Raw genomic sequence first — 45,419 nt, forward strand, 5'->3', positions numbered from 1 at the left:
CTAGTGTTGGGTTTTCCCCCAGCTCTCTTGTTTGTCCCCCCCCCCTTCTGCCTTTCTGTCATCCCCCCCCCCCCCCCCCCCCCCCCCGGGGGCCCCCCCCCCCCCCCCCCCCCCCCCCCGGTGCGTTGCGGGGCCCCGCACGGGCCGTCGGGGATATCGTCTGGTGGTGGACCAGCCGACCCCCCAACCCACCCCGCCGGGGCCCGAGGCCCAGCCGGTCGTCTGCGCGCGCTGCGGTGCCCGCTCCCCGGAAGGCGCCCCGCCGCCGCCCACCTGGACGTGTTCGGTGGAGAACGGGACCAGACAGTACTTCTGCGTCGACTGCGCGCGCGCCAACCTCCGGGCGATCGAAGGCCGGCTCGACTCCTCCTGGTGGTGACGCCCGCCCGGGTCAGTCCTCGGGCAGGAACCCCGGCAGCCAGGACTCCAGTTCGTCGCGCAGCCGCACCGTCGCGCCCAGCTGGCACAGCACGCCGATGGTGCTCAGCGTCACCCGGTGGATCAGCAGGTAGGACGGCGGCAGGTTGATCTGCCGTCCCAACTGGTGGGCGGGGGAGCGGGGATCGGCGATCCGCGCCGCCTGTCCGCGCAGCCACGGCCGGGTGAAGGTGAACTCGTCGGCCTCGGCGGGCTCGATGATGGGCTTGAGGTAGTCCAGCACCGCGTCCGGGTCGAGTTCGATGCTCTCCTTGACGAACCCCTCGGCGCACAGGTGCCCGTAGACCCCCTCGGCGTCCCCGTCCAGGGTCATCCGCAGCGAGCGGCCGATGGGCTTGGGCCAGCCGCCCGGCAGCCGGTCCACCGTGCCGAAGTCCAGGACGCCCAGCCGCATCCGGCCGTCCGCCCCCGCCATGAGCCGGAAGTTGCCCGGGTGCGGATCGGCGTGCAGCAGCCCGGTGCGCGCGGGCCCGGAGAAGAGGAACCGGGCCAGCAGCTGTCCGGCGCGGTCGCGCTCCTCCCGCGTCCCGTCGGCGATCACCTCGGAGAGCGGGGTGCCCTCCAGCCACTCGGTCACCAGCACCTGGTCACCCTGGTACACGACGTCCGGGACGACCACGTCGTCGTCGGCGTCGAAGGCGTCGGCGTGGGTGCGCTGGGCCTCGGCCTCCAGCTCGTAGTCCAGCTCCTCCGCGACCCGGTCGCGCAACTCGGTGATCAGCGGCTTGAGGTCCATGCCCGGCACCAGCGGCCCCAGCAGGCCCGCGAACCGGCCCAGCTGCTTGAGGTCCGACAGCAGCGCCTCCCCGGCCCCCGGGTACTGGACCTTGACCGCCACCTGCCGCCCGTCGTGCCACACCGCCCGGTGCACCTGCCCGATCGAGGCGGCCGCGGCCGGCTTGTCCTCGAACTCCTCGAACAGCTCCCGCCAGTCCTCGCCGAGCCGCTCCGCCAGCACCTCGTGCACCCGCGCCGCCGGCAGCGGCGGGGCCGCCTCCTGAAGCTTCGTCAGCGCCGCCCGGTAGGGGCCGGCGACCTCCTCGGGAAGCGCCGACTCGAACACCGAAAGGGCCTGCCCGACCTTCATCGCCCCGCCCTTCAGCTCCCCGAGCGTGCGGAACAGCTGCTCGGCGGTGCGCTGCTGGAGCTCGCGGGCCACGATCTCGGCCGACTTGCCGCCGATCCGCTTGCCCAGCCCCCAAGTGGCCCGGCCCGCGATCCCGAGTGGGAGCGCGGCCAGCTTGACGGTGCGCGTGACCGCCTTCCGGGGAAGATCGGACATGAGCCCCTCCAGTTTCCGGACTGCTGTGCCGCGAGCGGCGGTTCGGGGCGCGGCTCGGCCCCCGTCGCATCCTGCCATGGCCCCCCGGGCCCCCGGACCGGGGCACCCGCCCCGGCTCCGGCGGTAGTCCGGCCGCTCACGACCGCACCGCCCCGGAGCCCGCCGCCGGGTCCGCGGCCGCCCCCGGGTCCGCGGCCGCGCAGGGGCAGTCCGGATGCGGGCGCAGCGCGGTGTGCTGCCAGTGCAGCCCGGGCAGGGCGGCCTCCCACCGGGCGGCCGTCGAAGCGGGCAGCTGCCCGTCGAGGAAGGCCAGGGCGTGCGCCGCGGCGAGGCCGGCCACGGCAGTGGACAGCCCCAGGTCGCAGGCCCCCGTCCCGCGCCGGCGGTGCGCCGAGCGCCACTGGACCAGCATCCGGGGCCAGGCCGGATCCCGGTCGACGCGGTCGCGCTCCATGCACCCCGCGCAGGCCGTGGACCCGGGCAGCACCAGGGGCCCGACCAGCCCCGTCCCCTCCAGCACCCCCGCGTACAGGTGCGGGGTGCCCGTCGCCACCCAGTCGGCGGCCGTCGCCGGATCGGGGGCCCACGCCTGGAGGCCGTCCCGGGGCGCGAGGACCACCAGGGCCGGCTCCGGCCCCGGCCCCCCGGGATCGCCCGTACCCGGAGCACGCCCCGGCGCCGCCTCCCGCACCAGAGCCCCCGCCGCCTCCGCCCGCGGCCGGCCCACGCTCCCCGGATCCAGCCCGCCCGGAGCCACGTCGGCCGCCTCCACCCGGCCCCCGTCGAGCACATCGACCCGGCCCACCCCGGCCCCCGCCAGCACGGCGGCGATCACCGCCCCCACCCGGCCGCTCCCGCGCACCTGGACCCGTAACGCCCTGCGCGCCGCGACGCCCCGCAGGTCACCGCCCGGCTCCCGGTGCACCAGCGAGAGCGAGCCCAGGTCGGGCCCGAGCCGCTCCAGCACCTCCGGCCTGCGTCGCACGGCCTGCGCCCGCGGCCCCCCGGCGGTGAGGTCGTCCAGCAGCCCGGCCCCGGCGAGGTGCCGGACCAGCCCGTCCACCTGCCCCTCCGGCAGGCCCATCCCGGCACCCTCGGCCCGCAGCAGCTCCATGCCCCGCGTCCCGTCGATCCGGTCGATGAGGGACCCCGTCGCCGTGTCCAGCGGTCCGAGCACCACCGCATGGGCGGGCGTCACCCCGAACTGGACCGTCTGCAGGTCCCGCCACGCCCGCGCCAGCGCCGGCTTCACCTTCGGATACATCACGGCCTCCCCGTCTCGCCGAATTCCCGTTCCCCACGTACGCGGATCCCTGTTCCCGCGTCTTCGCCACCATGCCCGGCCGCCGGACCGGGTGCGGAAATTCGTCCACAGGCAAGGGGTATTGGGCATATGAGATGAGGAATGGGAGTGTTTGCGGCTCCCCGGCGAACCGATCATGCTCGAACCCCGGACGCGCGGGACTTCCGCCACGGCGACCGGGTACCGTCGAGGCGTGCCAGCCGACCCGCCACAGCGCGCCGTCGAAGTACGCCGGAGCGCGCGCCGCCGCAGGACCGTGTCCGCCTACCGCGAGGGCGAGCGGACGGTCGTCCTGATCCCCGCCCGGATGTCCGAGGCCGAGGAGCGGCGCTGGGTGGGCGTCATGCTGGACAAGCTCGCCGCCCAGGAGAGCAAGCGCACCCTCGGCGACGCGGAACTGATCGCGCGCGCCGAGCGTCTGTCCGAGCAGTACTTCAGCGGCCGGGCGCGTCCGCTCTCGGTCCGCTGGGTCACCAACCAGAACACCCGCTGGGGCTCCTGCACCCCCGCGGAGGGCAGCATCCGGCTGTCCCACCGCATCCAGGGAATGCCGGAGTACGTCGTCGACTACGTGCTGCTGCACGAGCTGGCGCACCTCCTGGTGCCCGGCCACGGCCCCCGCTTCTGGGAGCTGCTGGAGGCCTACCCGAAGACCGAGCGGGCCCGCGGATTCCTCGAAGGAGTGGCCGCGGCGGAGCGCATGCCCCGGGTTCCGGCCGCCCGCGGCGAGTGACCTTCCGTCACGGAACGCGGACGCGCACCGGGTCGGAAGCGGGTCGCAACAGGGTCGGCACCGGCTTGGCCGGATGTCGGCAGGAGCCGTTAGCCTGAGCGGCACATATCGAGCAGTCGAAGTCGGGATGGGGGACGGTCGGACACATGGCCAGGGAATTCCAACGCGGCCACAAGGCCAAGATCAGTGATCTGACGGCGGGCACCGATCTGTACGTGGGCGTCCAGATCGCGGGGCCCGGGCTCACCTTCGACATCAGCTGCTTCGGCCTCGACGCCGACGAGCGGCTGTCGGACGACCGCTACTTCGTCTTCTACAACCAGCCGAAGTCGCCCGAGGAGTCGATCCAGCAGCTCGGCCCGCAGGCCGGGGACACCGAGTCCTTCCGGGTGACCCTCGACCACGTGCCCGCGGCCATCCACAAGCTGTCCTTCAGCGCCACCCTCGACGGTGCCGGCCAGATGTCGCAGATCGGCCCCGGCTACATCCGGATCGTGGCCGGCGGCGAGGAAGTCGTCCGGTACTCCTTCACCGGCTCCGAGTTCAGCACCGAACGCGCCCTGATGATCGGCGACTTCTACCGCAAGGACGTGTGGCGCTTCGCCGCCGTCGGCCAGGGCTTCGACGGCGGACTCGCCGCGCTGCTGGAGCACTTCGGCGGCGAGGTCGCCGAGGACGAGCCGCAGCCCGAACCGCAGGCCCCGGCGCCCCCGCAGGCCGACGCCCCCGGGTTCGCCCCGCCCCCGCAGGCCGCCGCCCCGGCCCCGTCCTTCGGCGCCCCGGTCCAGCAGCAGCCGCCCGCCCCCGCGCCGTACGCCCCGCCGCAGCAGCAGCCCCCGGCCCAGCAGCCCCCGGCGCCCGCGCCCGTGCACTCGGCCCCGACCATGGTCGCCCCGCTCGGCGCGCCCGCACCCGCGGCCCCCTACGGCCAGCCGCCCCACCCGCCGCAGCAGCCCGGCCCGCCCTCGTACGGCCAGCAGCCGCAGCACTCCTACGGCGCCCAGGTCCCGCCGCCGGCCCCGGCCCCCGCGCCCTACGGCCAGCCGCCGCAGCCCTCGTACGGCCAGGTCCCCGGCCAGCAGCCGCCCGCCCCGCAGGCCCCCTACGGGCAGCAGCCCCCGTACGGCCAGCAGCCCCCGGCCCCCTACGGCCAGGCCCCGCAGGCCGCCGCGCCCGGAGCCGGCCTCGCCGCCGCCCTCCAGCCGTACAAGGAGGCCCCCACCGGCGCCCGCTGGACCCCGCAGAACCAGCAGCTCATGCGGGTCGACCTCGCCATGGGCGGCCAGGCCGTCCTCGCCCGCCAGGGCAGCATGGTCCTCTATCAGGGCAAGGTCGACTTCAGCTACAAGGGCGCGGGCTTCGCCGGCCGCATCGTCGGCAACGCCACCGGCCAGGAGATGCAGCTGATGCGCTGCACCGGCCGCGGCCAGGTCTTCCTCGCCGAGAACGGCGCCCACCTGCACGCCATCGAGCTCCAGGGCGACGGCATCTGCGTCTCCGCCGAGAGCGTCCTCGCCTTCGACGAATCCCTCCAGCACGAGGTCCGCCGCATCGAGGGCCACGGCATCCCCGGCGGCGCCCTGTTCACGATGCTGTTCCAGGGCTCCGGCACGGTCATCGTCAAGACGCACGGCGTGCCCGTCGTCCTGCCGGTCACCCCCACCACCTTCGCCGACAGCAACGCCATCGTCGCCTGGTCGGCCGCCTCACAGGTGATCATTTCCAGCCAGGTCCGGCTGCGCCGCAACGCCTACCCGGGCCACAGCGGGGAGACCGTGAACCTCCAGTTCCGCGGAGCCCCCGGCAACTTCATCGTCGTCCAGCCGTACGAGGTCTGAGGGAGCCCCACATGAACGCCATGAACGCAATGAACCAGCAGCTCGCGGGCTACGCCCCGACGCCCGTCACGGCCCGCATGGAGAACCACGGCCGCGCCATGCTCAAGGTCGCCATGCAGAGCGGCCAGGACCTCTTCGCCCGCACCGGCTCGATGGTCGCCTACGAGGGCTTCGTCCAGTACGAGCCCAACCCGCCCGCCGTCCGCCAGATGGCCTCCCAGTGGCTGACCGGCGAAGGCGCCCCCCTGATGAAGTGCACCGGCGACGGCCTCCTCTACCTGGCCGACTACGGCGCGGACGTCGTCTGCATCAACCTCAACAACGACGCCCTCTCCGTCAACGGCACCAACCTCCTCGCCTTCGACGCCCACCTCCAGTGGGGCGTCGAGCGGGTCAAGGGCATGGCCAAGTTCGCCGGCCAGGGCCTGTTCAACGTCCAGGTCGCCGGCACCGGCTGGGTCGCCATCACCTCCCGCGGCACCCCGATCGTCGTCGACTGCGGCCGCGGCGAGGACGAGACGTACGTCGACCCGGACGCGCTCGTCGCCTGGTCCCCGAACCTCAAGGTCAAAGGGAAGCGCAGCTTCAAGGCCTCGTCGATGATCGGCCGGGGCAGCGGGGAGGCCTACCAGATGGCCTTCTCCGGTCAGGGCATCGTCGTCGTACAGCCCAGCGAGGACAGCACCGACCGGCTCCGGACCCGGGGCTGAGGGGGAGCGGACACATCATGCAGAGCTCACTTTTCGGCCACGCCGAGCAGCAGTCCCAGGACCGCTACACCGTCCAGAACCCCCAGCTCCTGAGGGTCACCCTGACCGGCTCCGACGACATCCTCGCCCGCAAGGGCTCGATGGTCGCCTATCAGGGCATCGTCGACTTCGACGGCGAGTACCAGAGCGCCAACCAGCGGGGCGCACGCCAGCGCACCGGCGAGGGCCTGGACCTGATGCGCTGCTCCGGCCAGGGCACCGTCTACTTCGCCAACCTCGCCCAGTACGTCCACGTCGTCGACGTGGACCACGACGGCCTCACCGTCGACAGCGGCTACGTCCTCGCCATGGACTCCACCCTGCACTCCGAGGTCATCGCCGTCGACAGCCAGTACGGGATCTCCGGCTCCGGCAAGTACCAGCTCAACATCTCCGGCCGCGGCAAGGTCGCCCTCATGACCTCCGGCCAGCCGCTGATGATGCAGGTCACCCCCGACAAGTACGTCAACGCCGACGCCGACGCCATCGTCGCCTGGTCCACCTCGCTGCGCGTGCAGATGCAGGCCCAGACGCACTCCACCGGCGTGTGGCGGCGCCGCGGCAACACCGGCGAGGGCTGGGAGCTCAGCTTCCTCGGCACCGGCTTCGCCCTGGTGCAGCCCAGCGAGGTGCTGCCGCCGCAGAACGCCCAGCTCGGCCAGGGCGTCGCCGCCCAGTACGGCGTGGGCCAGCACGGCGCGCACGCCCAGAACCAGAACAACGCCTGGAACTGACCGGACCGGCACACGGGGAAGGGGCGGACCCGCACGGGTCCGCCCCTTCCCCGATACGTCACGTCCTCAGCGCGTCACGCGCCCAGCCGCGCCCGGGCGGCCTCCAGCAGCCTCACCACCGAGGTGTCGGCGACCTCCGCCACCTCCGCGTACGGGAACCAGCGCAGGTCCAGCGACTCGTCGCTGATCTCCGCCTCCGCGCCGGCCGGCGCCAGCACCGCGTACTGCACGTCCAGGTGCCAGTTGCACGGCGCCGGGATCGGGTGCCGGTCCAGGCGCACCGGCCCGCCCTCCACCAGGGTCAGGCCCGAGGCGATGCCCGACTCCTCGACGGCCTCGCGCATCGCGGCCCCGGCGAGGGTGGTGTCCCCGGGCTCGCAGTGCCCGCCCATCTGGAGCCAGAGGCCGAGCTTCTTGTGCAGGGTCAGCAGCACCCGGCCGCCGACCGGGTCGATCACCAGCGCGCTGCCCGTGACGTGCCCGGCCGTGCAGGGCTTGTACATCCCGTCCGGGTGGGCGGCCAGGTGGTCCAGGTAGACCCCGCGCAGGTCGTTCTGCTGGGCGTCCGGGCCCTCGTACTCCTTCAGGACCCGGACGGCGTCCTCGTACAGGCTCACTTCTTGTCGTCGCCCTCTTCGTCACGCTGCTGGGCGGCCTCGCCGAGCATCTTGTCGATCTCGGAGAAGTCCAGCTGCTCGCGGTGCACGAACCCGTCCGGGTCGTCCAGGTCGGAAGCCGTCGGCAGCATGTCCGGGTGCTCCCACAGCCCGTCGCGGCCGTCCACGCCGCGCGCGTCGGTGAGCGAGGCCCACAGGCGCGAGGCGTCCCGCAGCCGCCGCGGACGCAGCTCCAGGCCGATCAGCGTCGCGAAGGTCTGCTCCGCCGGGCCGCCCGAGGCACGCCGCCGGCGCATGGTCTCGCGCATGGCGTCCGCCGAGGTCAGGCGGGGCTTCGCCGCCGCGTGCACGACCGCGTCGACCCAGCCCTCGACCAGCGCGAGCGCCGTCTCCAGGCGGGCCAGGGCGGCCTTCTGCTCCGGGGTGTCCTGCGGCTGGAACATGCCGCCCTGGAGCGCCTCCTGGAGCTGCTCCGGGTTCGACGGGTCGAGCTGGCCGACCACGTCCTCCAGCTTCGAGGTGTCCACCTTGATGCCCCGCGCGTAGCCCTCGACCGCACCGAACAGGTGCGAGCGCAGCCACGGCACGTGCGCGAACAGCCGGGCGTGCGCCGCCTCGCGCAGCGCCAGGTACAGCCGCACCTCGTCCGAGGGGACGCCCAGGTCCTTGCCGAAGGCCTCGATGTTCAGCGGCAGCAGCGCCGCCCGCCCCGCCGGGCCCAGCGGCAGACCGATGTCCGTCGAGCCGACGACCTCGCCCGCGAGCGTGCCCACGGCCTGGCCGATCTGCTGGCCGAACATGGCCCCGCCCATGGAGCGCATCATCCCGAGCAGCGGGCCCGCCATGGCCTGCATCTCCTCGGGCAGCACGCTGCCCATGGCCGCGCCGACGCGCTCGGCGACCGGGTCCACGAGCTCCTTCCACACCGGGAGGGTCGCCTCGACCCACTCGGCGCGGCTCCACGCGACGGCCGCGTTGGCACCCGACGGCAGGGAGGTCGCGCCGTCGAGCCACAGGTCGGCCAGGCGCACGGCCTCCTCGACGGCCGACTTCTCCGCGACGCCGACGCTCGCGTCCTTGACCCCGTCCGCGGTGCCCTGCGCGACGGTCTGGCGGGCGATGTCCTTGGCCATGTCCCAGTTCACGGGACCGCCCTCGTAGCTCAGCATCTGGCCGAGCTGCTGGAAGGCGGCGCCGAGGTCGTTCGGGTTCATCGAGCCGAACATCGCGGCGAACGGATTCTCCGCACCGCCGGGGAAGCCGCCGGGAAGGCCGCCCGGGCCGAACCCGAACGGATTGCCGGGACCTCCCTGGCCGCCCTTCTTGCCTTTGTCGCCGTCCTCCGGCTCCTCCGGCGGAAGGCCGAATCCGAATGGGGTGTCGCTCACGGGTTTCCTCGGCTCGTAGGGCCGCCGGCGGGAGCCGACGGGCGATGGTCCGACAACACCACCCAGCGTAGACACCACTCCCGCTTCCGGGCTCGGTGCTCCGCCGGGTCCTGGGCTGCGGCAGGATGGACATCACCTGGTGGGTACGCGTCACAGCGCGTCCTCACTGAAGACAACCGCTGGAGACGCCCGGTGAGTTCCCCAGATCCGCAGGCTCGCGCGCCGCACGACGCCGAAAACCGCCCCGAGCACGACGACAGCGCCCCCGGCGTTCGCCAGCCGCGAAACCAGGCCGGTCCGCGCCGCCCCAGCCCCGTGATCGCGGTGACCGGAGCAGCCTCGGGGGTCGGCGCCGCCCTGGTGAGCCGCCTCGTCGAATCCGACGAGGTCAAGCAGGTCGTGGCCATCGACGAGCGGCGCGGGGACTGCGCCGCCGCCCAGTGGCACGTCCTGGACGTACGGGACCCCGCGATCGCCGAGAAGCTGCGCGGCGCGGACGTCGTCGTCCACCTCGCGCTGGACCTCGACCTGGAGACGGACCCGGCGGCCCGTACCGCCTACAACGTCCGCGGCACCCAGACCGTGCTGACCGCCGCCGCCGCGGCCGGTGTGCACCGGGTCGTGCTGTGCACCTCGGCGATGGTCTACGGGGCCCTGCCGGACAACGACATCCCGCTCTCGGAGGACTCCGAGCTGCGCGCCACCGCCGAGGCCACCGGCGTCGGCGACCTGCTGGAGATCGAGCGCCTGGGCCGCCGCGCCCCCCGCGCCCACCCCGGCCTGAACGTGACCGTCGTCCGCCCCGCGGTCCTGGTCGGCGGCACGGACACCGCCCTGACCCGGTACTTCGAGTCCCCGCGCCTGCTCGTCGTCGCCGGGTCCCGGCCCACCTGGCAGTTCTGCCACGTCGAGGACCTGGTCAGCGCCCTGGAGTACGCCGCCCTGGAGAAGGCCGAGGGCGAGCTCGCCGTCGGCTGCGAGGGCTGGCTGGAGCAGGAGGAGGTCGAGGAGCTCAGCGGGATCCGCCGCATGGAGCTGCCCTCCGCCGTCGCGCTCGGCGCCGCGGCCCGGCTCCACCGGATCGGCCTGACGCCGTCCCCGGCCGGGGACCTCGCGTACACCATGCACCCGTGGGTGGTCAGCGTCAGCGGGCTGCACGCGGCGGGCTGGCGGCCCCGCTGGACCAACGAAGAGGTGCTGGCCGAGCTGCTCCAGGAGGTCGCGGGCCGGCACACCGTCGCGGGCCGGCGCCTCGGCCGCAAGGACGCCGCCACGGCCGCCGGCGCCGCCGGCGCGACGGTCGCCCTGCTCGGCGCGGCCGCCGCCGTACGCCGCGCCCGGCGCCGCCGCGGGCTCTGACCTGCGGGACACGGCCCCGGACCGGCCGGTCCGGGGCGGGGCCCGGCTCCTGTAGGAGGCTCCCAACCGGCGCGCCGCGCCCCGGGCGAAACGGCTATTCCACCGGGTCGGCGGCTAGGGCACGATGGGGAACATGGCACCGCACTTCGACCACCCCGGCGAGCAGGCCGCGCAGGACCCCATCCGGCTGCTCGAAATCCGTGAGACCCCGCTCTCCATCGACGAGGTCTTCAAGGCCGTCGGCGACGACGCCACCGGAGGCACCACCCTCTTCGTCGGGACGGTGCGCAACCACGACGGCGGAGCCGACGTCGACTCGCTCGGCTACTCCTGCCACCCGACGGCGGAGGCCGAGATGCGCCGCGTCGCGGACCGCGTCGTGGCGAAGTACCCGGTCCGCGCCCTGGCCGCCGTACACCGCGTCGGCGACCTCGCCGTGGGCGACCTGGCCGTGATCGTCGCCGTCTCCTGCCCGCACCGCGGCGAGGCCTTCGAGGCCTGCCGCATGCTGATCGACGACCTCAAGCACGAGGTCCCGATCTGGAAGCACCAGACGTTCGCCGACGGCACCGAGGAGTGGGTCGGCGCCTGCTGAGGCGGGGGCCGGGCGCGGGGTCCCTACGGGCGGGGGGTAGCGTCACCCCCGTTCGGCCGCGCAACACGCCCCCGATTTGCGTAACCCCCCTCCGGGCACGAGCGTTGAAGCCACCAACGACACGCACTTTCGGGGCAGGGAGGCACGTTCATGGCGTCACTGGTGTGGTTGCTGATTCCGCTGTTCGCCGCGATCGGGGCGGCGATATGGGGCAGCTGGGCGGCCCGCGACCGCACCCAGGGCGACATATCCGAACTGGCCGGCTACGCCAGGTTCCGCGAGGCCATGGACAAGGCCGACCGGGCCGGGACGAACGAAAGGGCGCACTCCGGTTCCGACGCCGTCTGACGCGTCCCGAGAGCCCCTCCCCGCCCCCCAGAGGCCCCCCACAGACCCCCTCGGAAACGTGCCCGCCGGGCCCCGGCCGAGAATCCGGTGAGAGTTGCGCCCGCGGGCCCCGTACGGACCGGCCCCACGGGCCGCCCGGTCGGGCCGTCCCGTACTGTCGATCCATGCCACGCCGCACCGCGACGATGCTCGCTTCCTTCCTCGTGCTGTTCGCGCTGCTCTGCGCGGGCGTCTTCATCAAGGTCCCGTACTCCGAGATGAGCCCGGGCCCGACCGTGAACACGCTGGGCGACTCGCGCGGTGAGCCGGTGCTGAACATCTCGGGGCACAAGACGTACCCGACCAGCGGCCACCTCAACATGACCACGGTCCGCGTCACCGGCGCCGACTACGACATGAACCTGCTGGAAGCGGTCTACGGCTGGATGGCGGGCGACAACATCGTCGTACCGCACGAGAACCTCTACCCGAACGGCAAGACGGACAAGCAGTCGACACAGGAGAACGCCGAGGAGTTCAGCCAGTCGCAGGAGAGCGCCAAGGTGGCCGCCCTCAAGCAGCTCGGCATCCCGGTCACCGCCCGCGTCGTCGTCTCCACCGTCGTCAAGGGCAGCCCCTCCGAGGGCAGGCTGCACGCCGGGGACGTGATCAAGGCGGTGGACGGCGCCGCGGTCACCGTCCCCGGGGACGTCGCCAAGCTCGTGACCAAGCACAAGCCCGGCGAGCCCGTCGAGTTCACCATCGTGCCCGCCGCCGAGGCTGCCGAGGCCGAGAAGGCGAACCGCGAGCCCACCGGCAGCGCGAAGATCACCATCACCGCGGGCAAGGCGGAGGACGACGGCCACGCCATCGTCGGCATCCGGGCCGGGACCGACCACACCTTCCCGTTCCCGATCGACATCAAGCTCGCCGACGTCGGCGGCCCGAGCGCCGGCCTGATGTTCGCCCTCGGCATCGTCGACAAGCTCACCCCCGAGAACCTCACGGGCGGCAAGTTCATCGCGGGCACCGGCACCATCGACGACGAGGGCAAGGTCGGCCCCATCGGCGGCATCCAGATGAAGACCATCGGCGCCCGCAAGGCCGGGGCCGAGTACTTCCTGACCCCGGCCGAGAACTGCGCCTCGGCGGCCCAGCACACGCCCGAGGGCCTGACCCTGGTGAAGGTCGCCACCATCGGCGACGCCACCAGGGCACTGGAGAAGATCGGCAAGGGCGACACGGCCGGACTGCCGAAGTGCACCGCGTCCTGACCGCGCCCCGCCCCCGCCGACCGCGGAACCGCTAGGGGGTGTCCGGCCCTGATCGCCCGGACACCCCTGGGTCCTGTCCGGGCGATCTTCGTGGATCAGGCCGCGGGGTCTGGCGCGGTGCATCGCAAGGCGGAGGAGCGCAGCTCGTACTCGGCCGTACTCGCGCGCTCCGACAACGCGGCGAGGTGCCGTGCCGGACGTCGCGGGCCCGCGAAGATCGCCCGGCCAGGGCCTAGGCGAAGGTCGCCGCCAGCGCGTCGGCCAGCCCCGGCACCAGGCTCGCGCCGGTCAGCACCTCGCTGGAGGAGTCCTTCTCCCGCAGCCGCACGGCCGACTCGCGCGAGCCGTCGCGCAGGACGCCCACCGTGAGGCGCACCTCCTGCCGCTCGGGGTGGGCGGCGACCCACTTGGTCAGCTGCTTGTCGTTCAGCCCGGCCGGTACGGCGGCCTCCGCGGACGGCGGCAGCATCAGCCGCTCCACCGTCAGGGCGCAGCCGACGACGGCGTCGGGCCAGGCGATGGTGCCCAGGAACTTGTCCAGCGCGGTCCCGGCCGGCACCTCGTCCTGCTCGATCGGGGTGAGCTGGCTCTTGCCGGCGTCGTCCTGGTCCAGGCCGAGCTGCCCGGCGAGCCGGGGCTCCTGCCTGCGCAGCCGGGCCGTGTCGACCAGGGCGAACAGCCGGGCCGGCTTGTCCCAGCCGAGGGTGGAGGCGTACTCGTCGATCTCGAGGACGGCGCGGGTCAGCGGACTGGCCGCCATCGGGGTGCCGGGGGAGGGCGAAAGGTTGGACATGGACAACATCCTGCCTCCTTTCCCCCCGATACCGGGAACTGACTAAAGCCTCAGTAAGTTGCATGGGTGGGCCCTACGATCGTGGGCCCAGGACCAGACCCAGCGACTTTCGAGGTGCGCACCTTGGCTTTCCAGATGCCGGACCGCGGCGGAGGCCCCTCCGGGCCACGGATGAGAGTCGGCCGCCCCTCCCGGCGCGCCCGGACTCTTCTGACGACATTGGGCGTCCTTGCCGTCCTGGCCATGGCGTTCATCATGTTCGCCGGGTTCTGGACGGACTGGCTCTGGTTCCGCTCCGTCAAGTACTCCTCCGTCTTCACCACCACCCTGTGGACCAAGATCGGCCTCTTCGCCGTCTTCGGCCTGCTGATGGCCGGTGCGGTCGGGCTGAACATCTGGCTGGCGTACCGGCTGCGGCCGCCGCTCAGCGCGATGTCGATGGAGCAGCAGAGCCTCGACCGCTACCGGATGAGCGTCGCCCCGTACAAGAAGTGGCTGCTCCTGGCCATCGCGGCGATCGTCGGTCTGATCGCGGGCGCCTCGGCGGCCGGCCAGTGGAAGACCTGGCTGATGTACGTGAACGGGGTGCCCTTCGGGCGCAAGGACCCCCAGTTCCACCTGGACGTGTCGTTCTACACCTTCGACCTGCCCTGGTACCGCTTCCTGCTCGGCTTCGGCTTCGCGGCCGTCGTGCTCTCGGTGATCGCCGCCGTCGTCGTGCACTACCTGTACGGCGGACTGCGCGTGACCAGCCCGGGTGCCCGGGCCACCGCCGCGGCGACCGGGCACCTGTCGGTGCTGCTCGGCCTCTTCGTCACCTTCAAGGCCGTCGCGTACTGGCTCGACCGGTACGGCCTCGCCGTGAAGTCCAGCGACTTCAAGGCCGCCGACAACTGGACCGGCCTGCGCTACGTCGACGCCAACGCCTACCTGCCGGCGAAGACGATCCTCGTCGCCATCGCGGCGATCTGCGCGGTGCTGTTCTTCGCCACCCTGTGGCGGCGCACCTGGCAGCTGCCGGTCATCGGCTTCGGCCTGATGGTCCTCTCGGCGATCCTGATCGGCGGGCTGTACCCGGCGATCGTCCAGAAGTTCCAGGTCCAGCCGAACGAGCAGGCCAAGGAATCGCCGTACGTCGAGAAGAACATCAAGGCCACGCGCGACGCCTACGGGATCGACGGGGCCGACGTCAAGGACTACCCGGGCGTCCCGCAGACCGAGGACCGCACCAAGCTGCGGTCGGTGGCCGACACCACCGCCAGCCTGCGCCTGCTCGACCCGAACATCGTCTCCCCGGCCTTCCAGCAGCTCCAGCAGGTCAAGGGCTACTACGGCTTCCCGTCCACGCTGGCGGTCGACCGGTACGCCGGCCAGGACACGGTCATCGGGCTGCGCGAGCTGAACATCGGCGGCATCCCGAAGAACAACTGGATCAACGACCACTTCAAGTACACGCACGGCTACGGCGTGGTCGCCGCCAAGGGCACCAGCGTCAAGGACGGCGCCCCCGACTTCACGCAGTCCGACCTGCCCTCCAAGGGCATGTTCGGCACGGACTTCGAGCAGCGCATCTACTACGGCGAGCAGACGAAGCAGTACTCGATCGTCGGCGGTCCGCAGAAGGAGCTCGACTACTCGGACGACAAGGGCGAGAAGGAGACCAGCTACAAGGGCGACTCCGGGGTCAACCTGGACAACCCGGTCAACCGCGCCGCGTACGCGCTCGCCTTCAGCGAGCCGCAGATCCTCTACTCCGGCGCCATCGGCGACGGCTCGCGGATCCTGTACAACCGCACGCCCAAGGACCGCGTCGAGGCCGTCGCGCCCTGGCTGACCATCGACGGGGCCCCGTACCCGGCCGTCGTCGAGGGCCGGATCAAGTGGATCGTCGACGCCTACACGACGACCAACGGCTACCCGTACGCCTCGCGCACCACGCTGGGCCGGAGCACCGCGGACTCGCTGACCAACAGCCAGCGCGCGGTGGTCGCCCAGGAGAACCAGGTCAACTACATCCGCAACTCGGTGAAGGCCACCGTCGACGCGTACGACGGCACGGTCGACCTGTACCAGTGGGACACCAAGGACCCGGTCCTGAAGACCTGGATGAAGGCCTTCCCGGGCACGGTGAAGCCCAAGAGCGAGATCTCCAAGCCGCTCATGGACCACATGCGCTACCCGCAGGACCTCTTCAAGGTCCAGCGCGAGCTGCTGACCCGGTACCACGTCACGGACCCGCAGACCTTCCTCAGCGGCAGTGAGGCCTGGGCCGTCCCGGACGACCCGACGACCAAGGCCGGCACGGCGGTCCCGCCGTACTACCTGTCGATGAAGATGCCGGGCCAGCCGGAGAAGGACCAGGTCTTCTCGCTCACGACGACCTTCACGCCGAACGAGCGGCCCAACCTGAGCGCCTTCATGGCGGTGAACGCCGATCCCGGGACCCCGGACTACGGCAAGATCCGAATCCTGAAGATGCCGACGAGCAAGCCGCCGGACGGCCCCGGCCAGGTCCAGAGCAAGTTCCAGTCGGAGCCGAAGATCGCCGAGTCGATCCGGCTGCTGCGCGGCGGCGACTCGGAGATCGAGTACGGCAACCTGCTCGCGGTCCCGATGGACGGCGGAATGCTCTACGTGGAGCCGGTGTACGTGCGCAGCTCCGGGCTGAAGTACCCGCTGCTGCGCAAGGTGCTGGTGACCTACGGCGGCCAGACGGCCTTCGAGGACACCCTGGAGAAGGCGCTGAGCGTGGTCTTCGGAGCCGAGGCCCCGACCACGCCCACCACGCCGACGCCGCCCACCACGCCGACGAACCCGAACACCCCGCCGACCGCGCAGGACCCGACGGTCAAGGCGGCCCTCACCGACGCCCAGAAGGCGGTGGAGGAGGCCGACAAGGCGATGAAGGCGGGTGACTGGGCCGCGTACGGCAAGGCGCAGAGCGACCTGCAGGCGGCGCTGAAGCGGGCGATCGACGCGGAGGCGAAGCTGACGGCGCCCAAGCCGGCCGGCTAGGCGGTGCGGAGAACCCCGTAATGGCTCCGTCCCGTGTCGTGATACTGTGGTTTCACCGACGCGGGGTGGAGCAGCTCGGTAGCTCGCTGGGCTCATAACCCAGAGGTCGCAGGTTCAAATCCTGTCCCCGCTACTGAAGACGAAGGCCCGGATCCAATGGGATCCGGGCCTTCGTCGTGCCCGGAGCACCGAAAAGGCGCTGTTGGGAGACACGGGGTCACTGGGGCGGGTGAGTTGAGGGGCGAGCGTGTTTGACTTGTCTCTCTGTGGGCATGTCGACAAAACGCTGTAGTGACCTCACTGGCTGCGACATACCAGGTGTACGCGGGTAGCAGGTGATGCGACGATGGGATTTATGGGGGACAGGTCAACTCTGCTGGAGACAGGGCGGTTTGTGAGGGCGGAGGCCGAGTCGGGCGCGGGAACGGGCGAGGCCGCTCCGACTGTTAACGCGCAGACCGCACTGACCGATGCGGATTTCGCGGCAGAAGCCTTCGGGGACGCCGAGGGCGCCACCGACGCCGAGCTGGAGGCCCGCCACCGCGTGGCCGCCGACAAGGGCGACCCGGGCGCCATGAGCGTGCTCGGCGCGCTGCTGCTGCGCCGCGGCGACCTGGCCCGGGCCGAGCCCTACCTCCGCGGCGCCACCGGAGCCGGCGACCGCGCCGCCGCCAACAACCTCGGGGTCCTGCTCCTCCAGCGCGGCTACCCCGACGAGGCCGCCGGCTGGTGGCGGGTCGCCGCCGTCGCCGGATCCGCCCCCGCCGCGCACGCCCTGGGACGCCACTACCGCGAGCGCGGGGACGAGCCCGCCGCCGAGTACTGGCTGCGCCAGGCGGCGGAGTCCGGGCACGCCCTGGGCGCCTACGGACTGGCCGACCTGCTGGAACACCGCGGGGACAAGGGCATCGAGCGCTGGTTCCGGGCCGCCGCCGAGCAGGGGCACCGTGAGGCCGCGTACCGCCTGGCCCGCCACCTGCGCAAGGGCGACCCCGCCGAGGCCGAGCAGTGGTACCGCCAGGCCGCCGCGCGCGGGCACCGGCGCGCCGGGCTGCACCTCGGCGCCCTGCTGGAGGCCCGCGGCGAGCTGAAGGAGGCCGGCCGCTGGTACCTGAGCTCGGCCAAGCAGGGTGAGGCCCGGGCCGCCTGCGCCCTCGGCTTCCTGCTGCGCGACGCCGGCGACGAGGACAGCGCGGCCGCCTGGTGGCACCGCGCGGCCCAGGACGGCGACGGCAACGCGGCGAACGCCCTCGGCGCGCTGCACGCCGCCCGCGGCGAGACCCAGACGGCCGAGAAGTGGTACCGGGTCGCGATGGACGCCGGCGACCACAACGGCGCCTACAACCTCGCCCTGCTCTGCGCCGCCCAGGAGCGGACCGCGCAGGCCGAGCAGTGGTACCGCCGGGCCGCGTACGCCGGTCACCGCGAGGCCGCCAACGCGCTGGCGATCATGCTGCTCCAGGCCGGGGACGCGGCCGGCGCCGAGCCGTGGTTCTCCAAGGCCGCGGAGGCCGGGAGCGTCGACGCCGCCTTCAACCTCGGGATCCTCTTCGCCAGCCGCGACGAGGACCGCTCCGCCCTGAAGTGGTACGAGCGGGCCGCCGCCGCCGGGCACACCGACGCGGCGCTCCAGGTCGGGATCGCCCTCGTGCGCGACGGCGAGGAGCGGGCCGCCGAGCGGCACCTGCGCTGCGCGGCGGGCGGCGGCAGCGCGGAGGCTGCCTTCCGGCTGGCCGCCCTGCTGGAGTCGCTGGCCCCGCCGCCGGAGCCGGTGGCCCTCGGCGAGCCCGTCGGCGGCGCGGCCCGCACCGAGAGCGAGGAGTGGTACGCGCGCGCCGCCGAGCAGGGCCACCGCCGGGCCCAGGTACGGGTGGGCATGCTCGCCGCCGCCCGGGGCGACCTCGCGGTCGCCGCCCGGTGGTACCGGGAGGCGGCGGAGGCCGGCTCGCGCAACGGCGCCTTCAACCTCGGGCTGCTGCTGGCCCGGGAGGGCAACGAACCCGAGGCGGCCCTGTGGTGGACCCGGGCGGCGGTGGCCGGGCACGGCCGGGCCGCGCTCAGGCTCGGGCTGCTCGCGGCCCGGCACGGGGACCTCGCCGAGGGGCAGAAGTGGTGCGTACGGGCCATGGAGCTGGGCCCGGCCGAGGTGTCCGAGCGCGCCGCCCGGCTGCGCGACGCCCTGGCGGAGGAGCTGTCCGCGTAGGTCCCCCACAACTGATTTGCATCTGCCGGGTGGCCTCCCGTAGAGTCGTGTTTACCGACGCGGGGTGGAGCAGCTCGGTAGCTCGCTGGGCTCATAACCCAGAGGTCGCAGGTTCAAATCCTGTCCCCGCTACTGAAGGCCCGAGGCCCGGATCCCGTGGATCCGGGCCTCGAGTCGTTTTCCGGGTCGTTCGTGAACGCGAAGGACGGCAACGCAGAAGGCCGGGAGCCCAGGGCTCCCGGCCTTCTCGCGTGGAACGTCAGGCGCCCGCGCAGTTCGGGCACACCCCGCGGTACGTCACCTCGACCGCCGAGACCACGAAGCCGAAGCGCTCGCCGTCGGGCAGGTCGGCCAGCGGGTCGCCCGCCGGGTGGACGTCCCGGATGGCGCCGCACTGGGCGCAGACCAGGTGGTGGTGGGGGCGGTGGGCGTTCGGGTCGTACCGCTTGGCCCGCCGGTCCGTCGAGACTTCCAGCACCTCGCCGAGCGATACGAGCTCGCCCAAGGTGTTGTAGACCGTGGCTCGAGAAATCTCGGGCAGTTTGGTCACAGCGCGTGCGTGCACCTCGTCTGCCGTCAGGTGAACGTGGTCACCGTCGAGCACCTCGGCCACGACGCGGCGCTGGGCCGTCATGCGCCAGCCGCGTCCGCGAAGTCGTTCCAGCAGGTCACTCATACACGCCAGCCTAACAGTGGGGAATCCGTGTAGATCCCGAACCGGTGTGGACTTGGATGCTTACTTGACTTAGACAAAGTCCATCGTAGGATCGATTACGGCAAACGCCAAGGACAGGGCATGCAGGAATGACGCAGGAGGCGCACGTGACGCAGGGACCGCTCACCACGGAGGCCGGGGCTCCGGTCGCCGACAACCAGAACAGCGAGACGGCCGGCGTCGGTGGTCCGGTCCTGGTCCAGGACCAGCTCCTGCTGGAGAAGCTCGCGCACTTCAACCGCGAGCGCATCCCGGAGCGCGTGGTGCACGCCCGCGGCGCCGGCGCCTACGGCACCTTCACGGTGACGGCGGACGTCACCCGGTACACCCGCGCCAAGTTCCTCTCCGAGGTCGGCAAGCAGACCGAAACGTTCCTGCGCTTCTCCACCGTGGCGGACAGCCTCGGCGGCGCCGACGCGCGCCGTGACCCGCGCGGCTGGGCGCTGAAGTTCTACACCGAAGAGGGCAACTACGACCTCGTCGGCAACAACACCCCGGTCTTCTTCATCCGGGACGCCATCAAGTTCCCCGACTTCATCCACACCCAGAAGCGCGACCCGTACACGGGCTCGCAGGAGGCGGACAACGTCTGGGACTTCTGGGGCCTGTCGCCCGAGTCCACCCACCAGGTGACCTGGCTGTTCGGCGACCGCGGCATACCGGCGTCCTACCGCCACATGAACGGCTACGGTTCGCACACGTTCCAGTGGAACAACGAGGCCGGCGAGGTCTTCTGGGTCAAGTACCACTTCAAGACCGACCAGGGCATCAAGAACCTCACCCAGGCCGAGGCCAACCAGCTCGCCGGCGAGGACCCGGACTCCCACCAGCGCGACCTGCGCGAGTCCATCGAGCGCGGCGACTTCCCGACCTGGACCGTGCAGGTCCAGATCATGCCGGCGGCCGAGGCGGAGAACTACCGCTTCAACCCGTTCGACCTCACCAAGGTGTGGCCGCACGAGGACTACCCGCCGATCGAGATCGGCAAGCTGGAGCTCAACCGCAACCCGGAGAACATCTTCGCCGAGGTCGAGCAGAGCATCTTCTCCCCGGCGCACTTCGTCCCCGGCATCGGCCCCTCCCCGGACAAGATGCTCCAGGGCCGCCTCTTCGCGTACGGCGACGCCCACCGCTACCGCGTCGGCATCAACGCCGACCACCTGCCGGTGAACCGCCCGCACGCCACCGAGGCGCGCACCAACTCCCGCGACGGCTACCTCTACGACGGCCGCCACAAGGGCTCCAAGAACTACGAGCCCAACAGCTTCGGCGGCCCCGCCCAGACCGGCCGCCCGCTGTGGGAGTCCACCCCCGTCACCGGCGGCACGGGCAACCACGCCACCCCCTCGCACTCCGAGGACGACGACTTCGTCCAGGCGGGCAACCTCTACCGCCTCTTCTCCGAGGACGAGAAGTCCCGTCTGGTCGAGAACCTGTCCGGCTTCATCGCCAAGGTCTCCCGTGACGACATCGTCGAGCGTGCGATCGACAACTTCCGCCGGGCGGACGCCGACTTCGGCAAGCGGCTCGAAGCCGCGGTCCAGGCCCTTCGCGGCTGACACGGACCGCTTGCCGTAGCGGGACGGCGGGCCGGAACCCCTTCGAAGGGGTTCCGGCCCGCCGCCGTTCCCGGGCCGGTCCCGGCTACGCGGGCACGGCCCGGCGGGCCGGTACCCAGCAGCGGATGACGTCGCGGACGGAGACGATGCCGACCGGGCCGCCGTCCTCCAGCACGATCAGGTGCCGGAACCCGCCGTGGACCATGGCCTCCGCGGCCTCCTGCACGGTCGCTTCGGGGGTGCAGAAGACGACGTTGTTCGTGGTGTGCGCGCCCACGGACTCCCGGTCGGGGTCGTGGCCGGCGCCGATCGAGTTCAGGATATCGCGCTCGGTCAGGATGCCGATGCCGCTGTGGTCGGGGTCGAGGACGACGGCCGCGCCGACGCGCCGGCCGGACATCAGGCAGGCCGCCTGACGGAGGGAGTGCGCGGGTCCGAGGGTGAGGATCACGGTGCTCATTGCGTCGCGGACGAGCATGGAGAGAGCCACCTCCTGGGTGAGCCCCCGCCTGGGTGGGGTGCGGCGCGCGAAAGGTCCTCCACTTAGAGAAGCCGTTCACAAGCGCACAAGCGGGGGGATCCTCAGGCTCCCACGGACACGGAAAGTCATCAAGGGGGCACGCTCGGCGCGCGAGGGCGCCGAGCCGGCCGGCCGGTTCAGGCCGGCCGGTTCAGGTACCCGAGCATCTCGTCGTGCAGCAGGCCGTTCGAGGCCGCCGCGTTGCCGCCGTCCACGCCGTCCACCCCGTCCAGGCCGGTGAACCGGCCGCCCGCCTCCTGGACCACGACCGCGATGGCGGCCATGTCCCACAGGTTCAGCTCCGGCTCGGCGCACAGGTCCAGCGAGCCCTCCGCGACCATCATGTACGGCCAGAAGTCGCCGTACGCCCGGGTGCGCCAGCACGCGCGCGTCAGGTCCAGGAAGCCCGGGAGCCGGCCCTGCTCCTCCCAGCCGCTCAGCGAGGAGTACGCGAACGAGGCGTCGGCCAGGGAGGCCACCTTCGACACCGAGACCGGCCCGGCCGGCTCGCCCAGCGCACCGCCCGCGAAGGCGCCCCCGCCCTGCGAGGCCCACCAGCGGCGGCCCAGCGCCGGGGCCGAGACCACGCCGACGACCGGGCGGAACACCCCGTCCGCGCCCTCCTCCATGAGGGAGATCAGCGTCGCCCAGACGGGGACGCCGCGCACGTAGTTCTTCGTGCCGTCGATCGGGTCCACGACCCAGCGGCGCGGCCCGCTGCCCTTCAGCCCGTACTCCTCGCCGAGGATCGCGTCGTCGGGGCGCGCGGCCTGGATCCCGGCCCGCACGACCTCCTCGGCGGCCTTGTCGGCCTCGCTCACCGGGGTCATGTCCGGCTTCGTCTCGACCTGGAGGTCGAGGGCGCGGAAGCGCTGCATCGTGGCGGCGTCCGCCGCGTCGGCGAGTTCGAGGGCGAGGCGCAGGTCATCGGCATACGTGGACATGGCCGAACAGTATCGAGACTCGCCGGACCCGGCGAACGAGGTCCACAGTGCGGCCGGGACGCGCCCTTGACGGGATCTGGCGGCCCGTCAACCCTGGTGGGGAAGTGCGGCCGGCGAACCCAGCGGGGAGGTGGCGATGCCGACGGCCCGTGAGTCCCTGCTGCAAGCGGCCGAGGCCGCACTGGCAGCCCGGCCCTGGCCGGCCGTGCGGATGGTCGAGGTCGCGGCCGCCGCCGGGGTGTCGCGCCAGACCCTCTACAACGAGTTCGGCGGCAAGGCGGGCCTGGGCCGGGCCCTGGTGCGCCGCGCCGCCGACTGGTACCTCGACGGGGTGGAGCGCGCGCTGGCCGCCCCGGCCGCGCGAGGCTCCGCCGAGCGGCTCGCCGCCGTCGCCGACTGGACCGTACGGGCGGCCCGCGCACGGGTCCTCGTACGGGCCCTGCTGACCGGCTCCTGGGGGCCGGGCCTGCCCTCGCCGCCCCCGGCGGGGGGCCGGCAGGCGCTCGGGCCGGGGGAGCTGGCCCGGGCGGCGCGCGACCGGGCCGCGGCCGCGCTGCCGCAGGAGCCGGTCCGCCGCTGCGAGCTCGCCGTACGGCTCGCGCTGTCCTACGTGGTCGCGCCGGGGGAGCCGGGCCAGGAGCCGGCGGCGGTGGAACTGCTGCGGCTGCTCAGTGCGCCGAACCGGAGAGCTGGAGGCCGATGACCCCGAGGATCACCAGCGTGATCGAGACGAGTTTGAGGGTGGAGACCAGGTCGCCCAGGAAGACCATGCCGTAGATCGCCGTCCCGGCCGCCCCGATGCCCGTCCACACCGCGTACGCCGGTCCCACGTCCAGCTTCTTCAGCGCGAGGGTCAGCAGCCCGAAGCTGCCGAGCGCGAAGCACGCGAAGGCGATCGTCGGCCACAGCCGGGTGAACCCGTGCGACAGCTTGAGGCAGACCGCGAAGCCCGTCTCCAGGATCCCGGCGACCACGACCAGCAGCCACGCCATGGCGTATGCCTCCCCGCGTCAGGTGACTCGGCGTCACATGGTGCGATTATGCATTTACCAGACGCGGCCGGCGGCAAACCCCACCGGACGATCAACCTGCCGTGGGGCGGCCTGCCGCCCGCCCGCGGTCAGTCGCCCTCGCGGCGCTCACGGGTCTGGAGCAGCCGCCGCAGCGAGTACAGCCGCGCGGGGTCCGCGTGGCCCTCCTCCACCCACCGGTCCAGCGCGCAGTCCGGCTCGTCGTGGCTGCACGCGCGCGGGCACTCCTCCGTGCCCGGCACCAGCTCCGGGAAGGCCAGGACCACCCGGGACGGGTCCACGTGGTGCAGGCCGAAGGAGCGCACGCCCGGGGTGTCGATGACCCAGCCGTCCCCGGAGGGCAGCGGCAGCGCGAGCGCCGAGGTGGTGGTGTGCCGGCCCCGGCCGGTGACGGCGTTGACGTGGCCGGTGGCCCGCTGGCGGCCCTCGCTGACCAGCGAGTTCACCAGGGTCGTCTTGCCGACGCCGGAGTGGCCGACGAAGGCGGTGATCCGGCCCTCCAGGCGCTCGCGCACCCGCTCGGCGGCGTCGCCCGTCGCCAGTTCCTCGCGGTTGGTGACCACGTACTCCAGGCCGAAGGTCGAGTAGACCTCCAGGATCTTGTCCGCGGAGGTCAGGTCGGACTTGGTGAGCACCAGCAGCGGTTCCAGCCCGGCGTCGTACGCGGCCACCAGGCAGCGGTCGATCATCCGGGGCCGGGGCTCCGGGTCGGCCAGCGCCGTGACGATGGCCAGCTGGTCGGCGTTGGCGACGACCACCCGCTCGTACGGGTCGTCGTCGTCCGCGGTGCGCCGCAGGACCGACTTGCGCTCCTGGATCCGCACGATCCGCGCGAGGGTGTCCTTCTTGCCGGACAGGTCGCCGACGAGCGAAACGTGGTCGCCGACCACCGCCGCCTTGCGGCCCAGCTCGCGGGCCTTCATGGCGGTGACCTTGCGGTCCTCGACCAGGCAGGTCAGCCGGCCGCGGTCCACGGTGAGGACGAAGCCGTCGGCGGCGTCCTCGTGCTTGGGCCGGATGTTCGTCCTGGCCCGGTTGCCCTTGGGGTTCGGGCGCTGGCGGATGTCGTCCTCGTCGGTGTGCTTGCCGTACCTGCGCATGACCGGGCCCCTACGCTCCCGCTCCCGTCGTGCCTCGCGGAGCTTGACCGAGCATGTCCGTCCACATCCTGGGGAAGTCCGGCAGGGTCTTCGCGGTCGTCGCCACGTTCTCGATCTCCACGCCCGGCACGGCCAGGCCGATCACCGCGCCGGCGGTGGCCATGCGGTGGTCGTCGTAGGTGTGGAACACGCCGCCGTGCAGCTTGCGCGGGCGGATGCGCAGACCGTCCTCGGTCTCGGTGACGTCGCCGCCGAGGCCGTTGATCTCCGCGGTCAGCGCCGCCAGGCGGTCCGTCTCGTGCAGCCGCAGGTGCGCGACCCCGCGCAGGACCGACTCCGAGTCCGCCAGCGCGGCCACGGCCGCGATGCCCGGGGTCAGTTCGCCGACCTCGCCCAGGTCCACGTCGATGCCGTGGATCTTGCCCGTGCCGGTGAAGACCAGGCCCGCCTCGGTCAGCTCGCAGGAGCCGCCCATGGCGGTGAAGATCTCGCGCAGCGCGTCACCGGGCTGCGTGGTGCGCAGCGGCCAGTCCGGGATGGTGACCGTGCCGCCGGTGATCAGCGCCGCGGCCATGAAGGGCTGGGCATTGGACAGGTCCGGCTCGACGACCATGTCGCGGCCGAGCAGCGCGCCCGGCGTCACCCGCCACACGTCCTTCTCGCCGCCGGCCTCGGGGGTGTCGACCTGGGCGCCCGCCGCGCGCAGCATGTCCACGGTCATCCGGATGTGCGGCATCGACGGCAGCTTGCCGCCCACGTGCCGGACCTCGACGCCCTGGTTGAAGCGCGGCGCGGACAGCAGCAGCGCCGAGACGAACTGCGAGGAGTTGGAGGCGTCGATCTCGACCGTGCCGCCCTCCAGGGCCCCGCCGCCCTGGACGGTCATGGGCAGCGCGCCCCGGCCGTCGTCGTCGATCCGGGCGCCGAGGGTGCGCAGCGCGGTGATGACCTGGCCGAGCGGGCGCTCGTAGGAGCGCGGGTCGCCGTCGAAGCGGATGTCGCCGTCGGCCAGCGTGGCCACGGGCGGCAGGAAGCGCATGACGGTGCCCGCGTTGCCGACGTCGACGGTGGCCGGGCCGTGCAGGGCGGCCGGGATGATCCGCCAGGCCTCGCCGCTGTCGCCGTCGGCGGAGCTGGAGGAGACGGTCTCCTCGATGCCGACGCCGAGCGCCCGCAGGGCGTCCGACATCAGCTGGGAGTCGCGCGAGCGCAGCGGGCGGCGCACCCAGCCCGGCTCGGCCGCGAGGGCGGCGAGCACGAGGGCGCGGTTGGTGACCGATTTGGACCCAGGCACGGTGACGGTGGCGTGGACGGCCCCCTCCGCGAACGGAGCGGGCCAGAGGTCGTGGAGCGCGGGGGTCTCGGTCATGGCCCTTACTTTAGTGGCTTCCCACGGCCCCGGATCTGGATCGCGGCCCCGTCTCAGAGGGCGAGCAGCCAGCGCCCGCCCCCGATGAGGCAGCACAGGGTGACCGTGTGGAACAGGAGCAGCCAGGCGACGGGATGGACGTGCGTGAGCCGGCCGAGCTGGTCCGCGTCGGACTCCGGCGCCGCGCCGCCCCGGCGCTGGGCCTGGAGTTCGAACACCGGCCGCACCGAGCCCAGCAGCAGGAACCACACCACCGCGTACGCGAACGCCGCCTGCACCGCCTCCGGGGCCTTCCAGGACACCAGCAGGAAGGCCCCGCCGGTCAGCACCACCGTCAGCAGCCCGTACGCGTTCCGGATCATCACCAGCATCGCCAGCAGCAGCGCGGTCGCCGCCCACAGCAGCAGCGTGATCCGGTGCGCCGCCAGCAGGGCCGCCCCGCCCAGGCCCAGCAGCGCGGGCGCCGTGTAGCCGGCGGCGAGCATCAGGACCATCCCGATCCCGGTCGGCTTGCCCCAGCTGAGGGTGAGCCCGCTGGTGTCGGAGTGCAGCCGGATCCCGGTGAGCCGGCGCCCGGTCAGCAGGGCCACCAGCCCGTGGCCGCCCTCGTGCGCGATGGTGATCGCGTTCCGGGCCAGCAGCCACACCGGTCGCGGTGCCACGAGCGCGAGCGCGGCCAGTCCCGTCGCCACCACCAGCCAGAAGGAGGGCGGCGTCTGTATTCCGGTGAGCCGGTCCCAGAGGCCGGCCGTCGTGCTGCTGTCCATGGAGTGGCGGACTCCTTGCGGTCGGGGATCGGTTCCATGGCAGTGTGTCAGCCATGTGCGGAAGGTTTGCGGCGAGTCGGACGCCCCAGGAGCTGGCGGGGACATTCGGGATCGAGAGGTGGGAACCGGACGAGACCCTGGCCCCCGACTGGAACGTGGCGCCGACGAAGGAGGTCCACGTCGTCCTCGACCGTCCCCTCAAAGACGCGCGGGACCCCCGTCCGGTTCGCCAGCTGCGGGTCCTGAAATGGGGCCTGGTCCCCTCCTGGGCGCAGAACTCCGAGGGCGCGGCCCGGATGATCAACGCCCGGTCCGAGACCCTGCACGAGAAGCCGTCCTTCCGCCGCCCCTTCGCGCAGCGCCGCTGCATCGTCCCCGCCGACGGGTACTACGAGTGGGTCACCGAGCACGACGAGCGGCAGCTGGAGGTCGAGGGGAAGAGGAAGCGGGCCCGCAAGCAGCCCTACTTCGTCCTCCCCGCCGACGGCTCGGTCTTCGCGATGGCCGGGATCTACGAGTTCTGGCGCGACGCGACCCTGCCCGCCGAGCACCCGCGGGCCTGGTGGGCCACCTGCTCGGTGATCACCGCCGAGGCGGAGACCACCCCGCTGGGGGTGGCGCCCGCCGAGGGGCCGCGCTCGCTCTCCGAGATCCATCCCCGGATGCCGCTGATGCTCACCCCGGACCGCTGGGACGCCTGGCTGGACCCCGCCCGCACCGACGAGAACGGCCTGCGGGACCTGCTGGCACCCCCGCCCGGCGGGCTGATGCGGGCCTACCCGGTGGCCACGGCGGTGAGCAGCGTGCGCAACAACGGGCCGGAGCTGCTCCAGGAACTGGAGGGCCCGGAGGAGGCGACCCTCTTCTAAGGGACGTCCGGCAATCCCCGGCGGGCGCACGACGACGGCCGCGGCGCCTCGCCGCGTTGTCGGAACGCCGGGATGCGCCCGGTACGAGGACGCTCCTCCGCCTTGCGGTGCACCGCGTCCGACGCCGCGCGCCGATCCACCGGGGATTACGGGACTGGCGGGCGCCCCTGCGTTCCTCCGGGCCCGCCGCCCGGCAGGATGGGCCCATGAGCACCCGTACCGAGAGCGTCGGCACCCCCGCCGGCGAGGCCCGGATCACCTGGCACACCGCCCGCGCCGCGAAGCTGGTGCTGGCCCTGGGCCACGGCGCCGGCGGCGGCATCGAGGCCCGCGACCTCCAGGCCCTGGCCGCGGCCCTGCCCGCCCGGGGCGTCACCGTGGCCCTGGTCGAGCAGCCCTGGCGGGTCGCCGGGAAGAAGGTCGCCGCCGCGCCCAAGGTGCTGGACGAGGGCTGGCGGGCCCTGTGGCCCGCGCTGGAGCGGCCCGGCCTCCCCGTGGCGGCCGGCGGGCGCAGCGCCGGGGCCCGGGTGGCCTGCCGGACCGCCGCCGAGCTGGGTGCGGCCGGGGTGCTCGCGCTGGCCTTCCCGCTGCACCCGCCGGGCAAGCCCGAGAAGTCCCGGGCCGAGGAGCTGCTGGGCGCCGGGCGGCCCGCGCTGGTGATGCAGGGCGGCCGGGACCCCTTCGGGCGGCCGGAGGAGTTCCCTGGAGGGGAGTACGAGCTCGTGGAGGTGCCCTTCGGGGACCACGGCTTCGCCGTGCCGAAGAAGGCGGACCTGACGCAGGACGAGGCCCTGGAAGTCATCACCGGCGCGGTGGCCCCCTGGCTCGCCCGGCTCACCGCCTGAGCCCCGGACCGGCTCACCGCCTGAGCCCCGGACCGGCTCCGAACGGAGCCCCGGAGCGGCCCCGGAAACCCCGGGCGGCACCCCGGACGGGCCCCTCCGTGGTCCGGACCTGACAGATTCCGGCGTGACCCCGCTCACCCGCCCCCGTCCGGCCCCGGGAAATCCCGACAGCCCTTGGCGCACCAGGGAATGCCCTGCCCGGGCCGCCTGTTGAGGGAGGTGTCGGAACGCAGGGAAAAGACGTCGGAGGAGAGGGAGCGCATGACCCAGGTCATCAGCCAGAACCGTCCGCAGGCCGCTGACCTGGACTGGACGGTGCTGCCTGCCCCCAAGCGCGGTTCGCTTCGGGCGGCGGAGGGCCGGGATGGTCGACTATTCTCCGATTCGAGCGGATCCGCTTTCGGAGCCGCCACGCTGTCGGAGGAGGTGGGTCCTGTCGCTGGGACCGACGAAGGCCAGGCACAGGAGACGACCGCTGAGCGCAATGCGCGTTTCGAGCGGGACGCCCTCGGCTACCTCGACCAGATGTACTCCGCCGCCCTGCGCATGACGCGCAACCCGGCCGACGCCGAGGACCTGGTCCAGGAGACCTACGCGAAGGCGTACGCGTCCTTCCACCAGTTCCGCGAGGGCACCAACCTCAAGGCGTGGCTCTACCGCATTCTGACCAACACGTTCATCAACTCCTACCGCAAGAAGCAGCGCGAGCCGCAGCGCAGCGCCGCGGAGGAGATCGAGGACTGGCAGCTGGCGCGCGCCGAGTCGCACATGTCGACCGGTTTGCGTTCCGCCGAATCGCAGGCGCTCGACCACCTGCCCGATTCGGACGTCAAGGAAGCGCTCCAGGCCATTCCGGAGGAGTTCCGCATCGCGGTCTATCTTGCCGACGTAGAGGGCTTTGCGTACAAGGAGATCGCGGACATCATGGGTACACCCATCGGTACGGTCATGTCGCGGCTGCACCGTGGGCGCCGTCAACTCCGCGGAATGCTGGAGGACTATGCCCGTGAGCGCGGGCTGGTTCCCGCCGGCGCGGGAGAGTCGAACGACCTGAAAGGCTCGGGCTCATGAGCTGCGGAGAGCCGCACGAGACGGAGTGCGCCGAGGTCCTGGACCATCTGTACGAGTTCCTGGACCACGAGATGCCCGACAGTGACTGCACGAAGTTCGAGACGCACTTCGGCGAATGCAATCCCTGTCTGGAGAAGTACGGCCTGGAACAGGCCGTGAAGAAGCTGGTCAAGCGCTGCTGCGGATCGGACGACGTGCCGACCGATCTCCGTTCCAAGGTCATGGGACGGATCGAACTCATCCGTTCGGGTCAGGCCGTGCCCGAGGGTGACATCACCGCCGGGCCCGCGACCGGCTGAACGGCACGGTCCGGCCGCTGAACCTCCGCCCCCGGAAGCCCACTTCGTTCACTCGAAGGTGCTAATCCGGGGGCGCCCGTACGGCGCAATGCGAAAATGTGCCCCGCTCCGTTCGGGGGCCGACCTATTCTCCCCTCGCGGTACCGCTCACGTCCGGTACCCGGTTTTCGAGGCCCCTGGGGGAGGAGAGCGCCATGCGGGGACTTCCGCCGATGGCGCGCGCCTGCGTCCTGGCCGCCGTTCTCGCGGCCTCGGCCTGCGCGGCCCCGGCCCTCCTCGCGGGCTCCGCGACGCCGTGGCCCGCCGTGGCCCTGCTGGCCCTCCTCTACCTCGGCTGCGAGTCGGCGCGGGCCCTCCCCTTCCTGGGCCGCCGGGTCCCCGAGGGCATCGGCTCCTTCTTCCCGGTGGTGATGGCGGCCGTCTTCCTGCTGCCGCCGTCGGCCGCCGCGCTCGTGGCCGTGCCCGGGGGGCTCGCGCAGAGCGTCGTGCAGCGGCCCGCCCCGGTCCGCCGGATCTGGCACGCCGCCCAGCAGGCGACGGCCGCGTGGGCGGCCGGGCGGGCCTACGGACTCCTCGGCGGCCGGGAAGCCCTCGCCGGCCGGGGCGGCGCGGGCGCCGGACCGCCCGACGGGAGCGGCCACGGCTCCGCCGACCCCACCGCCTGGGTGGCCGACTTCCCGTACGTGATGCTCCCCGCGGCCGTCGCGGCCGTCGTCTTCTGCCTGGTGCTCACCGCCCTCGACGGGGCCGTCCTGGCCGCCGCCGAGGGCCGGCCCGCCGCCACCGCCTGGCGCGGGCTCGCCACCGGCTCTCTCGCCCCGCACTGCGTGCACGGGCTCGCCGGCCTGATGATGGCCGTCATGTGGCGCAGCCCGTACGGGGTTCCGGCCGCACTGCTCGTCCTGCTGCCGATGTACATCTCCTGCTGGGTCTTCGCCCAGTACCACCGCGAACGCGCCGCGCACCGGGCCACGATCCGCGCCCTCGTCCAGGCCGTCGACATCAAGGACCGCTACACGCGCGGGCACAGCGAACGGGTGGGCCAGGCCTCCGCCATGATCGCCCGCGAGCTGGGCATGGGGGGCGACCGCCTCGAAGTGGTCCGGATCGCCGGGATCCTGCACGACGTCGGCAAGCTCGGGGTGCCGACCCGGCTGCTGCGCAAGGACGGGCCGCTCACGCCGGAGGAGCGCCGGACCATCGAACTGCACCCCGAGTACGGACACGAGATGGTCCGGGGCATCGGATTCCTCGGGGAGGCCCGGTCCGCGATCCTGCACCACCACGAGCGGGTCGACGGCTCCGGCTACCCGTACGGGCTCAGCGGCGAGCAGATCCCCGTCCTGGCCCGCGTGGTGGCGGTGGCCGACTCCTTCGACGCCATGACCTCCACCCGCTCCTACAGCCGGGCCCGGCCCGTGGCGACCGCCCTCGCGGAGCTGGAGCGCTGCGCGGGGGCTCAGTTCGACCCGGCGATGGTGCGGGCCCTGGTCGCCGCCATCGGCCGGCACGGCTGGCACCCCGTGGTCACCTCGGACGAGGACCTCCAGGTCATCGCCGCCGTCCCGGGCCCGCCGCGGCCGCAGGCCCTGGAAGGGGACGGGGACAGGGCCCGCGCGGGCACCGGGGACGGGGCCGCCGGGCCGCGGGCCGCCGATCCCGCCGGGCGGGCCGGCGGCGGCCGGTGAGGGCCCTCGCCGTCCGGGCCGTACGCGCCGCCGCGGGCGTGCTCACCGCCGCCGGGCTGGGCCACACCCTGTGGACCGGCGTCGTCGAGCCCGGCACCGCCCTCGCCTTCGGCACCCTGGTCGCCCTCGGGGAACTCGCCCGCCGCGACCACCGCCCGGCCCGCGCCGGCGACGGGCTCGGCGGGCACACCCGGCCCGCACCGCTCGGCTCCGCCGGAGCCCTCGCGTACGCCCTGCTCGGCCAGAACGCCGGGCACCCCACCCACCACGGGGTGCTCCAGACCGTCGCCGTCGTCGTCGCGGCCGCCCTCGCCGGCAGCGTCCCGCACATCGCCCGGGGCCACGGCCCGGCCCTGGACCACGTGGCCCGCCGGGTCCTCACGGTGGCCTTCGCCGCCGCCTGCTTCCAGCCCCTGCACCACTCCGGGCGGCTCGGCGACCGGCTCGGGCAGGGCCCGTACCTCGTCCTGTTCCTGCTGCTCCTGCTGGGCCTCACCGCCCTGTGCGACGCCGTGCTCGCCGCCGTCACGGCCGGGGCCCGCACCGGCTGGCCGTACGGGCCCCTGCTCCGCGACGAGCTGCGCGCCCTGCCCGGCACCGGCTCGGCGATCTGCGCCACCGGCGTCGTGATGGCCCTCGGGGTGGCCGTGGCGGGCCTGTGGGCCCTGCCGGTCTTCTGCGTCCCGCTGCTGCTGACCCAGATGTCCTTCCACCGGATCACCGCCGTCCGCACCACCTACCGCCAGACCATCACCTCCCTCGCCCGGGCCACCGAGATCGCCGGGTACACCGCCCCCGGGCACGCCCGCCGGGTCGCCGCCCTCAGCTGCGCCGTCGGCCGCGAGCTGGGCCTGTCGGAGCGGGAGCTCACGGCCTTGGAGTACGCCGCGCTCATGCACGACATCGGCCAGCTCTCGCTCGTCGACCCGGTCCCCGCCGGGGCCACCGCCGGGCTGCCCGCCGCCGAGGCCCGCCGGATCGCCGAGCTGGGCGGCGAGGTGGCCCGCCAGACCGGGGTGCCGGCGGAGGTCGCGGTGATCGTGGAACGGCAGGCGGATCCGTACCGTGAGCAGCCCGTCGCCGCCCGGATCGTGCGCGCGGTCAACGCGTACGACGACCTGGCGGGCGGCGGACGTCACCCGGGCGGCTCACTGGCCGCCCTCGAACAGCTGCGCCTGGGCACCGGCCGCGACTACCAGCCGGAGGTCGTGGAGTCCTTGGCGAGGGTTCTGGCCAGGGGCGGACACGGCAGAGTCGTACCCGTTCCGCCGGGGTAACCCATGGGTAATGAGCGGCCGTCCGAGCGGGCATGGTTGGATGCAGTAGGAGTGTCCGTGAGGGTGTGCGCAAGGCTGCACCTGTCCCCCAGCCACCGCTGGGGGTGCCCCCAAGCAGGCGGGAATCGTGAGGATCTTCGGGAAGGTACGGCATCGGCCCTCCGCCTCGTGGCGGCAGGCCACCGACCGCGCGTTCACGCTGATCGGCGACGGTCGGTACGAGGACGCGGGCGCGCTGCTGACCAGGGCTGCCGACCTGGAGCCCTGGCTGTCCGAGTCCTGGTTCAACCTGGCACTTCTCCACAAGTTCCGGCACGACTGGGAGCAGGCCAGGGCCGCCGGACTGCGCGCCGTGGCCCTGCTCGACCGGGAGACCGGCGCCCCGGACTGGTGGAACGTCGGCATCGCCGCGACCGCGCTCCAGGACTGGCCGCTGGCCCGCAGGGCCTGGCAGGCGTACGGGCTGAAGGTGCCCGGGGACCCGCACAGTTCCGCCGGTACGGGCGAGCCGGTGGGCATGGAGCTCGGCAGCGCGGCCGTACGGCTGTCGCCCGAGGGCGAGGCCGAGGTCGTGTGGGGCCGCAGGCTCGACCCAGCCCGGATGGAGGTCCTGTCCATCCCGCTGCCCTCCTCGGGACGGCGCTGGGGCGAGGTCGTCCTGCACGACGGGGTGCCGCACGGCGAGCGGATCACCGCGGCCGGCCCCTCGTACCCGGTCTTCGACGAGATCGAGCTCTGGGCCCCCTCGCCGGTGCCGACCTGGGTGGTGCTGCTGGAGGCCGCCACCGAGGCCGACCGCGACGCCCTGGAGCAGCTGGCCTCGGACGCCGGCTTCGCCGCCGAGGACTGGTCCTCCTCGGTGCGCCTGCTGTGCCGGACCTGTTCGGAGAGCGCGATGCCCAGCGGCGAGGGCAACGGCGACCACCTGGACCCGCACGACCACAGCGAACCGGGCCACCCCGGCCCGCTGGGCCACCGCACGGCCGGATCCGGCTCCCTGTGGGTACCCGAGCGCGAATGCGGCATCGCGGCGCCGGCCGGCCTGGTGCGCGGGCTGCTCGACGGCTGGGTCGCCGACAGCCCCGACAGCCGTGAGTGGCGGGATCTGGAGGAAGTCTGCTGACCCTGGGCCGTAGGCTGTACGGGCACACCACGGACTTGAGGGAAGGCGTACGGCGGACATGGCGCAGCAGGAGAACCAGGTGACCCCGATCGACGACGAGGGCTACGTCGTGGACACCGAGGACTGTGAGGCGCGCGAGCTGGCCTACCGCGAGCGCGGTACGTCCCGCCCGATCACGGTGGTCGGCAACCCGGTGCTGCACAGCGAGTGCAAGGACGTCACCGAGTTCGGCGACGACCTGGCGCGGCTGATCGACGACATGTTCGCCAGCCAGAAGACCGCCGAGGGCGTGGGCCTGGCCGCCAACCAGATCGGCGTCGACGCCAAGGTCTTCGTCTACGACTGCCCGGACGACGACGGCGTGCGCCACACCGGCGTCGTGGTCAACCCCAGGCTGGTCGAGCTGCCCGCCGCGGCCCGCGTGCTGGACGACTCCAACGAGGGCTGCCTGTCCGTCCCGACCGCGTACGCCTCCCTGGCCCGCCCGGACTACGCCGAGGTCACCGGCCAGGACGCGCAGGGCAACCCGATCAAGGTCCGCGGCACCGGCTACTTCGCCCGCTGCCTCCAGCACGAGACCGACCACCTGTACGGCTACCTGTACATCGACCGCCTCTCGAAGCGCGACCGCAAGGACGCGCTGCGCCAGATGGCGGAGAACACCCCGCGCTACGAGGTCGTCCCGAACGACTGACCCGCCCGCGCGCCCCGCGTGTACGAAGGCCCCGCTCCGGAACCGGAGCGGGGCCTTCGTGTGTGGGGGGAGCGCGACCGGCGCGCCCTGCGGGGCGCAGCCGGTGCCTTCGGATGACATCACCGCCGCCGGAGCCCGGCCAGACCTGCCTTCCCCGAATGTCAAGTCACCGTCGATTACCGGCCGTTGGTCTCCGCTCAGGCCACCGCGCGGGGTCCCCGGAAGGCGCGGCGGAAGGCGTTGGGGGTGGTGCCCAGGGTCCGCAGGAAATGATGGCGCAGAGCGGCCGCGTTGCCGAAGCCGCTACGGCCCGCGATGGCGTCCACCGTGTCGTCGGTGGACTCCAGCAACTCCTGCGCCAGCAGCACCCGCTGGCGCAGGACCCACTGGTACGGGGTCGTCCCCGTCTCCTGGAGGAAGCGGCGGGCGAAGGTCCGCGGCGACATGTGGGCCCGCTCCGCCAGCTGCTCGACGGTGATCTCCCCGTCCAGGTGCCGGGCCATCCACCCGATCACCTCGCCGACCGTGTCGCAGGCGGTGCGGGGGAGCGGCCGCTGGATGAACTGGGCCTGGCCGCCGTCGCGGTGGGGCGGTACGACCATCCGCCGGGCGATGGTGTTGGCCACCTCGGCGCCGTGCTCCTGGCGCACGACGTGCAGGCAGGCGTCTATGCCCGAGGCCGTGCCGGCGGAGGTGATCACGGACCCCTCGTCGACGTAGAGCACGTCCGGGTCGACCCGGGCCGCCGGGTAGCGGCGGGTCAGTGCCGCGGCGTGCATCCAGTGGGTGGTGCAGCGCCGCCCGTCCAGCAGCCCGGCCGCGCCGAGCACGAAGGCGCCGCTGCACACGCTGAGCACCCGGGCCCCCCGGTCCACGGCCCGGCGCAGGGCGTCGAGGAAGGGCTCGGGGTAGTCCCGTACCGGTGCCTGCCGGTCGGCGGGCAGGCAGATCAGATCGGCCTCCTCCAGCCGCTCCAGCCCGTGCGCCGGCGCGATGGCGAAGCCGACGTCCGCCATGGTCAGCGGGCCCTCCTCGGCCGCGCACACCGCGAAGTCGTACACGGGCAGCCCCTGCTCGCTCCGGTCGATCCCGAAGACCTCGCAGAAGATCCCGAACTCGAAGGGCGCCACTCCGTCGACGAGGGCCACCGCCACGTTCTTCAGCATGGATCCAGTGTGGCAGTAATTCGCTCTTCCATGACAGTCCTGCCACTGTCCGGTTTTCGCCCGCCGGCCGAGAGTGGAGTCATGAACACGCTCCTCGACTACCTCACCGTCCTCGCCGTCGCCGCCCTCCTCCTCGCCCCCGCCCTGCACGGCGCCCTGCGCGAGCGGCGCACCGACCGCCAGCTCGCCGCGGCGGCCGGGCCCCGCGCTGCCCGGGCCCGCACAGCACGACGTCCCCGCCCCCGGATCTCTCCGCGGGCGGGGACGTCGGCATGCCGAACGGCGTCCGGAACTGCGGCCGGGGCCTAGAAGTCCTCGTCCAGGTCGACCGTGCCCTCCACGGCGACCTGGTAGGCCGACGGGCGGCGCTCGAAGAAGTTCGTCAGCTCCTGGACGCCCTGGAGCTCCATGAACGAGAAGGGGTTCTGCGAGCCGTACACCGGCGGGAAGCCGAGGCGGACCAGGCGCTGGTCGGCGACGCACTCCAGGTACTCGCGCATCGAGTCGGTGTTCATGCCCGGCAGGCCGTCCCCGCACAGGTCGCGGCCGAACTGCAGCTCCGCCTCGACGGCTTCCTTCAGCATGTCCGTGACCTGCTGCTGGAGCGCGTCGTCGAAGAGCTCCGGCTCCTCCTTGCGGACCGTGTCCACGACCTCGAAGGCGAAGTTCATGTGCATGGTCTCGTCCCGGAAGACCCAGTTCGTGCCGGTCGCCAGACCGTGCAGCAGGCCGCGCGAGCGGAACCAGTACACGTACGCGAAGGCACCGTAGAAGAACAGGCCCTCGATGCACGCGGCGAAGCAGATCAGGTTCAGCAGGAAGCGGCGCCGGTCGGCGGCCGTCTCCAGCTGGTCGATCTTCTCGACCGAGTCCATCCACTTGAAGCAGAACTGCGCCTTCTCGCGGATCGACGGGATGTTCTCCACCGCGTCGAAGGCCGCCGCGCGGTCGTCCGGGTCGGGCAGGTAGGTGTCGAGCAGCGTCAGGTAGAACTGGACGTGCACGGCCTCCTCGAACAGCTGGCGCGACAGGTACAGGCGCGCCTCCGGGGAGTTGATGTGCTTGTACAGCGTCAGCACCAGGTTGTTCGAGACGATCGAGTCGCCCGTCGCGAAGAACGCGACCAGACGGCCGATCATGTGCTGCTCGGCCGGCGTCAGCTTCGCGAGGTCGGCGACGTCGGAGTGGAGGTCGACCTCCTCCACCGTCCAGGTGTTCTTGATCGCGTCCCGGTAGCGCTCGTAGAAGTCCGGGTAGCGCATCGGGCGGAGCGTGAGCTCGAAGCCCGGGTCCAGGAGGTTCTTCTTGTCGGTGGAGCTCATTACTGGCAGGCCTCGCAGGACTCGGGGTTCTCAAGGGAGCAGGCCAGAGCCTCGGCGTCGAGGGCCTGGGGCAGCTGGGCGGGGGCGGCGGCGGCCGGGACGGCGGCGGCGCCGGACGCGGCGCGGGCGATCTTCGTCGCCGGGCGCGAACGCAGGTAGTACGTGGTCTTCAGACCCTGCTTCCAGGCGTACGCGTACATCGAGCTGAGCTTGCCGATGGTGGGCGTCTCCAGGAACAGGTTCAGCGACTGGCTCTGGTCCAGGTACGGCGTACGGGCCGCCGCCATGTCGATCAGGCCGCGCTGCGGGATCTCCCACGCCGTGCGGTACAGCTCGCGGACCTCCGCCGGGATCCAGCCGAAGCCCTGGACGGAGCCGGAGGAGTCGCGCAGCGCCTCGCGGGTCTGCGCGTCCCACACGCCGAGCTGCTTGAGGTCCTCCACCAGGTAGGCGTTGACCTGGAGGAACTCACCGCTGAGCGTCTCGCGCTTGAAGAGGTTGGAGACCTGCGGCTCGATGCACTCGTACACGCCCGCGATCGAGGCGATCGTCGCCGTCGGGGCGATGGCGAGGAGCAGGGAGTTGCGCATCCCGGACTTCGCGATGCGGGCGCGCAGGGCGTCCCAGCGCTCGGGCCAGTGGCGCTCGGTCTCGTAGTGGTCGGGGTGCAGGACGCCCTGGGCGGTGCGGGTCTCGGCCCAGGCCGGGAGCGGGCCGGAGCGCTCGGCGAGGTCGCAGGAGGCCTCGTACGCGGCCAGCATGATCCGCTCGGAGATCTTCGTGGACAGGGCCTTCGCCTCGGCCGAGTCGAAGGGCAGGCGCAGCTTGAAGAAGACGTCCTGGAGGCCCATCGCGCCCAGGCCCACCGGACGCCACTTGGCGTTGGAGCGGCCGGCCTGCTCGGTCGGGTAGAAGTTGATGTCCACGACGCGGTCGAGGAAGGTCACGGCCGTGCGGACGGTCTCGTCCAGGCGCGCCCAGTCCATCTCGCCGTCGGCGACGAACGCGCCGAGGTTGACCGAGCCGAGGTTGCAGACGGCCGTCTCGTCGTCGTTGGTGACCTCGATGATCTCGGTGCAGAGGTTGGAGGAGTGGACGACGGTGCCGGGCAGCGCGGTCTGGTTCGCGGTCCGGTTGGAGGCGTCCTTGAAGGTCATCCAGCCCTGGCCGGTCTGCGCGAGGGTGCGCATCATGCGGCCGTAGAGGTCGCGGGCGGGCATGGTCTTCTTGGACAGGCCGGCCGCCTCGGCCTTGACGTAGGCGGCGTCGAAGTCGTCGCCGTAGAGGTCCACCAGCTCGGGGACGTCGGCCGGGGAGAACAGCGACCAGTCGGCGTCGGCGTTCACGCGGCGCATGAACTCGTCCGGGATCCAGTGGGCGAGGTTGAGGTTGTGCGTACGGCGCTGGTCCTCGCCGGTGTTGTCGCGGAGCTCCAGGAACTCCTCGATGTCCGCGTGCCAGGTCTCCAGGTAGACGGCGGCGGCGCCCTTGCGGCGGCCGCCCTGGTTCACGGCGGCGACGGAGGCGTCGAGGGTCTTCAGGAACGGCACGATGCCGTTGGAGTGGCCGTTGGTGCCGCGGATCAGCGAACCGCGGGCGCGGATGCGGGAGTACGAGAGGCCGATGCCGCCGGCGTGCTTGGACAGGCGCGCCACCTGGTGGTAGCGGTCGTAGATCGAGTCCAGCTCGTCCAGCGGGGAGTCCAGCAGGTAGCAGGAGGACATCTGCGGGTGGCGGGTGCCGGAGTTGAAGAGCGTGGGGGAGGACGGCAGGTAGTCCAGGCGGCTCATCAGCCGGTAGAGGGAGGCGACTTCCTCGACGGCCTGGACGCCGCTCTTCGAATCAGGCGCGGTGTCCTCGGCGAGGCCGCAGGCCACGCGCAGCATGAAGTACTGCGGGGTCTCGATCACCTGGCGGGTGATCGGGTGGCGCAGCAGGTAGCGGCTGTGCAGGGTGCGCAGGCCGAAGAAGCCGAAGCGGTCGTCCGCGCCCTCGGCGAGCGCGTGCTCGACCAGGGCGTCCAGGCGGGCGGCGTGGGCGGCGACGAACTCGGCGGTGCGGTCGGCGATCAGGCCCTCGCGGTGGCCGACGGCGATGGACTCGGCGAAGGAGCCCGAGCCCTGGCCGGCGGCCTCGTCGGCCACGGCCAGCGTCAGCAGGCGGGCGGCGAGGCGGGAGTAGGCGGGGTCCTCGGAGATCAGGCCCGCCGCGGCCTCGGTGGCCAGCCCGCGCAGCTCGGCCTCGTCGGCGGAGGCGCTGCGGCCGCGCAGGGCGGCGGCGGCGACCCGGCCGGGGTCGGTGTCGGGGAGGTCGGCGGTCAGCTCGGTGAGAGTACGCAGCAGCGCGGCCCCCGGGCCTTCGGTGGTGTCGCCAGAAACGGACTCGGCGCGCGGTGCGGAAGGCGCGATGGTCACGGCGGGAGCTCTCCCTCGCTCGGCCCGGTCATCGGCGGATCGGGGCGCGGGGAGGCACATGCGGGCACGACGGGATCGCGTACACACCGCATGGCGTCCACCGGCCCAACCGCGAGGCCCGGACGTGTCGACACCCGGTTCGGTCGATCCGGGCGCACTGTCGGCAGGTCCTCGGACTTTTCATACCGTTGCGGGACAGTTCCGGATTCGCACCGGATTCCCCTGCGGCGACAGCGAGGATGAGCATACATGTGGGGGGCCGCCCGTGCGCGACCCACCACATGTTGTGTCGGCGCGGCTACAGCTCCAGACGGTAGGTCAGCAGTTTCAGCGCCGGGATCGGCGACCAGTCGAGCTCCGGAGTGCGTACGAAGCCCAGCCGTTCGTAGATCCGCTGGGCACCCCGCATGGCCGGCTGGGTGGACAGCACCAGGGCCGTGACCCCCAGGGCGCGGGCCCGTTCGGCGCAGGCCCGTACGAGGGCCTCACCGACGCCCTTGCCGCGTGCCTCGGGGGCCACCGCGAGCATCCGGAACTCGGCCTCGTGCCGCCCGGCCACGTCCGCGAGCCGGCTCCCGGGTGCGGCGAACGTCACGCCGCCGAGCACCCGGCCGTCCTCCACGGCGACGAGCACCTCCCCGTCGCCGGCCCGCCCGGCGACGTCGCGCAGGACGTTCAGGTAGGTGTCGTCCTCGTTCAGGTCCAGCAGCCCGTCCCCGCTGTAGGCCACCCCGGTGATCTCCCCGAGCCGCCCGTACTCGTCGGCCCGCGCCGTTCTGATCTCGAAGTCCATGCCGCCGAGTGTGCCGGACGGGTGCCGGGGACCGGCGCCGTCTTCGAGCCTCGTGACCGACGACGCACGACGGGGCCCCGCCGGACACGTCCGGCGGGGCCCCGTCATGTGCTCAGCAGCAGCGGAAGCCCTCGCGGGGGTCCGCCTCGCGGGCGTCGGTGCGGGCCCGCTCGAAGGCGCGCCGGGTCAGGACCTCGGCGTCCGGGTCGTGCGAGCGGGCGTGCGCGACGTAGCGGTCGTACGCGGCCTCGCCGGAGAACTCCCGTACGTAGAACCGGGCCTTCGCCAGCGCCCCGCGCACCCCGCTCACGCGACCGGCTCCTTGGCCCTGCCGCCGCTGCCGTCGAGGCCGGCGGCCGCGAGCTCGGCCCTCTCCTCGGCGGTGGCGATGAGCCCGGCCGGGGCGATGATCTTCGACTCGGTCCAGGGCACCTCGGAGAGGCGGACCGACTCGGGGCGGGAGACGGCCTTGAAGCAGACCCGGGCCGCGTCCACCAGCACGATGACGATCAGGACCGCGAAGAGCGCCGACAGGACCCCGTCGACCGTGGCGTTGGTGACCACGGTGTGCATGTCGTCCATGTTCTTGGCGGGCGGCAGCACCTTCCCGGCGTCGATGCCGGTCTGGTACTTGTCGCGCTGAGCGAAGAAGCCGACCTTCACGTCGTCGGAGAAGATCTTCTGGTAGCTCGCCGTGAGGGTGACGGCCACGTCCCAGGCCAGCGGAACGCCCGTGACCCAGGCCCACTTGAGCCGCCCGGACTTGACCAGCAGCGTGGTGCAGACGGCCAGTGCGACCGCCGCGAGCAGCTGGTTCGCGATGCCGAACAGCGGGAAGAGCTGGTTGATGCCGCCCAGCGGGTCCTTGACGCCGACCCACAGGAAGTAGCCCCAGCCGCCGACGACGACGGCGCTCGCGAGCCACACGCCCGGCTTCCAGCTGACGTCCTTGAAGGACTTGTGCACGTTGCCGAGGGTGTCCTGGAGCATGAACCGGCCGACGCGGGTGCCGGCGTCGACGGTGGTCAGGATGAACAGGGCCTCGAACATGATGGCGAAGTGGTACCAGAAGGCCTTCATCCCGGCTCCGCCGATGACCGACGAGAAGATCTCCGACATTCCGAGTGCGAAGGTCGGCGCACCGCCCGTACGGGACAGCAGGCTGGCCTCCTCGACGTCCTTCGCGGCCTGCGCGAGGGCTTCCGGGCTGATGGCGAAGCCGAAGTCGGTGACCGCCTTCGAGGCTGTCTGGACGGTGGCGCCGATGACGCCGCCGGGGGAGTTCACCGCGAAGAAGAGGCCGGGCTCGATGATGCTCGCCGCTATCACCGCCATGACGGCGACGAAGGACTCGGTGAGCATGGCGCCGTAGCCGATGACCCGGACCTGGGTCTCCTTCTGGATCATCTTCGGGGTGGTGCCGGAGGCGACCAGCGAGTGGAATCCGGACAGGGCGCCGCAGGCGATGGTGATGAAGACGAAGGGGAACATCGACCCGGCGAAGACGGGGCCGTCGCCGCGCGCGGCGAAGTCGGTGACCGAGGGCATCTTCAGCGTCGGCATCGCGATGACGACGCCGGCCGCCATCAGGGCGATGGTTCCGACCTTCATGAAGGTGGACAGGTAGTCGCGGGGCGCGAGCAGCAGCCACACCGGCAGCACCGAGGCGATGAAGCCGTACACGACCATCCAGATGACCAGCGTCTCCTTCTCCAGGGTGAAGGTGCTCGCCCAGGAGGAGTCGGCGACCCAGCCGCCGGCGACGATGGCGAGCAGCAGCAGTGCGACGCCTATGACGGAGACCTCGGTGACCCGGCCCGGCCGCAGGACGCGCAGGTAGACGCCCATGAAGAGGGCGATCGGGATGGTCATGCCGATGGAGAAGACACCCCAGGGGGAGTGCGCAAGCGCGTTGACGATGACCAGTGCGAGCACCGCCAGCAGGATGACCATGATGACGAACACGGCGACGAGGGCGGCGGCGCCGCCGACGGGGCCGATCTCGTCCCGGGCCATCTGGCCGAGCGAGCGGCCGTCGCGCCGGGTGGAGAAGAACAGGGTCACCATGTCCTGGACGGCGCCGGCGAAGATGACGCCCGCGACGATCCAGATGGTGCCCGGCAGGTAGCCCATCTGCGCGGCCAGCACCGGGCCGACCAGGGGGCCGGCGCCGGCGACGGCGGCGAAGTGGTGGCCGAAGAGCACGCGCCGGTCGGTGGGGTGGAAGTCGACACCGTTGTCGAGGCGTTCGGCGGGGGTGGCCCGGGTCTTGTCGAGCCGCAGGACGCGGTGGGCGATGAACCGGGAGTAGAAGCGGTAGCCGATGGCGTACGAGCCCAGCGCGGCGGCGAGCAGCCAGGCGGCCGAGATCTCCTCACCCCGGGACAGTGCGAGCACGCCCCAGCCGAGGGCCCCGACGAGGGCCACGCCCACCCAGACGGCGATCGACTGGGGGGAGGTCCTTCCCGAAGGAGGGGGCGAGCCGGGACCCGCCGCTCCTCCCGCTGTCGGAGCCCCGTCCGTACCTGTTGCTTCCGGTTCCGGCATGATCCTCGTCCCCTCGTTGATCATCTGCTTAAGCGCAGGGAATCTACGGGGGGTTACCGCTGGATGTAAGCCCCCGTCCGCATAGCGGTACGAGCGTCCACCCAGGTCGAAGGGGGAGTCAACCGGTGATCAGGTGGCAGGTCGCTGGAGACGGGCAACGAACTTGTAACGGTCGCCGCGATATACCGATCGCACCCATTCGACCGGTTCTCCGTCGGCGTCCAGGGAGTGCCGCGAGAGCATCAGCATCGGCAGGCCCACGTCGGTGCCGAGCAGTCCGGCCTCGCGCGGGGTGGCGAGGGAGGTCTCGATGGTCTCCTCGGCCTCCGCGAGCCGGACGTCGTACACCTCGGCGAGGGCGGTGTAGAGCGAGGTGTACTTGACGAGGGAGCGGCGCAGCGCCGGGAAGCGCTTGGCCGACAGGTGGGTGGTCTCGATGGCCATCGGTTCGCCGCTGGCCAGGCGCAGCCGCTCGATGCGCAGCACCCGCCCGCCCGTGGCGATCTTCAGGAGGCCCGCGAGGGTGTCGTCGGCCGTGACGTACCCGATGTCCAGGAGCTGGGACGTGGGCTCCAGGCCCTGGGCCCGCATGTCCTCGGTGTAGGAGGAGAGTTGCAGCGGCTGCGAGACCTTGGGCTTGGCGACGAAGGTGCCCTTGCCCTGGATGCGCTCCAGCCGGCCCTCGACGACGAGCTCCTGGAGGGCCTGCCGGACGGTGGTCCGGGAGGTGTCGAATTCGGCCGCGAGCGTACGTTCGGGCGGCACGGGGGTGCCGGGGGGGAGCGTGTCGGTCATGTCGAGCAAGTGCCGCTTGAGTCGGTAGTACTTGGGCACACGCGCCGTGCGAGTGGCTGCCCCGCCTTCCGGCTCCGTGGTCGCCCCTTCGGTGGCCATCGCCGCCCGCCTTCCCGACTCCAGTTTCGCTGCCGTCACCGGCTCCTCCGATATGTGCGGTCACATGGTGACACGGGCGGGAGGGCAGGCCTCCTCCCCTCCCCCAGGTGTCGGTCCGATAACGGACCGAGCACCCGCTCATTAGACCCTTGACACCCCTAAAGGTCTAGGCCAAGCTCCCGGTACTGGTCTAAACCAATGTGGATCAGATCCCGGCCCCACGGCAGTACTTGGTACGTACGTCACCGCGGCGGGCGAGGGAAGGTGCAAAGCAGCAGCATCCCTGAGGAGGGTGGCGTGAAGCGCAAGCTCATTGCGGCGGTCGGTGTCGTGGGCATGATGGTCGGTGTCGCGGCGTGCGGCAACGGCGGCGACGACAAGCCGAAGTCCGACGCGTCGGGTGGCGCCAAGGAGATCACCGTCTGGGTGATGGACGGTTCCGCTCCGAAGGCCTGGATCGAGCAGGTCAACAAGGAGTTCTCGGCCAAGCACCCCGGCGTCACGGTCAAGGTCGAGGAGCAGAAGTGGACGGGCATCCAGGAGAAGGTCACCACCGCCCTCTCCGAGAACACCCCGCCGGACGTCATTGAGCTCGGCAACACCCAGACCGCCGGCTACGCCGTCACCGGCGGCCTCGCCGACCTCACCAAGGACAAGGCCAAGCTCGGCGCCGACGCCTGGCAGAAGAGCATGCTCGCCTCCGCCGAGGTCGAGGGCAAGCTCTACTCCGCCCCCTGGTACGCCGCCAACCGCGTCGTCGTCTACGACAAGAAGGCCTACGAGAAGGCCGGCGTCACCCCGCCGAAGACCCGCGACGAGTGGATCGCCGGCCTGGAGAAGCTGAAGGCCTCCGACCCGTCCGCGCAGCCCATCTACCTGCCCGGCCAGAGCTGGTACATCCTCGCCGGCTTCATCTGGGACGAGGGCGGCGACCTCGCCGTCAAGGACGGCGGCAAGTGGAAGGGCCAGCTGGCCACCCCGCAGGCCGCCTCCGCGATGGACTTCTACAAGAAGCTCCAGTCCTTCTCCACCGCCCCGAAGGACAAGGACGAGGCCACCCCGCAGCAGTCCACCGACATCGTCCCCAAGGGCGGCGTCTCCTCCTGGATCGGTCTCGGCTGGGAGGCCGGCGGTGCCGAGAAGGCCCTGAAGGACGCGGGCAAGGAGGCCGACTTCGGCTACTTCCCGATCCCGGGCAAGACGGCCGACAAGTCCGGCACCGTCTTCCTCGGCGGCTCCAACCTCGCCGTGGCCGAGCGCTCCAAGAACAAGGAGCTCGCCAAGGAGTGGCTGGCCCTCGCCACCGGCAAGGACCAGATGACCAAGTACGCCGCCGAGGTCAAGGGCGCGCTGCTGCCGAACCAGGTCGGCGCGAACTTCACCCCGGCCGCCGGCTCCTTCGCCGAGGCCATGGCCAAGGCCGGCCTCAACGGCAAGATCACCCCGGTGACCGCCGGCTGGGCGAACGTCGAGACCGAGCCGAACCCGATCAAGGAGTTCATGACCAAGGTCCTGAAGGGTGAGGACGCCGCCAAGGCGGGCGCGGAAGCGGACAAGGAAATCGCGAACCGCATCAACAAGTAACAGCCCCACCCGGCAGTACCCGCACAGCCCAGCAGTGTGAACGCACCGGGGGGGGGGGGGGGGGGGCAACCCCCCCCCCCCCCCCCCGTGGCGCCTTTTGGTCCCCAACTCACCTCAGCGGAAACAAAACCTCGCAACGTACCCCACCCGGGGCGAGAACCACAATCCCCAAGAAAGACC

42 protein-coding genes, 2 tRNA genes and 1 riboswitch are annotated in these 45,419 nt (G+C 72.3%); of the genes, 25 read left to right on the top strand and 19 right to left on the bottom strand.

Annotated features, from left to right (window positions below):
- Positions 1-166: 166 nt before the first annotated feature.
- Positions 167-379: a hypothetical protein gene (locus ACZ7IF_RS23465; protein ID WP_470974439.1), complete on the top strand. Its 213-nt coding sequence runs from the start codon at positions 167-169 to the stop codon at positions 377-379.
- 12 nt (positions 380-391) lie between these two features.
- Here ACZ7IF_RS23465 and ACZ7IF_RS23470 read toward each other — a convergent pair whose 3' ends face one another.
- Positions 392-1,720, bottom strand: a complete 1,329-nt coding sequence (locus ACZ7IF_RS23470) for an ABC1 kinase family protein (protein ID WP_470974442.1) — start codon at positions 1,718-1,720, stop codon at positions 392-394.
- A 136-nt stretch (positions 1,721-1,856) separates the two neighbouring features.
- Positions 1,857-2,984, bottom strand: coding sequence for a ThiF family adenylyltransferase (locus ACZ7IF_RS23475; RefSeq protein ID WP_470974444.1), 1,128 nt, complete (start codon positions 2,982-2,984; stop codon positions 1,857-1,859).
- Between the two features lie 232 nt (positions 2,985-3,216).
- Here ACZ7IF_RS23475 and ACZ7IF_RS23480 point away from each other — a divergent pair, with 232 nt between their 5' ends.
- The 4 genes from ACZ7IF_RS23480 to ACZ7IF_RS23495 all read left to right on the top strand — a co-directional run bounded on the left by ACZ7IF_RS23480 (position 3,217) and on the right by ACZ7IF_RS23495 (position 7,077).
- Entirely contained in the window at positions 3,217-3,756 is a 540-nt protein-coding gene (locus ACZ7IF_RS23480; RefSeq protein ID WP_470974446.1) for a M48 metallopeptidase family protein, read from the top strand.
- 146 nt (positions 3,757-3,902) lie between these two features.
- Positions 3,903-5,594, top strand: a complete 1,692-nt coding sequence (locus tag ACZ7IF_RS23485; protein WP_470974449.1) for a TerD family protein — start codon at positions 3,903-3,905, stop codon at positions 5,592-5,594.
- A 29-nt stretch (positions 5,595-5,623) separates the two neighbouring features.
- On the top strand, positions 5,624-6,304 hold the full coding sequence (locus ACZ7IF_RS23490) for an AIM24 family protein (protein WP_385767817.1): 681 nt from the start codon (positions 5,624-5,626) through the stop codon (positions 6,302-6,304).
- A gap of 17 nt (positions 6,305-6,321) precedes the next feature.
- Positions 6,322-7,077, top strand: coding sequence for an AIM24 family protein (locus ACZ7IF_RS23495; protein WP_470974451.1), 756 nt, complete (start codon positions 6,322-6,324; stop codon positions 7,075-7,077).
- A 74-nt stretch (positions 7,078-7,151) separates the two neighbouring features.
- Here ACZ7IF_RS23495 and ACZ7IF_RS23500 read toward each other — a convergent pair whose 3' ends face one another.
- A complete protein-coding gene (locus tag ACZ7IF_RS23500) occupies positions 7,152-7,694 on the bottom strand; it encodes an NUDIX hydrolase (protein ID WP_470974454.1) in 543 nt (180 codons plus the stop codon).
- On the bottom strand, positions 7,691-9,082 hold the full coding sequence (locus tag ACZ7IF_RS23505) for a zinc-dependent metalloprotease (RefSeq protein ID WP_470974457.1): 1,392 nt from the start codon (positions 9,080-9,082) through the stop codon (positions 7,691-7,693). Before ACZ7IF_RS23505 ends, ACZ7IF_RS23500 begins: the two co-directional genes overlap by 4 nt.
- Before the next feature lie 192 nt (positions 9,083-9,274).
- On the opposite strand from ACZ7IF_RS23505, the gene ACZ7IF_RS23510 reads away from it, so the two are divergent.
- From ACZ7IF_RS23510 to ACZ7IF_RS23525, 4 genes are all read left to right on the top strand, one after another.
- Positions 9,275-10,441 (top strand): SDR family oxidoreductase, encoded by a 1,167-nt coding sequence (locus tag ACZ7IF_RS23510; protein WP_007266419.1) that lies wholly within the window; start codon positions 9,275-9,277, stop codon positions 10,439-10,441.
- A 133-nt stretch (positions 10,442-10,574) separates the two neighbouring features.
- A complete protein-coding gene (locus tag ACZ7IF_RS23515) occupies positions 10,575-11,036 on the top strand; it encodes a molybdenum cofactor biosynthesis protein MoaE (protein ID WP_469111182.1) in 462 nt (153 codons plus the stop codon).
- A 150-nt stretch (positions 11,037-11,186) separates the two neighbouring features.
- Positions 11,187-11,384, top strand: a complete 198-nt coding sequence (locus tag ACZ7IF_RS23520; RefSeq protein ID WP_470974459.1) for a hypothetical protein — start codon at positions 11,187-11,189, stop codon at positions 11,382-11,384.
- A gap of 164 nt (positions 11,385-11,548) precedes the next feature.
- Positions 11,549-12,637: a YlbL family protein gene (locus tag ACZ7IF_RS23525; RefSeq protein WP_470974462.1), complete on the top strand. Its 1,089-nt coding sequence runs from the start codon at positions 11,549-11,551 to the stop codon at positions 12,635-12,637.
- A 232-nt stretch (positions 12,638-12,869) separates the two neighbouring features.
- Here ACZ7IF_RS23525 and ACZ7IF_RS23530 read toward each other — a convergent pair whose 3' ends face one another.
- On the bottom strand, positions 12,870-13,439 hold the full coding sequence (locus tag ACZ7IF_RS23530; protein WP_470974466.1) for a PPA1309 family protein: 570 nt from the start codon (positions 13,437-13,439) through the stop codon (positions 12,870-12,872).
- A 105-nt stretch (positions 13,440-13,544) separates the two neighbouring features.
- Here ACZ7IF_RS23530 and ACZ7IF_RS23535 point away from each other — a divergent pair, with 105 nt between their 5' ends.
- From ACZ7IF_RS23535 to ACZ7IF_RS23550, 4 genes are all read left to right on the top strand, one after another.
- Positions 13,545-16,445 carry a UPF0182 family membrane protein gene (locus ACZ7IF_RS23535; RefSeq protein ID WP_470974469.1) on the top strand — a complete coding sequence of 967 codons (2,901 nt, stop codon included), beginning with the start codon at positions 13,545-13,547 and terminating at the stop codon, positions 16,443-16,445.
- Positions 16,446-16,504: 59 nt separating this feature from the next.
- Positions 16,505-16,578, top strand: a tRNA-Met gene (locus ACZ7IF_RS23540).
- Positions 16,579-16,791: 213 nt separating this feature from the next.
- Complete coding sequence (locus ACZ7IF_RS23545) at positions 16,792-18,648, top strand: tetratricopeptide repeat protein (RefSeq protein WP_470974472.1); 1,857 nt, start codon at positions 16,792-16,794, stop codon at positions 18,646-18,648.
- A gap of 58 nt (positions 18,649-18,706) precedes the next feature.
- A tRNA-Met gene (locus tag ACZ7IF_RS23550) sits at positions 18,707-18,780 on the top strand.
- 127 nt (positions 18,781-18,907) lie between these two features.
- Here ACZ7IF_RS23550 and ACZ7IF_RS23555 read toward each other — a convergent pair.
- On the bottom strand, positions 18,908-19,324 hold the full coding sequence (locus ACZ7IF_RS23555; RefSeq protein WP_388933871.1) for a Fur family transcriptional regulator: 417 nt from the start codon (positions 19,322-19,324) through the stop codon (positions 18,908-18,910).
- A 128-nt stretch (positions 19,325-19,452) separates the two neighbouring features.
- Here ACZ7IF_RS23555 and ACZ7IF_RS23560 point away from each other — a divergent pair, with 128 nt between their 5' ends.
- Positions 19,453-20,922, top strand: coding sequence for a catalase (locus ACZ7IF_RS23560; RefSeq protein ID WP_470974476.1), 1,470 nt, complete (start codon positions 19,453-19,455; stop codon positions 20,920-20,922).
- A gap of 85 nt (positions 20,923-21,007) precedes the next feature.
- On the opposite strand, the gene ACZ7IF_RS23565 is transcribed toward ACZ7IF_RS23560, so the two are convergent.
- A complete protein-coding gene (locus tag ACZ7IF_RS23565) occupies positions 21,008-21,400 on the bottom strand; it encodes a CBS domain-containing protein (RefSeq protein WP_007266429.1) in 393 nt (130 codons plus the stop codon).
- Positions 21,401-21,579: 179 nt separating this feature from the next.
- On the bottom strand, positions 21,580-22,386 hold the full coding sequence (hisN, locus tag ACZ7IF_RS23570; protein ID WP_470974478.1) for a histidinol-phosphatase: 807 nt from the start codon (positions 22,384-22,386) through the stop codon (positions 21,580-21,582).
- Positions 22,387-22,522: 136 nt separating this feature from the next.
- Between hisN and ACZ7IF_RS23575 the strand changes: the two genes are divergently transcribed.
- Positions 22,523-23,089: a TetR/AcrR family transcriptional regulator gene (locus tag ACZ7IF_RS23575; protein WP_470974481.1), complete on the top strand. Its 567-nt coding sequence runs from the start codon at positions 22,523-22,525 to the stop codon at positions 23,087-23,089.
- Here ACZ7IF_RS23575 and ACZ7IF_RS23580 read toward each other — a convergent pair.
- The 4 genes from ACZ7IF_RS23580 to ACZ7IF_RS23595 all read right to left on the bottom strand — a co-directional run bounded on the left by ACZ7IF_RS23580 (position 23,055) and on the right by ACZ7IF_RS23595 (position 26,653).
- Positions 23,055-23,378 (bottom strand): DMT family transporter, encoded by a 324-nt coding sequence (locus ACZ7IF_RS23580; protein WP_007266432.1) that lies wholly within the window; start codon positions 23,376-23,378, stop codon positions 23,055-23,057. The genes ACZ7IF_RS23575 and ACZ7IF_RS23580 overlap by 35 nt on opposite strands.
- Positions 23,379-23,506: 128 nt before the next feature.
- The gene (gene rsgA / locus ACZ7IF_RS23585; RefSeq protein WP_470974484.1) at positions 23,507-24,517 is read right to left on the bottom strand and encodes a ribosome small subunit-dependent GTPase A; all 1,011 of its coding nucleotides are present in this window, start codon (positions 24,515-24,517) and stop codon (positions 23,507-23,509) included.
- A 10-nt stretch (positions 24,518-24,527) separates the two neighbouring features.
- A complete protein-coding gene (gene aroA, locus ACZ7IF_RS23590; protein ID WP_470974486.1) occupies positions 24,528-25,886 on the bottom strand; it encodes a 3-phosphoshikimate 1-carboxyvinyltransferase in 1,359 nt (452 codons plus the stop codon).
- Between the two features lie 53 nt (positions 25,887-25,939).
- The gene (locus tag ACZ7IF_RS23595) at positions 25,940-26,653 is read right to left on the bottom strand and encodes a M50 family metallopeptidase (RefSeq protein WP_470974489.1); all 714 of its coding nucleotides are present in this window, start codon (positions 26,651-26,653) and stop codon (positions 25,940-25,942) included.
- Positions 26,654-26,706: 53 nt separating this feature from the next.
- Here ACZ7IF_RS23595 and ACZ7IF_RS23600 point away from each other — a divergent pair, with 53 nt between their 5' ends.
- The 8 genes from ACZ7IF_RS23600 to def all read left to right on the top strand — a co-directional run bounded on the left by ACZ7IF_RS23600 (position 26,707) and on the right by def (position 34,519).
- Positions 26,707-27,522: an SOS response-associated peptidase gene (locus ACZ7IF_RS23600; protein WP_470974491.1), complete on the top strand. Its 816-nt coding sequence runs from the start codon at positions 26,707-26,709 to the stop codon at positions 27,520-27,522.
- Between the two features lie 206 nt (positions 27,523-27,728).
- Complete coding sequence (locus ACZ7IF_RS23605) at positions 27,729-28,367, top strand: alpha/beta hydrolase family protein (protein WP_470974493.1); 639 nt, start codon at positions 27,729-27,731, stop codon at positions 28,365-28,367.
- A gap of 426 nt (positions 28,368-28,793) precedes the next feature.
- Entirely contained in the window at positions 28,794-29,438 is a 645-nt protein-coding gene (locus tag ACZ7IF_RS23610) for a sigma-70 family RNA polymerase sigma factor (RefSeq protein ID WP_007266438.1), read from the top strand.
- Positions 29,435-29,737, top strand: coding sequence for a mycothiol system anti-sigma-R factor (gene rsrA, locus ACZ7IF_RS23615; RefSeq protein WP_388933841.1), 303 nt, complete (start codon positions 29,435-29,437; stop codon positions 29,735-29,737). Before ACZ7IF_RS23610 ends, rsrA begins: the two co-directional genes overlap by 4 nt.
- 194 nt (positions 29,738-29,931) lie before the next feature.
- Positions 29,932-31,425, top strand: coding sequence for an HD-GYP domain-containing protein (locus ACZ7IF_RS23620; RefSeq protein ID WP_470974496.1), 1,494 nt, complete (start codon positions 29,932-29,934; stop codon positions 31,423-31,425).
- The gene (locus ACZ7IF_RS23625; protein ID WP_470974499.1) at positions 31,422-32,702 is read left to right on the top strand and encodes an HD-GYP domain-containing protein; all 1,281 of its coding nucleotides are present in this window, start codon (positions 31,422-31,424) and stop codon (positions 32,700-32,702) included. Before ACZ7IF_RS23620 ends, ACZ7IF_RS23625 begins: the two co-directional genes overlap by 4 nt.
- A gap of 127 nt (positions 32,703-32,829) precedes the next feature.
- The gene (locus tag ACZ7IF_RS23630) at positions 32,830-33,825 is read left to right on the top strand and encodes a tetratricopeptide repeat protein (protein ID WP_470974501.1); all 996 of its coding nucleotides are present in this window, start codon (positions 32,830-32,832) and stop codon (positions 33,823-33,825) included.
- 58 nt (positions 33,826-33,883) lie between these two features.
- Positions 33,884-34,519, top strand: coding sequence for a peptide deformylase (gene def / locus ACZ7IF_RS23635; RefSeq protein ID WP_470974504.1), 636 nt, complete (start codon positions 33,884-33,886; stop codon positions 34,517-34,519).
- 197 nt (positions 34,520-34,716) lie between these two features.
- On the opposite strand, the gene ACZ7IF_RS23640 is transcribed toward def, so the two are convergent.
- Entirely contained in the window at positions 34,717-35,685 is a 969-nt protein-coding gene (locus ACZ7IF_RS23640; protein WP_470974507.1) for a helix-turn-helix domain-containing protein, read from the bottom strand.
- Between the two features lie 81 nt (positions 35,686-35,766).
- Between ACZ7IF_RS23640 and ACZ7IF_RS23645 the strand changes: the two genes are divergently transcribed.
- Positions 35,767-35,994 carry a hypothetical protein gene (locus ACZ7IF_RS23645; protein ID WP_470974510.1) on the top strand — a complete coding sequence of 76 codons (228 nt, stop codon included), beginning with the start codon at positions 35,767-35,769 and terminating at the stop codon, positions 35,992-35,994.
- On the opposite strand, the gene ACZ7IF_RS23650 is transcribed toward ACZ7IF_RS23645, so the two are convergent.
- From ACZ7IF_RS23650 to ACZ7IF_RS23675, 6 genes are all read right to left on the bottom strand, one after another.
- Positions 35,991-37,007, bottom strand: coding sequence for a ribonucleotide-diphosphate reductase subunit beta (locus tag ACZ7IF_RS23650; protein ID WP_470974513.1), 1,017 nt, complete (start codon positions 37,005-37,007; stop codon positions 35,991-35,993). The genes ACZ7IF_RS23645 and ACZ7IF_RS23650 overlap by 4 nt on opposite strands.
- On the bottom strand, positions 37,007-39,421 hold the full coding sequence (locus ACZ7IF_RS23655; protein WP_470974516.1) for a ribonucleoside-diphosphate reductase subunit alpha: 2,415 nt from the start codon (positions 39,419-39,421) through the stop codon (positions 37,007-37,009). Before ACZ7IF_RS23655 ends, ACZ7IF_RS23650 begins: the two co-directional genes overlap by 1 nt.
- 157 nt (positions 39,422-39,578) lie before the next feature.
- Positions 39,579-39,655, bottom strand: a riboswitch (adenosylcobalamin-variant (AdoCbl-variant) riboswitch).
- A gap of 64 nt (positions 39,656-39,719) precedes the next feature.
- On the bottom strand, positions 39,720-40,214 hold the full coding sequence (locus ACZ7IF_RS23660) for a GNAT family N-acetyltransferase (protein ID WP_470974519.1): 495 nt from the start codon (positions 40,212-40,214) through the stop codon (positions 39,720-39,722).
- Positions 40,215-40,326: 112 nt separating this feature from the next.
- Positions 40,327-40,524: a YbdD/YjiX family protein gene (locus tag ACZ7IF_RS23665; protein ID WP_007266448.1), complete on the bottom strand. Its 198-nt coding sequence runs from the start codon at positions 40,522-40,524 to the stop codon at positions 40,327-40,329.
- Complete coding sequence (locus tag ACZ7IF_RS23670; protein WP_470974523.1) at positions 40,521-42,761, bottom strand: carbon starvation CstA family protein; 2,241 nt, start codon at positions 42,759-42,761, stop codon at positions 40,521-40,523. The genes ACZ7IF_RS23665 and ACZ7IF_RS23670 overlap by 4 nt, the downstream gene beginning before the upstream one ends.
- Positions 42,762-42,890: 129 nt before the next feature.
- Positions 42,891-43,655, bottom strand: a complete 765-nt coding sequence (locus ACZ7IF_RS23675; protein ID WP_267036634.1) for a GntR family transcriptional regulator — start codon at positions 43,653-43,655, stop codon at positions 42,891-42,893.
- Positions 43,656-43,952: 297 nt separating this feature from the next.
- Between ACZ7IF_RS23675 and ACZ7IF_RS23680 the strand changes: the two genes are divergently transcribed.
- Positions 43,953-45,239: an extracellular solute-binding protein gene (locus tag ACZ7IF_RS23680; RefSeq protein WP_470974527.1), complete on the top strand. Its 1,287-nt coding sequence runs from the start codon at positions 43,953-43,955 to the stop codon at positions 45,237-45,239.
- Positions 45,240-45,419 lie beyond the last annotated feature (180 nt).

The sequence above is a fragment of the Streptomyces sp. NPDC037421 genome, assembly GCF_055602105.1.

What these genes read in the sequence shown, in the direction of transcription:
- ACZ7IF_RS23470 (WP_470974442.1), bottom strand. Translation starts at nt 1,720, where the DNA reads ATGTCCGATCTTCCCCGGAAGGCGGTCACGCGCACCGTCAAGCTGGCC.
- ACZ7IF_RS23475 (WP_470974444.1), bottom strand. Translation starts at nt 2,984, where the DNA reads ATGTATCCGAAGGTGAAGCCGGCGCTGGCGCGGGCGTGGCGGGACCTG.
- ACZ7IF_RS23485 (WP_470974449.1), top strand. Translation starts at nt 3,903, where the DNA reads ATGGCCAGGGAATTCCAACGCGGCCACAAGGCCAAGATCAGTGATCTG.
- ACZ7IF_RS23490 (WP_385767817.1), top strand. Translation starts at nt 5,624, where the DNA reads ATGAACCAGCAGCTCGCGGGCTACGCCCCGACGCCCGTCACGGCCCGC.
- ACZ7IF_RS23495 (WP_470974451.1), top strand. Translation starts at nt 6,322, where the DNA reads ATGCAGAGCTCACTTTTCGGCCACGCCGAGCAGCAGTCCCAGGACCGC.
- ACZ7IF_RS23515 (WP_469111182.1), top strand. Translation starts at nt 10,575, where the DNA reads ATGGCACCGCACTTCGACCACCCCGGCGAGCAGGCCGCGCAGGACCCC.
- ACZ7IF_RS23520 (WP_470974459.1), top strand. Translation starts at nt 11,187, where the DNA reads ATGGCGTCACTGGTGTGGTTGCTGATTCCGCTGTTCGCCGCGATCGGG.
- ACZ7IF_RS23525 (WP_470974462.1), top strand. Translation starts at nt 11,549, where the DNA reads ATGCCACGCCGCACCGCGACGATGCTCGCTTCCTTCCTCGTGCTGTTC.
- ACZ7IF_RS23530 (WP_470974466.1), bottom strand. Translation starts at nt 13,439, where the DNA reads ATGTTGTCCATGTCCAACCTTTCGCCCTCCCCCGGCACCCCGATGGCG.
- ACZ7IF_RS23545 (WP_470974472.1), top strand. Translation starts at nt 16,792, where the DNA reads ATGGGATTTATGGGGGACAGGTCAACTCTGCTGGAGACAGGGCGGTTT.
- ACZ7IF_RS23555 (WP_388933871.1), bottom strand. Translation starts at nt 19,324, where the DNA reads ATGAGTGACCTGCTGGAACGACTTCGCGGACGCGGCTGGCGCATGACG.
- ACZ7IF_RS23560 (WP_470974476.1), top strand. Translation starts at nt 19,453, where the DNA reads ATGACGCAGGAGGCGCACGTGACGCAGGGACCGCTCACCACGGAGGCC.
- ACZ7IF_RS23565 (WP_007266429.1), bottom strand. Translation starts at nt 21,400, where the DNA reads ATGCTCGTCCGCGACGCAATGAGCACCGTGATCCTCACCCTCGGACCC.
- hisN (WP_470974478.1), bottom strand. Translation starts at nt 22,386, where the DNA reads ATGTCCACGTATGCCGATGACCTGCGCCTCGCCCTCGAACTCGCCGAC.
- ACZ7IF_RS23575 (WP_470974481.1), top strand. Translation starts at nt 22,523, where the DNA reads ATGCCGACGGCCCGTGAGTCCCTGCTGCAAGCGGCCGAGGCCGCACTG.
- ACZ7IF_RS23580 (WP_007266432.1), bottom strand. Translation starts at nt 23,378, where the DNA reads ATGGCGTGGCTGCTGGTCGTGGTCGCCGGGATCCTGGAGACGGGCTTC.
- rsgA (WP_470974484.1), bottom strand. Translation starts at nt 24,517, where the DNA reads ATGCGCAGGTACGGCAAGCACACCGACGAGGACGACATCCGCCAGCGC.
- aroA (WP_470974486.1), bottom strand. Translation starts at nt 25,886, where the DNA reads ATGACCGAGACCCCCGCGCTCCACGACCTCTGGCCCGCTCCGTTCGCG.
- ACZ7IF_RS23595 (WP_470974489.1), bottom strand. Translation starts at nt 26,653, where the DNA reads ATGGACAGCAGCACGACGGCCGGCCTCTGGGACCGGCTCACCGGAATA.
- ACZ7IF_RS23600 (WP_470974491.1), top strand. Translation starts at nt 26,707, where the DNA reads ATGTGCGGAAGGTTTGCGGCGAGTCGGACGCCCCAGGAGCTGGCGGGG.
- ACZ7IF_RS23605 (WP_470974493.1), top strand. Translation starts at nt 27,729, where the DNA reads ATGAGCACCCGTACCGAGAGCGTCGGCACCCCCGCCGGCGAGGCCCGG.
- rsrA (WP_388933841.1), top strand. Translation starts at nt 29,435, where the DNA reads ATGAGCTGCGGAGAGCCGCACGAGACGGAGTGCGCCGAGGTCCTGGAC.
- ACZ7IF_RS23620 (WP_470974496.1), top strand. Translation starts at nt 29,932, where the DNA reads ATGCGGGGACTTCCGCCGATGGCGCGCGCCTGCGTCCTGGCCGCCGTT.
- def (WP_470974504.1), top strand. Translation starts at nt 33,884, where the DNA reads ATGGCGCAGCAGGAGAACCAGGTGACCCCGATCGACGACGAGGGCTAC.
- ACZ7IF_RS23640 (WP_470974507.1), bottom strand. Translation starts at nt 35,685, where the DNA reads ATGCTGAAGAACGTGGCGGTGGCCCTCGTCGACGGAGTGGCGCCCTTC.
- ACZ7IF_RS23645 (WP_470974510.1), top strand. Translation starts at nt 35,767, where the DNA reads ATGAACACGCTCCTCGACTACCTCACCGTCCTCGCCGTCGCCGCCCTC.
- ACZ7IF_RS23650 (WP_470974513.1), bottom strand. Translation starts at nt 37,007, where the DNA reads ATGAGCTCCACCGACAAGAAGAACCTCCTGGACCCGGGCTTCGAGCTC.
- ACZ7IF_RS23660 (WP_470974519.1), bottom strand. Translation starts at nt 40,214, where the DNA reads ATGGACTTCGAGATCAGAACGGCGCGGGCCGACGAGTACGGGCGGCTC.
- ACZ7IF_RS23670 (WP_470974523.1), bottom strand. Translation starts at nt 42,761, where the DNA reads ATGCCGGAACCGGAAGCAACAGGTACGGACGGGGCTCCGACAGCGGGA.
- ACZ7IF_RS23675 (WP_267036634.1), bottom strand. Translation starts at nt 43,655, where the DNA reads ATGGCCACCGAAGGGGCGACCACGGAGCCGGAAGGCGGGGCAGCCACT.